Annotated in this window: 47 protein-coding genes and 1 riboswitch (1 of these 48 running past the window's edge); of the genes, 18 read left to right on the plus strand and 29 right to left on the minus strand. The window is 64.4% G+C overall.

Annotation, left to right across the window (positions count from 1 at the left end):
- On the plus strand, positions 1 to 491 hold a 491-nt coding region (locus LPA37_RS22035), incomplete at its 5' end, for a hypothetical protein (protein WP_324251901.1).
- A 29-nt stretch (positions 492 to 520) separates the two neighbouring features.
- Here the strand turns inward: LPA37_RS22035 and LPA37_RS22040 are convergent.
- Entirely contained in the window at positions 521 to 2,152 is a 1,632-nt protein-coding gene (locus LPA37_RS22040; RefSeq protein WP_228982676.1) for a sensor histidine kinase, read from the minus strand.
- Positions 2,153 to 2,557: 405 nt separating this feature from the next.
- Here LPA37_RS22040 and LPA37_RS22045 point away from each other — a divergent pair, with 405 nt between their 5' ends.
- Positions 2,558 to 3,760 carry an ammonium transporter gene (locus LPA37_RS22045; RefSeq protein ID WP_228982674.1) on the plus strand — a complete coding sequence of 401 codons (1,203 nt, stop codon included), beginning with the start codon at positions 2,558 to 2,560 and terminating at the stop codon, positions 3,758 to 3,760.
- 40 nt (positions 3,761 to 3,800) lie between these two features.
- On the opposite strand, the gene LPA37_RS22050 is transcribed toward LPA37_RS22045, so the two are convergent.
- On the minus strand, positions 3,801 to 4,181 hold the full coding sequence (locus tag LPA37_RS22050; protein ID WP_228982668.1) for a DUF190 domain-containing protein: 381 nt from the start codon (positions 4,179 to 4,181) through the stop codon (positions 3,801 to 3,803).
- A gap of 165 nt (positions 4,182 to 4,346) precedes the next feature.
- Positions 4,347 to 4,415: riboswitch (Fluoride riboswitch) on the plus strand.
- Between the two features lie 76 nt (positions 4,416 to 4,491).
- On the opposite strand from LPA37_RS22050, the gene crcB reads away from it, so the two are divergent.
- A complete protein-coding gene (crcB, locus tag LPA37_RS22055) occupies positions 4,492 to 4,872 on the plus strand; it encodes a fluoride efflux transporter CrcB (RefSeq protein WP_228982666.1) in 381 nt (126 codons plus the stop codon).
- Between the two features lie 94 nt (positions 4,873 to 4,966).
- Here the strand turns inward: crcB and LPA37_RS22060 are convergent, their stop codons facing one another.
- Together LPA37_RS22060 and LPA37_RS22065 are read right to left on the minus strand one after the other, a co-directional pair.
- Positions 4,967 to 5,341 carry a lysozyme inhibitor LprI family protein gene (locus LPA37_RS22060; protein ID WP_229013713.1) on the minus strand — a complete coding sequence of 125 codons (375 nt, stop codon included), beginning with the start codon at positions 5,339 to 5,341 and terminating at the stop codon, positions 4,967 to 4,969.
- A gap of 370 nt (positions 5,342 to 5,711) precedes the next feature.
- Positions 5,712 to 6,473 (minus strand): YoaK family protein, encoded by a 762-nt coding sequence (locus LPA37_RS22065; protein ID WP_228982663.1) that lies wholly within the window; start codon positions 6,471 to 6,473, stop codon positions 5,712 to 5,714.
- Positions 6,474 to 7,072: 599 nt separating this feature from the next.
- Here LPA37_RS22065 and LPA37_RS22070 point away from each other — a divergent pair.
- The 4 genes from LPA37_RS22070 to LPA37_RS22085 all read left to right on the plus strand — a co-directional run bounded on the left by LPA37_RS22070 (position 7,073) and on the right by LPA37_RS22085 (position 16,252).
- Positions 7,073 to 7,909, plus strand: coding sequence for an IclR family transcriptional regulator (locus LPA37_RS22070; RefSeq protein ID WP_228982660.1), 837 nt, complete (start codon positions 7,073 to 7,075; stop codon positions 7,907 to 7,909).
- A 442-nt stretch (positions 7,910 to 8,351) separates the two neighbouring features.
- The gene (locus LPA37_RS22075; RefSeq protein ID WP_229013714.1) at positions 8,352 to 9,785 is read left to right on the plus strand and encodes an MdtA/MuxA family multidrug efflux RND transporter periplasmic adaptor subunit; all 1,434 of its coding nucleotides are present in this window, start codon (positions 8,352 to 8,354) and stop codon (positions 9,783 to 9,785) included.
- A gap of 17 nt (positions 9,786 to 9,802) precedes the next feature.
- Positions 9,803 to 12,934, plus strand: a complete 3,132-nt coding sequence (locus tag LPA37_RS22080; RefSeq protein WP_229013715.1) for an MdtB/MuxB family multidrug efflux RND transporter permease subunit — start codon at positions 9,803 to 9,805, stop codon at positions 12,932 to 12,934.
- A gap of 3 nt (positions 12,935 to 12,937) precedes the next feature.
- Entirely contained in the window at positions 12,938 to 16,252 is a 3,315-nt protein-coding gene (locus LPA37_RS22085; protein ID WP_229013716.1) for an efflux RND transporter permease subunit, read from the plus strand.
- A gap of 41 nt (positions 16,253 to 16,293) precedes the next feature.
- On the opposite strand, the gene LPA37_RS22090 is transcribed toward LPA37_RS22085, so the two are convergent.
- The 3 genes from LPA37_RS22090 to LPA37_RS22100 all read right to left on the minus strand — a co-directional run bounded on the left by LPA37_RS22090 (position 16,294) and on the right by LPA37_RS22100 (position 18,858).
- A complete protein-coding gene (locus LPA37_RS22090; RefSeq protein ID WP_229013717.1) occupies positions 16,294 to 16,764 on the minus strand; it encodes a hypothetical protein in 471 nt (156 codons plus the stop codon).
- 125 nt (positions 16,765 to 16,889) lie between these two features.
- Positions 16,890 to 17,453: a peroxiredoxin gene (locus LPA37_RS22095; protein ID WP_228982648.1), complete on the minus strand. Its 564-nt coding sequence runs from the start codon at positions 17,451 to 17,453 to the stop codon at positions 16,890 to 16,892.
- A gap of 79 nt (positions 17,454 to 17,532) precedes the next feature.
- Positions 17,533 to 18,858 carry an EAL and HDOD domain-containing protein gene (locus tag LPA37_RS22100; protein ID WP_229013718.1) on the minus strand — a complete coding sequence of 442 codons (1,326 nt, stop codon included), beginning with the start codon at positions 18,856 to 18,858 and terminating at the stop codon, positions 17,533 to 17,535.
- 301 nt (positions 18,859 to 19,159) lie between these two features.
- Here LPA37_RS22100 and LPA37_RS22105 point away from each other — a divergent pair, with 301 nt between their 5' ends.
- Together LPA37_RS22105 and LPA37_RS22110 are read left to right on the plus strand one after the other, a co-directional pair.
- Complete coding sequence (locus LPA37_RS22105) at positions 19,160 to 20,986, plus strand: putative bifunctional diguanylate cyclase/phosphodiesterase (protein ID WP_228982644.1); 1,827 nt, start codon at positions 19,160 to 19,162, stop codon at positions 20,984 to 20,986.
- A gap of 85 nt (positions 20,987 to 21,071) precedes the next feature.
- A complete protein-coding gene (locus LPA37_RS22110) occupies positions 21,072 to 22,526 on the plus strand; it encodes an HDOD domain-containing protein (protein ID WP_229013719.1) in 1,455 nt (484 codons plus the stop codon).
- 144 nt (positions 22,527 to 22,670) lie between these two features.
- Here the strand turns inward: LPA37_RS22110 and LPA37_RS22115 are convergent, their stop codons facing one another.
- The 11 genes from LPA37_RS22115 to LPA37_RS22165 form a co-directional block, all read right to left on the minus strand.
- The gene (locus tag LPA37_RS22115; RefSeq protein WP_229013720.1) at positions 22,671 to 24,059 is read right to left on the minus strand and encodes an EAL and HDOD domain-containing protein; all 1,389 of its coding nucleotides are present in this window, start codon (positions 24,057 to 24,059) and stop codon (positions 22,671 to 22,673) included.
- Positions 24,060 to 24,405: 346 nt separating this feature from the next.
- Positions 24,406 to 25,455 (minus strand): succinylglutamate desuccinylase, encoded by a 1,050-nt coding sequence (gene astE / locus LPA37_RS22120; RefSeq protein ID WP_229013721.1) that lies wholly within the window; start codon positions 25,453 to 25,455, stop codon positions 24,406 to 24,408.
- A complete protein-coding gene (gene astB / locus LPA37_RS22125) occupies positions 25,439 to 26,779 on the minus strand; it encodes an N-succinylarginine dihydrolase (protein ID WP_228979012.1) in 1,341 nt (446 codons plus the stop codon). Before astB ends, astE begins: the two co-directional genes overlap by 17 nt.
- 9 nt (positions 26,780 to 26,788) lie before the next feature.
- Positions 26,789 to 28,252, minus strand: coding sequence for a succinylglutamate-semialdehyde dehydrogenase (astD, locus tag LPA37_RS22130; protein WP_229013722.1), 1,464 nt, complete (start codon positions 28,250 to 28,252; stop codon positions 26,789 to 26,791).
- Between the two features lie 2 nt (positions 28,253 to 28,254).
- Positions 28,255 to 29,286 (minus strand): arginine N-succinyltransferase, encoded by a 1,032-nt coding sequence (gene astA, locus LPA37_RS22135; RefSeq protein WP_228979017.1) that lies wholly within the window; start codon positions 29,284 to 29,286, stop codon positions 28,255 to 28,257.
- Positions 29,283 to 30,338, minus strand: coding sequence for an arginine/ornithine succinyltransferase subunit alpha (gene aruF, locus LPA37_RS22140; RefSeq protein WP_228979251.1), 1,056 nt, complete (start codon positions 30,336 to 30,338; stop codon positions 29,283 to 29,285). Before aruF ends, astA begins: the two co-directional genes overlap by 4 nt.
- A 33-nt stretch (positions 30,339 to 30,371) precedes the next feature.
- Positions 30,372 to 31,613: an aspartate aminotransferase family protein gene (locus LPA37_RS22145; RefSeq protein ID WP_229013723.1), complete on the minus strand. Its 1,242-nt coding sequence runs from the start codon at positions 31,611 to 31,613 to the stop codon at positions 30,372 to 30,374.
- A 124-nt stretch (positions 31,614 to 31,737) separates the two neighbouring features.
- A complete protein-coding gene (locus LPA37_RS22150; RefSeq protein ID WP_229013724.1) occupies positions 31,738 to 32,799 on the minus strand; it encodes a GlxA family transcriptional regulator in 1,062 nt (353 codons plus the stop codon).
- Between the two features lie 30 nt (positions 32,800 to 32,829).
- Positions 32,830 to 33,621, minus strand: coding sequence for an ABC transporter ATP-binding protein (locus LPA37_RS22155; protein ID WP_228979023.1), 792 nt, complete (start codon positions 33,619 to 33,621; stop codon positions 32,830 to 32,832).
- Between the two features lie 100 nt (positions 33,622 to 33,721).
- Positions 33,722 to 34,435: an ABC transporter permease gene (locus LPA37_RS22160; RefSeq protein ID WP_228979024.1), complete on the minus strand. Its 714-nt coding sequence runs from the start codon at positions 34,433 to 34,435 to the stop codon at positions 33,722 to 33,724.
- 7 nt (positions 34,436 to 34,442) lie between these two features.
- The gene (locus tag LPA37_RS22165; RefSeq protein ID WP_228979253.1) at positions 34,443 to 35,132 is read right to left on the minus strand and encodes an ABC transporter permease; all 690 of its coding nucleotides are present in this window, start codon (positions 35,130 to 35,132) and stop codon (positions 34,443 to 34,445) included.
- Positions 35,133 to 35,495: 363 nt separating this feature from the next.
- Here LPA37_RS22165 and LPA37_RS22170 point away from each other — a divergent pair, with 363 nt between their 5' ends.
- Positions 35,496 to 36,107: a class I SAM-dependent methyltransferase gene (locus tag LPA37_RS22170; RefSeq protein WP_229013725.1), complete on the plus strand. Its 612-nt coding sequence runs from the start codon at positions 35,496 to 35,498 to the stop codon at positions 36,105 to 36,107.
- 35 nt (positions 36,108 to 36,142) lie between these two features.
- Here the strand turns inward: LPA37_RS22170 and LPA37_RS22175 are convergent, their stop codons facing one another.
- Positions 36,143 to 37,144 (minus strand): patatin-like phospholipase family protein, encoded by a 1,002-nt coding sequence (locus LPA37_RS22175; RefSeq protein WP_229013726.1) that lies wholly within the window; start codon positions 37,142 to 37,144, stop codon positions 36,143 to 36,145.
- A 35-nt stretch (positions 37,145 to 37,179) separates the two neighbouring features.
- On the minus strand, positions 37,180 to 37,743 hold the full coding sequence (locus tag LPA37_RS22180) for a hypothetical protein (RefSeq protein ID WP_229013736.1): 564 nt from the start codon (positions 37,741 to 37,743) through the stop codon (positions 37,180 to 37,182).
- A 959-nt stretch (positions 37,744 to 38,702) separates the two neighbouring features.
- On the opposite strand from LPA37_RS22180, the gene LPA37_RS22185 reads away from it, so the two are divergent.
- The gene (locus LPA37_RS22185; protein WP_229013727.1) at positions 38,703 to 39,701 is read left to right on the plus strand and encodes an LLM class flavin-dependent oxidoreductase; all 999 of its coding nucleotides are present in this window, start codon (positions 38,703 to 38,705) and stop codon (positions 39,699 to 39,701) included.
- 42 nt (positions 39,702 to 39,743) lie between these two features.
- Here LPA37_RS22185 and LPA37_RS22190 read toward each other — a convergent pair whose 3' ends face one another.
- Positions 39,744 to 40,805, minus strand: coding sequence for an alpha/beta fold hydrolase (locus tag LPA37_RS22190; protein WP_229013728.1), 1,062 nt, complete (start codon positions 40,803 to 40,805; stop codon positions 39,744 to 39,746).
- A gap of 418 nt (positions 40,806 to 41,223) precedes the next feature.
- On the opposite strand from LPA37_RS22190, the gene glgC reads away from it, so the two are divergent.
- From glgC to LPA37_RS22215, 5 genes are all read left to right on the plus strand, one after another.
- Positions 41,224 to 42,492, plus strand: a complete 1,269-nt coding sequence (gene glgC, locus LPA37_RS22195) for a glucose-1-phosphate adenylyltransferase (protein ID WP_228979033.1) — start codon at positions 41,224 to 41,226, stop codon at positions 42,490 to 42,492.
- Between the two features lie 62 nt (positions 42,493 to 42,554).
- Positions 42,555 to 44,015, plus strand: coding sequence for a glycogen synthase GlgA (glgA, locus tag LPA37_RS22200; RefSeq protein ID WP_229013729.1), 1,461 nt, complete (start codon positions 42,555 to 42,557; stop codon positions 44,013 to 44,015).
- A 257-nt stretch (positions 44,016 to 44,272) separates the two neighbouring features.
- On the plus strand, positions 44,273 to 45,142 hold the full coding sequence (gene pdxY, locus LPA37_RS22205; RefSeq protein WP_228979038.1) for a pyridoxal kinase PdxY: 870 nt from the start codon (positions 44,273 to 44,275) through the stop codon (positions 45,140 to 45,142).
- Positions 45,143 to 45,302: 160 nt separating this feature from the next.
- Positions 45,303 to 45,764 (plus strand): hypothetical protein, encoded by a 462-nt coding sequence (locus LPA37_RS22210; protein WP_228979039.1) that lies wholly within the window; start codon positions 45,303 to 45,305, stop codon positions 45,762 to 45,764.
- A 303-nt stretch (positions 45,765 to 46,067) separates the two neighbouring features.
- Positions 46,068 to 47,219, plus strand: coding sequence for a branched-chain amino acid ABC transporter substrate-binding protein (locus LPA37_RS22215; RefSeq protein ID WP_228979041.1), 1,152 nt, complete (start codon positions 46,068 to 46,070; stop codon positions 47,217 to 47,219).
- On the opposite strand, the gene LPA37_RS22220 is transcribed toward LPA37_RS22215, so the two are convergent.
- Together LPA37_RS22220 and LPA37_RS22225 are read right to left on the minus strand one after the other, a co-directional pair.
- Positions 47,168 to 49,189, minus strand: a complete 2,022-nt coding sequence (locus LPA37_RS22220) for a DUF3857 domain-containing transglutaminase family protein (protein ID WP_407672599.1) — start codon at positions 49,187 to 49,189, stop codon at positions 47,168 to 47,170. The two genes, LPA37_RS22215 and LPA37_RS22220, sit on opposite strands and share 52 nt — an antisense overlap.
- On the minus strand, positions 49,186 to 50,079 hold the full coding sequence (locus LPA37_RS22225) for a helix-turn-helix transcriptional regulator (protein WP_229013730.1): 894 nt from the start codon (positions 50,077 to 50,079) through the stop codon (positions 49,186 to 49,188). Before LPA37_RS22225 ends, LPA37_RS22220 begins: the two co-directional genes overlap by 4 nt.
- Before the next feature lie 110 nt (positions 50,080 to 50,189).
- Here LPA37_RS22225 and LPA37_RS22230 point away from each other — a divergent pair, with 110 nt between their 5' ends.
- Positions 50,190 to 50,762, plus strand: a complete 573-nt coding sequence (locus tag LPA37_RS22230) for a hypothetical protein (RefSeq protein WP_228979044.1) — start codon at positions 50,190 to 50,192, stop codon at positions 50,760 to 50,762.
- A gap of 54 nt (positions 50,763 to 50,816) precedes the next feature.
- Here LPA37_RS22230 and LPA37_RS22235 read toward each other — a convergent pair whose 3' ends face one another.
- Complete coding sequence (locus LPA37_RS22235; RefSeq protein WP_229013731.1) at positions 50,817 to 52,028, minus strand: aminotransferase class I/II-fold pyridoxal phosphate-dependent enzyme; 1,212 nt, start codon at positions 52,026 to 52,028, stop codon at positions 50,817 to 50,819.
- A gap of 117 nt (positions 52,029 to 52,145) precedes the next feature.
- Between LPA37_RS22235 and LPA37_RS22240 the strand changes: the two genes are divergently transcribed.
- Positions 52,146 to 52,997, plus strand: a complete 852-nt coding sequence (locus LPA37_RS22240) for a LysR substrate-binding domain-containing protein (protein WP_228979052.1) — start codon at positions 52,146 to 52,148, stop codon at positions 52,995 to 52,997.
- Between the two features lie 19 nt (positions 52,998 to 53,016).
- On the opposite strand, the gene LPA37_RS22245 is transcribed toward LPA37_RS22240, so the two are convergent.
- The 5 genes from LPA37_RS22245 to LPA37_RS22265 all read right to left on the minus strand — a co-directional run.
- On the minus strand, positions 53,017 to 53,682 hold the full coding sequence (locus tag LPA37_RS22245) for a hypothetical protein (protein ID WP_228979257.1): 666 nt from the start codon (positions 53,680 to 53,682) through the stop codon (positions 53,017 to 53,019).
- A gap of 315 nt (positions 53,683 to 53,997) precedes the next feature.
- A complete protein-coding gene (gene hutG / locus LPA37_RS22250; RefSeq protein WP_228979055.1) occupies positions 53,998 to 54,813 on the minus strand; it encodes an N-formylglutamate deformylase in 816 nt (271 codons plus the stop codon).
- An 89-nt stretch (positions 54,814 to 54,902) separates the two neighbouring features.
- Positions 54,903 to 56,297 carry a formimidoylglutamate deiminase gene (locus tag LPA37_RS22255; RefSeq protein ID WP_228979057.1) on the minus strand — a complete coding sequence of 465 codons (1,395 nt, stop codon included), beginning with the start codon at positions 56,295 to 56,297 and terminating at the stop codon, positions 54,903 to 54,905.
- A gap of 37 nt (positions 56,298 to 56,334) precedes the next feature.
- Entirely contained in the window at positions 56,335 to 57,555 is a 1,221-nt protein-coding gene (gene hutI / locus LPA37_RS22260) for an imidazolonepropionase (RefSeq protein ID WP_229013732.1), read from the minus strand.
- A 63-nt stretch (positions 57,556 to 57,618) separates the two neighbouring features.
- A protein-coding gene (locus tag LPA37_RS22265; protein ID WP_228979061.1) for a HutD/Ves family protein crosses the window boundary here: on the minus strand, positions 57,619 to 57,671 show its 3' portion. Its footprint extends 565 nt past the window's final position; 53 of the gene's 618 nt are visible here — the last part of the coding sequence; its start codon lies off the right edge, out of view — the gene reads right to left on this strand; its stop codon occupies positions 57,619 to 57,621.

The following is a 57,671-nucleotide window of genomic DNA, read 5'->3' on the forward strand; positions in this document are numbered from 1 at the left end:
CCCCCTCTCCAAATTTTATCACCTTTATGCCGGGGGGGGGCGCGCGCCCCCCCCGCGCCACTTCCGGGCCAGCCCGCCCCCCCCCATTTGAGACCAGTCTGATTTATCCAAAGAACGCGCTTTCCTATAGTCGCCGGTCGACTTTTGAGAGCCTTTCGATGGAACTGACAGACTGGATCGTTATCCTCGCGGTCGCGTTGATGGCGATCGCATTTTTCTGCCTGCGCGCGCCCACCGCCTGGTCGCTCGAAAACCGCATGCGACGCCTCACTGGAACGCGTCTGCTCCTGCAGGCCGCCATCGCGCTGTGGTTAGCGCTGCTGCTCGTTCAGCGCGGCGTGTTTTCGTTCGACGACGTCGCCGGGCTGCGTCCCGCGCCGCACGTCGTCATCGCCTGTGCATTGATTCTGGCCGCCGCCGCATGTTACTGGTCCGTGCGCGGCACCCGTCTGCTGAAACCCCGCCAGCTCTTCGCAACACCCTGGCGTTAGACACTGAAAGCGCGCGGTACCTTCGCACGTCAGGTTTTCGCCTCGCTGACGATGCTTTCCGGCGCATCGCGCGTCACCTGCTCCGCCTCCGGCAACGACAGATAAAACGTCGTGCCGACGCCTTCCGCCGATTCCGCCCAGACGCGGCCGCCGTGCCGCTCCACCATCCGCCGTACAAGTGCGAGGCCGATTCCTTCGCCAGGCGCGACGTTGCCGTGCAGCCGCTGGAACGCGCCGAACAGTCGCGGCAGCGCGACTTCCGCGATGCCAAGCCCGTTGTCCTTCACGTAGAAAATCCGTAGCGAATGCACGCCCGGCGGCCCGGCAGTCGTGCCGATCTCGATGCGCCCTGCCCGCACCGGGTCCAGATAATTCACCGCGTTGCCGATCAGGTTGCCGAACACCTGTTCAAGCGCGGTCGCGTCGCCCCAGACCGTCGGCAGTTCGCGCACCACGATCTGCGCGCCGCGCGAGCGGATCGATACCTGCATCGCATCGATCACGCGCTGCACGATATCGCCGACGTCGACGTGCTGATGCCGGTACTCGACGCGCCCCACGCGCGAAAGCCGCAGCAGCGCGTCGATGATGTGCGACGCGCGCAGCACGGCCGTCTGCAGATAACGTAGCGCCTCGCTGATGTCCTGGTCGATGAGATGCCCGATGTGCGCGCGCTGCGCGTCGGTCAGCGACGACGCGCGCACCGCCGCGCGCAGGTCGTCGCACGCGTGGATCAGTTCCTTCGAAAACCCCTGCAGGTTGACGAGTGGCGAGCGCAGATCGTGCGACACGCTGTGAATGAACATCTCGTTTTCCTGCGTCTGCTGGCGCAGCGTTTCGTTGATGCGGGCAAGCTCGCCGGCGCGGCGCGCGAGATCCGACTGAAAGCGTGCCTGCATGCGGTCAGCGTCGAGAAGCCGCCGGCTGGTGTCGTGCAACGCGGCATCGAGCCGCGCGATCTCGTCGGTGCCCGGGGTGAGCGGCGCGAGCGGCTGGTTTTGCGCAAGACGCCGCGCATTGCCGGTCAACGCGGCGAGCCGGCCGCGCAGGCCGCGCGCGAGCAGCACGAACGCGATCGCCACGAACAGGATCGAACCGGTCACCGCCGCGACAACCAGCATCTGCTGACGCCCGCGCGCGCGCGCCGCTGCTTCCGTGCGCGCGACGTCGAGCCGCCGCTCCTCCTGCTGGAACGCGGCCACCTGCGTGCGCACCTGATCGAGCACAGCTTCGGCGCCCGGATCGCGAAAACGTTCGAGCACGTCGGCGCGGCGCCCGGAGCGCAGCAGGTCCTGAATCCGGTCGGACCATTGCCGGTACGACTGGATCGCCTGACGGATCCGCACCGCGCGTTCCACCTGCGACGGGTTGTCGGCGACCAGTTCGACGAGCTGGTCGATCCGGCGGTCGATGTCCATCCACATCGCGATCGGCGTGGCCGCGCCGGCGTCACCGCCGACGGCCGAACCGCGCAGGCGCACCGATTCGAACTGCACGGGTTCGAGGATCGCGGTGGTCTGGCGCAGCACGACCTGACTGTGCAGCGCCCAGCGTTCGGCATCGGTCGCATCGGCCTGCGCCTCGACGACGCCCGCCAGCAGCGCGAGTTCGAACAGCGCGGGAATCGCGATCAGCAACAGGCCTTTGGTAGTCAGTCTCATGCGCGCGAAAGGAAAAACTGTACGTAGCGGACGCTGCGTTGCGACGGCCATTATGTCGGCGTTTGCACGGGATGACAAAGGCACGACATGCGCGTCGCGAGGCACCGGGTTTCAGATGTCCCTTCCCACAACCGGGCATCGTCACTCACAGCCGTTACCAAACCGAATAAATGCGTAAACAAAATCGAAAATATCGCCCCGATATGGGACGTTCAGCGCCCGGTTTCGAGAATCAAGCACATAAATGGTGCGTACACGCCACCACTCGAACCAGCGAGAAGATCATCCGTGAAACCGGGAAAACCATGCTGGTGCCCGCATGCACCGAGATCGTCAATGTCAGGCCCTTCTTTGGCCCATTTCTTGCGTTCCGTGCCCGTTTTTTGCGCAAATCGGGACTTACGGATGGAAAGCTTGAAAACCGGCACCGACACGCTGTTCCTGCTGATCGGCGCCGCCATGGTGCTCGCGATGCACGCGGGCTTCGCGTTTCTCGAACTTGGCACGGTACGAAAAAAGAATCAGGTCAACGCGCTCGTGAAGATCCTCGTCGACTTTTCGGTATCGACGATCGCCTATTTCTTCATCGGCTACACGATTGCGTACGGGGTGCAGTTCTTCGAACCGGCCGATCTTCTCGCGGCCCACAACGGCTATGCGCTCGTGCGCTTCTTCTTTCTGCTGACTTTCGCGGCCGCCATTCCGGCGATCGTCTCGGGCGGTATCGCCGAGCGCTCGAAATTCAACCCGCAACTCTTCGCGACGTTCGTGCTGGTCGGTTTCATCTACCCGTTTTTCGAGGGCATCGTGTGGAACGGGCGGTTCGGGATCCAGAGCTGGATCGCCGCGACGTTCGGCGCGCCGTTCCACGATTTCGCGGGCTCGGTGGTGGTGCATGCGTTCGGCGGCTGGGTCGCCCTGCCCGCGGTGCTGCTGCTCGGCGCGCGCCACGGACGCTATCACCGCGACGGCCGTATCGCCGCGCATCCGCCGTCGAATATTCCATTCCTCGCGCTCGGCGCGTGGGTGCTGACGGTCGGCTGGTTTGGCTTTAACGTGATGAGCGCACAGACCGTCGACAAGATCAGCGGCCTGGTCGCTGTCAATTCGCTGATGGCGATGGCCGGCGGCACGCTGACGGCCTGGCTTGCCGGCCGCAACGATCCGGGCTTCACGTATAACGGTCCGCTCGCCGGGCTCGTCGCGGTGTGCGCCGGGTCCGACGTCATGCACCCGCTCGGTGCGCTGGTGACGGGCGGCATCGCGGGCGCGCTCTTCGTCTATATGTTCACGTGCGTGCAGAACCGCTGGAAGATCGACGACGTGCTCGGCGTGTGGCCGCTGCACGGCCTGTGCGGTGCATGGGGCGGCATCGCCGCGGGCATTTTCGGGCTGCACGCGCTCGGCGGACTCGGCGGCGTGTCGTTCGGCGCGCAGATTGTCGGCACGCTGGGCGGCATCGTGGTGGCTTCGCTTGGCGGCACGCTCGTCTACGGTGCGATTCGCATGACCGTCGGGCTGCGCCTCGATCAGGAAGACGAGTTCAACGGCGCCGACCTGTCCATTCACCGGATCACGTCGACGCCAGAACGCGAGACCGCCGGCTGAACGCGGCCCGGCTGCCGGATCGAGCGCATCGGGCGCCCGTTCAATGCGCCGGGCGGTGCACGCGATGAAACAGCGAAGACAGTTTCGTCCGGCGCGGCGCCGGCAGGTCTCCTCCCAGCACGCCGAAGTCGATCGGGCAGCGCGTGTAGAACACGTGGAGGTTTTCGCGGCGGATTGCGTCGAGCATGAGTTCCGACTCGATTTCCGTGACCGCGAAAATGACCTGCATCGGCTGGTCGGTCAGTTCGAAAAAGCGCGCGGCATGGTGCACGCCCGCGTGGCTGACGCCCTCGGCCGCCGCGATGACGGTCGCGCCCTGAATGCCGGCGTGCTTCGCCTTCGCAAGCAGCCAGTCGATCACCGGTTGCCGGCCGTGCCGGTGGTTCTGCTCGGTGTAGAAAGTGAGTTGGTAGCCCTTCATGAACGGTCTCCGGCAAGGAGCGATGTTCCGGCGGTGGGCCCGTCGGCGAGGCGAAAATCGCATCGGCGGCGGCCGTCGTTTCATTCTAGTTTACGCCTTCCGTGTTGCTGTGCCGATCCGCACGAAGGCCGCCGCGACCCGCTGACGCGGCGCCCCGGTGATAGACTGCGGGCCGGAGATGGCATTCTCCGTTGTCCCTAAACCGCCCTTGTGGCTGATGATGCCTGCCCTCGTCCGGGAAACCGGCGGGCAGTGCCATGTCTGCCCGCATACGCCCCGGTTTACCGACCTGCCTGGATCTCTAACAACAATGTATCTGTCCATTCTTGCTGTCGGCATCGGCGGCGCACTCGGTTCACTGCTTCGCTGGGTTCTCGGTCTGCGGCTCAATGCCGTGCTGCCTGCGCTGCCGCTCGGCACGCTCGCGGCGAACATCCTCGCTGGATATGTGATTGGCCTCGCCATCGCGGTATTTGCGCGATATCCGGGCATCGCGCCCGAATGGCGGCTCTTCGTGATCACCGGCTTGATGGGCGGACTATCGACGTTCTCGACGTTTTCCGCCGAAGTCGTCGGCCATCTGCAGCAGGGCCGGCCCGGCTGGGCCGCCGCCGAGATAGCCATTCACGTCGGCAGTTCGCTCGCCATGACGCTGCTCGGCCTCGGCACCGTCGCGCTCGTCACGCGGTAAGTCCGGGCATCGCCTTCGCCCGGGTGTGTGCGTGTCCGGAACGCGCTGCCCGCCGGTACGCTGGTTCGTGTTCGTGTTCGTGTTCGTGTTCGCGCTAGAACGGTCCGCGGCTTTTCAGCTGTTCGTACTCGCGTTTCAGCACGTCGATGCGCTTCGTGTACGAGGCCCGCAGACAGCGCCGGTCACCACGGCAAGCCGCGCGCTCGTGCAGCCAGGCGCGCTGCTCGTCCTGCATGTCGCCGCGTGCGCCCATGGCGACGAGACCCGTCAGCGTGCCATAACGCACCGCCATTTCCACATCCATCTCGCTCAACTGCCGCGACCGGCAGATCGCGCGCTCGTCGGGCTGTTTCGCCTGCCCGCAGTCGAAACTCGCCGCATGCGCAGCCGGCATCGGCAACGTGACGAAAAACGTCGCGAACAGATAACGGAACAGGTGGCGATTCAGCGTTAATGAGCGATCAGACATTGAACGACCATCCGGACCGGAAGCGAGGAACATGTAGTGTAAAGCCTCTTTCCCCGCCCTTTGCGACGCGGCATGGGCATGTCATTGTTCGCTTTTCCCAACCAGTGTTTTCGACCGGACGGCCTGTATCCCCGCCGCGATGCACTGTAACCTTCGATGCACTGGTTATCGAACGGCTGACCTCCCGGGTCGGCCATTTTTGCGAACGAAGGACAACGCCTCCATACCCTGTCTGTCCTTTTCCTGTCGCGGGCACGGCTTGATGCCGTGCCTTCTTTTTTTCACAGATGCGTTCGCATTGTTCCGGCGTCGACGGTTTCACCTGCACGTATGCGACAACGACCCGGCACCGGCTGCAAAGACCGCCGTCTCAGAACCGCCCGCGACGGCGCAACGATGCAAGATCGTCACCGAGAGGCACCCCGGCGAACGTCAGGAGCACGGCGGCCAGCGGCACTGTCGCGACGAAGCCGAACTGCTTGAACCCGAATGCGCCTGTAATGCCTCCGGCCAGAAACATGCCGAGCAGGGAAGCAAACAGCGTGAGCTTGCGGCGATCGGCGCGGACATAGTGCGGAGCGGTCAGCGGTGTGCCGCGATTCCAGTAGAGGCCCTTGCCCAGCTCGATTCCGATATCGGTCACCAGACCCGTCATGTGCGTGGTCCGGATTTCAGCCTTCGAGATCTTCGTGATCATCGCGTTCTGAAGGCCCATCACAAAACACAGCAGCGCAACCGTCGTCGGTATGTAAAAGACACGGTGTGCTTCGAGGTTTGCACCCAGCAACCCGAAACAGAGCAACAGGATCGCCTCTAGCAGCAGCGGCGTCGCGTAGATGCTCCTGGCGCGATGCAGGCGTCCCCAGTTGATCAGCACGGCGGAGGTCGCGGCACCGGCCAGAAAAGAGGCCACGGATCCCGCCGCGGAAACGACGAATGCCACCTGCCCGAGAATCAGGTTGTCCGCGAGCGAAGAGACGATCCCCGACATATGAGACGTGTATTGACCGACGGCCAGAAAGCCGCCGGCATTCGCGGCACCGGCGACGAACGCGAGCGCGCATCCCAGCCGCCGGTTTGAGCTGTCCGTGCGGGCGGGCGAGGTGAACGCCCGGAGATAGTTGATCGGCATGATGGTGATCCGTTCCCGAAACAATGTCCGCGCGGAGCCCACACTGCCGGCGCGGCGGCTGAATTGCCTGCCAGTCTACCAGTCGCCTGCGCCTCGCCCCCGCCAGGACAGCGACGGACCGGGGCGAAATATCAGAAATGGGCGAACCGAACCTTGTGCGAATCTGGTTTTACCAGCGCAGGCCAAAAAAAAGGCGTCACGTAACCGTGACGCCTTGAAAAGTTCTAGCCATTCCGAGGGCCGTGCTAGAACCTGAGAGACGGGATCCGAAATTCGAACGCTCCCATCAGGCTCTGCCTAAACCCTTAAGCTCCAGCCTGAACCCGCACCCGGTGCCGTTCAGCCACGCGACGAAAAGATTCGAAACAAAGATGAGTAGATCGTCTTTCGAAATGAAATTCCATTTTTTATGTTTATGCTGACCAAGTCAAGCAAAAAGTATCCCACGTCTGCGTGCCCACACCGAGCCTTCCGATACAATGAATCATCATAAGAAACCGCTGAATACTCCACTTGAAAAGGTTTGCAGGGATTTTGTGTTATCCGTACGCCCGGTCGATTAAAGCAATTAAATTGAAATACAGTTCCATAAAAACGACATGAACAAGCGACAAACGTCTATCGGCAACGCCGATCCCCTTCAGGAAAAAGAAGGTTCCGGCGACGAAGTGACAGCACTGGCACGCGGTCTGACGGTCCTCCGGCGGATCGCCGCCGCCGATGCGCCGCTCAGCAACCGCGAGCTCACCGAACTCACCGGCATTCCGAAGCCGACCGTCTCGCGCATCACCGCCACGCTCGTCGGCGCGGGCTACCTGTTCCGCCTGCCGGACAGCGAGCGCTTCGTGCTGACCTCCTCGGTGCTCGAACTGAGCAACGGTTTTCTGCGTAATTTCGATATCCGCGCCCGCTCACGTCCCTTCCTGATCGAGCTGGCCGAACGGACCGCTCTTTCGGTGCATCTCGCCGTGCGCGACCGGCTCGACATGGTCGTGATCGACGCGATCCGGCCACGCTCGGCGGTGCTCGTATCGCGTCTCGAGGTGGGTTCGCGGATGGACATGTGCCGCACGGCCGTCGGCCGGGCGTATCTGGCGGCGCTCAGCGAACCGGAACGCGAAAGACTGCTCGTCGGCGTGCAGGCCGCGACCGGCGATGACTGGGGCCATCTGGGCAACCGGCTGCATACCGCGTTGCGGGAAACCGCCTTCCGCGGCTACGCGATCGCCGTGGGCGAATGGCACGAAGGGCTGAACGCGATCGCGGCCGGCTTCGTCGGGCCCTCGGGCGAGCGCTACGCAGTCAATTGCGGGGGTTCCGCGCACCAGTGCCCACGCGAATGGCTGATGGAGCGCGCGGCACCCGCCCTTCTCGAATGCATCGAGAAAATCGTCCACGAAGTGGGAGGCACGCCCGGCCGCCGGCTCGACAACTGAGCACCCCGTCACACGTCGAACCCAGGGCGCGGACCCAACGCTCCGGCCTTGCACTTCTCTAACCAGGGTAATCAAACGAAAAATACGTCGCTGGACTGTAACAAGGGGCGGGACGTAGCATCATGCTTTCGGCCGCGACGGCACGCGCCGCCGCCCGACCTGGCCCGGCCATCGCGAACGCGTCGCGCGCTACCCGGCGTTGCATTTTCATGGTCGCCGAACATTACACGTGTAACCTCTTTTCCGCGCGCCTCGCGTAGCATCGCGCAGGCACAGACATCAACGTATCAGCCGGGGCGTACGAGCCGGCACAGCACGTGCCCGGCACCGCACGCGGAATGCCTGCCGGCAGCCTGTTACCGATGATGTCGTGCATGCGCCGGGTAACGCGCCGCGCGCCAATCCATATTTCCGATTCCACGCCAGCCACCTGACCGAACCGATGGACGAACAACAAAAGCATCCGGAAACGCCACGCCCTCATGACTCCGCTCAACGACCGGCCGGTGCCGCTGGCACACCCGGCGGTCCGGGCGGATCCGGCAACGGCACGCCGCCCACGCCGAAGCGGCACCGCGGCCGCGTGATCGCCGCGATCGCCGCGATCGTCGCGGTCGTGGTGATCGCGGGCATCGTACTGGTGCGCTGGCATCCGTGGGGCAGCGCGAGCGGCGCCACGGCCGCCGGCGCCAGTGGTGCCGGTGGCGCGAGCGGCGCACGTGCTGGTCGCGGCGGTCGCGGCGGCAATGCCGCCAATGTGCCGCAGCCGGTACACGTCGCCACGGCGACGCAGGGCGAAATGCCCGTGGTGCTCACCGCGCTCGGCACGGTCACGCCGCTTGCGAACGTCACGGTTCGTACCCAGCTGAGCGGCATCCTGCAGACCGTCGCGTTCCGGGAAGGCCAGATGGTTAAAAAGGGCGACGTGCTCGCGCAGATCGATCCGCGTCCCTACCAGATCTCGCTTGAGAACGCCGAGGGCACGCTCGCGAAAGACCAGGCGCTGCTGCAGACCGCCCGCCTCGATCTGAAGCGCTACCAGACGCTGCTCTCGCAGGATTCGATCGCGAGGCAGCAGGTGGACACGCAGGCGTCGCTCGTCAAACAGTACGAAGGCACGGTCAAATCGGACCAGGCGAACATCGATACCTTCAAGCTCGATCTCGTCTATGCGCGCATCACGGCGCCGGTCTCGGGCCGGGTGGGCCTGCGCCAGGTCGATCCGGGCAACTACGTGACTCCGGGCGATACGAACGGCATCGTCGTCATTACGCAGCTTCAACCGATCAGCATTCTGTTCACGACGTCCGAAGACAATCTGCCGGCCATCACGAAGCAGATGCGCACGGGCACGAAGATGTCGGTCACGGCCTATGACCGCAGCAATACGACGTCGCTCGAAGCGGGCTACCTCGAAACCGTTGACAACCAGATCGACACCACCACCGGCACGGTCAAGCTGCGCGCGATGTTCCAGAACCCGAACAACCTGCTGTTCCCGAACCAGTTCGTCAATACGCGCCTGCTCGTCAACGCCATCAAGGATGCCGTCATCGTGCCGACGTCGGCGGTACTCAACGGTTCGATGGGACAATTCGTGTATGTGGTCAAGCCGGACAACACGGTCACCGTGCGGCAGGTAAAGGTCGGGCCGGTGGACGGAGAGCGCACCAGCATCCAGTCCGGCCTGCAGGTCGGCGAGCGCGTCGTGATCGACGGTTCTGACCGCCTGCGTGAAGGCGCGAAAATCACAATTCCGGCTGCTTCGGGCGCGGCCGGTGCGTCGGCTGCGTCGGGTACGGCCCACGCATCGGGTGCTGCCGCTGCATCGGGCGCGCGCCGTCACAAGCACGCGTCACAGGCGTCGGCGGAATAAGGCACGGCTGATACCGAATGAATCCATCCCGCGCTTTTATCCTGCGCCCGGTCGGCACCGCCCTGCTGATGGCGGCGATCATGCTGGTCGGGCTCGTCGCGCTGCGCTTCCTGCCGCTGTCGGCGCTGCCGGAAGTCGACTACCCGACGATCCAGGTGCAAACCTTCTACCCGGGCGCTAGCCCGGACGTGATGACGTCGTCGGTCACCGCGCCGCTCGAACGGCAGTTCGGGCAGATGCCGTCGTTGAACCAGATGTCGTCGCAAAGCTCGGCCGGCTCGTCGATCATCACGCTGCAGTTCAGCCTCGACCTGCCGCTCGACATCGCCGAGCAGGAAGTCCAGGCCGCGATCAACGCGGCGGGCAACCTGCTGCCGTCCGACCTGCCCGCGCCGCCGATCTACGCGAAGGTGAATCCGGCCGACGCGCCGATCATCACGCTCGCGATCACGTCGAAGACGCTGCCATTGACACAGGTCCAGGATCTGGCCGACACGCGTCTCGCGCAGAAAATCTCGCAGGTGGCGGGCGTGGGTCTCGTGAGCCTCTCGGGCGGCCAGCGGCCGGCGGTGCGGATTCAGGCGAACCCGCGTGCGCTCGCGTCGTACGGCCTGAATCTGGACGACCTGCGCACCACGATTTCGAACCTGAACGTGAACACGCCGAAGGGCAATTTCGATGGCCCGACGCGCGCGTACACGATCAACGCCAACGACCAGTTAACTGACGCCGACGCGTACAAGAGCGCGGTCGTCGCGTACAAGAACGGCCGTCCGGTCATGCTGACGGATGTCGCGACCATCGTGCAGGGCGCGGAGAACACGAAACTCGGCGCGTGGGTCGACAACACGCCGGCGATCATCCTGAACGTGCAGCGCCAGCCGGGTGCGAACGTGATCCAGGTGGTCGACAACATCAAGAAGCTGCTGCCGCAGTTGCAGCAGTCGCTGCCCGCGGCGCTCGACGTCGAGGTCGTCACCGACCGCACCACCACGATCCGCGCGTCCGTGCGCGACGTGGAGTTCGAGCTGCTGATGTCGGTCGTGCTGGTCGTGCTCGTGATGTACCTGTTCCTCGCGAACATCTACGCGACGATCATTCCGAGCCTGTCGGTGCCGCTTTCGCTGATCGGCACGCTCGCCGTGATGTACCTGTGCGGCTTCTCGCTCGACAACCTCTCGCTGATGGCGCTCACCATCGCGACCGGCTTCGTCGTGGACGACGCGATCGTGATGATCGAAAATATCGCACGTTACGTGGAAGAAGGCGATCCACCGCTCGAAGCGGCGCTAAAGGGCTCGAAGCAGATCGGCTTCACGATCATCTCGCTGACGGTTTCGCTGATCGCGGTGCTGATTCCGCTGCTCTTCATGGGCGACGTGGTCGGGCGCCTGTTCCATGAGTTCGCGATCACGCTGGCGGTGACGATCGTGATTTCAGCGGTGGTGTCGCTCACGCTCGTGCCGATGATGTGCGCGAAGCTGCTGCGTCACACGCCGCCCAAGGAGAGCCATCGCTTCGAGGCGAAGGCGCACCGGTTCATCGATTACGTGATCGGCCGTTACGCGGTCGCGCTCACATGGGTGCTGGATCGCCAGCGCTCCACGCTCTTCGTCGCCCTGCTCACGCTCGTCTTCACCGCGCTGCTCTACGTGGTGATTCCGAAGGGCTTCTTCCCGGTGCAGGACACGGGGGTGATCCAGGCGATCACGCAGGCGCCGCAGTCGGTGTCGTATCAGTCGATGGCCGAGCGCCAGCAGGAACTCGCTACCCAGATCCTGAAAAATCCGGATGTGGCAAGCCTCACGTCGTTCATCGGGGTGGACGGCAGCAACATCACGCTCAACAGCGGCCGGATGCTGATCAACCTGAAGCCGCGCGACGACCGCAGCAACACCGCGAGCCAGGTGATCCGCCAGTTGCAGCAGGACGTCGCGCATATTCCGGGCGCGTCGCTCTACATGCAGCCGGTGCAGGATCTGACCATCGATTCGACCGTGAGCCCGACGCAATACCAGTTCCTGCTGACCGATCCGAATATCACCGAGTTCGCGACGTGGGTGCCGAAGCTTATCGACCGGCTCAAGCAGTCGCCCGAACTCGCGGACGTCGCCACCGACCTGCAGGAAAACGGACAGTCGGTGTACGTCGAAATCGATCGCGCGACGGCCGCGCGTTACGGCATCACGCCGGCCACGGTCGACAACGCGCTTTACGACGCGTTCGGCCAGCGCATCATCTCGACGATCTTCACGCAGTCGAACCAGTACCGCGTGATTCTCGAAGCGCAGCCGACGATGCAGCATTACATCGATTCGCTCAATTCGATCTATCTGCCCTCTTCCACCTCGACGGGCGGCCAGGTGCCGCTCAATTCGATCGCAAGCTTCCACGAGCGACCCGCGCCGCTCCTCGTCACGCATCTGGGCCAGTTCCCCGCTACTACCGTGTCGTTCAACCTCGCGCCCGGCGCATCGCTTGGCGCGGCGGTGAAGGCGATCGATCAGGCGGAAAAAGAGATCGCCCTGCCCGCTTCGTTCCAGACGCGTTTCCAGGGCGCGGCGCTCGCGTTCCAGGCGTCGCTGTCGAACGAACTGTTCCTGATACTCGCCGCGATCGTGACGATGTATATCGTGCTCGGCGTACTGTACGAGAGCTTCATCCACCCGATCACGATTCTCTCGACGCTGCCGTCGGCCGGTCTCGGCGCATTGCTCGCGCTCCTCATCACCGGTCACGATCTGGACATCATCGGCATCATCGGCATCGTGCTGCTGATCGGCATCGTGAAGAAGAACGCGATCATGATGATCGACTTCGCGCTCGAAGCCGAACGCGAACAGGGCAAATCGCCGCGCGAGGCGATCTATCAGGCGTGTCTGCTGCGTTTCCGCCCGATCCTGATGACGACGCTGGCCGCCCTCCTCGGCGCGCTGCCGCTGATGCTAGGAACCGGCGCCGGTTCCGAGCTGCGCCGTCCGCTCGGTATCGCGATCGCGGGCGGTCTGATCGTGAGCCAGCTGCTCACGCTCTTCACGACGCCGGTCATCTATCTCGGCTTCGATTCGCTCGCGCGGCGCGTGCGCACGCGCTTTCACCGTGACGATGCGCCGAACGACGCGCCGCCGGCCACCGATGCGGGGAACTGAGCGATGAACCTGTCGCGTCCGTTCATTTCCCGGCCCGTCGCGACGACGCTGCTCGCGATCGGGATCGCGCTCGCCGGCAGCTTCGCGTTCGTGAAGCTGCCGGTCGCGCCGCTGCCGCAGGTCGATTTCCCGACGATCTCGGTGCAGGCGAGCCTGCCGGGTGCCAGCCCGGAAACCGTCGCGACGAGCGTCGCGAGTCCGCTGGAGCGGCATCTCGGCTCGATCGCGGACGTCTCCGAAATGACCTCGACGAGTTCGGTCGGTTCCGCGCGCATCGTCCTGCAGTTCGGTTTGAACCGCGACATCGACGGCGCCGCGCGCGACGTGCAGGCCGCCATCAACGCGGCGCGCGCCGACCTGCCCGCGAGCCTGCGCAGCAACCCGACGTATCACAAGGTCAACCCGGCCGACGCGCCGATCCTCATCCTCGCGCTTACGTCGAATACGCTGCCGGCGGGCCAGCTCTACGATTCGGCGGCGACTGTCCTGCAGCAGTCGCTGTCGCAGGTCGACGGCGTGGGCGAAGTCGACGTGAGCGGCTCGACCAATCCGGCGGTGCGCGTCGAGCTCGAACCGCAGATGCTGTTCCACTACGGCATCGGGCTCGAGGACGTGCGCGCGGCGCTCGCCGCCGCGAACGCGAACAGCCCGAAGGGCTCGATCGAGTTCGGCCCGAACCACGTGCAGCTGTACACCAACGATCAGGCAACCAAAGCCGCGCAGTACAAGGATCTGGTGATCGCCTACCGCAACGGCGCGGCGGTGCATCTGTCCGACGTCGCCGAAGTCGTCGATTCGGTCGAGGACCTGCGCAATCTCGGTCTCATCAACGGCCGGCGCGCGGTGCTCGTGATCCTGTACCGCCAACCCGGCGCGAACATCATCGAGACGATCGATCGCGTGAAGGCGATGCTGCCGCAACTGAAAGCATCGCTGCCCGCCGACGTCGACGTGATCCCGACCTCCGACCGTTCGACCACGATCCGCATGTCGCTGAGGGACACCGAGCGCACGCTGATCATCGCGGTCGCGCTCGTCGTGATGGTCGTGTTCCTGTTCCTGCGCAACTGGCGCGCGACGCTGATTCCGAGCGTCGCGGTGCCGATCTCGATCATCGGCACGTTCGCCGCGATGTACCTGCTCGGCTTTTCGATCGACAACCTCTCGCTGATGGCGTTGACGATCGCGACGGGCTTCGTGGTCGACGATGCGATCGTCGTGCTGGAGAACATTTCGCGGCACATCGAAAGCGGCATGCCGCGCATGAAGGCCGCGCTTCTCGGCGCGCGCGAGGTCGGCTTCACGGTGATGTCGATCAGCATCTCGCTCGTCGCGGTGTTCCTGCCGATCCTGCTGATGGGCGGCATCGTCGGGCGTCTGTTCCGCGAATTCGCGATTACGCTTTCGCTCGCGATCGGCGTGTCGCTGATCGTCTCGCTGACGCTCACGCCGATGATGTGTTCGCGCCTGCTCGAGGAGCATCACGAGAAAAAGGAAGAAGGCCGCTTCGGGCGCTGGCTCGAACGGGGCTTCACGGCGATGCACCGCGGCTACGAGCGCACGCTCGGCTGGGCGCTGCTACATCCGCGCCTGATCGCGACGATCCTGATCGCGACGATCGGCCTGAACGTGTGGCTCTATATCATCATCCCGAAGGGCTTTTTCCCGCAGCAGGACACCGGGCGGCTGGTTGGCGGTATTCAGGCCGACCAGAGCACGTCGTTCCAGGCGATGAAGGTCAAGTTTTCGCAGATGATGGCGATCGTGCAGAAGAATCCGGCGGTCGACAGCGTGGTCGGGTTCACGGGCGGGCGGCAGACCAATTCGGGTTTCATGTTCGTCACGCTCAAGCCGAAGAGCGAGCGCGGTCTTTCCGCCGACCAGGTCATCCAGCAGATGCGCGGGCCGCTCAGCAGCGTCGCGGGCGCGCGCACGTTCCTGCAGGCGGTGCAGGACATCCGCGTGGGCGGCCGGCAGTCGAACGCGCAGTACCAGTTCACGCTGCTGTCCGATTCGACCGCCGATCTCTACAAGTGGGTGCCGAAGCTGACTGAAGCACTCCAGCGTCTCCCGGAACTCGCCGACGTCAACTCCGACCAGCAGCAAGGCGGCCTCGAAGCGATGATCACGATCGACCGGGCCACCGCTGCCCGGCTGAACATCAAGCCGGCGCAGATCGACAACACGCTTTACGACGCGTTCGGCCAGCGCCAGGTGTCGACGATCTACAACCCGCTGAACCAGTATCACGTGGTGATGGAAGTCGCGCCGAAATACTGGCAAAGCCCCGACATGCTGAACCAGATCTGGGTCAGCACGTCAGGCGGCAGCGCAAGCGGCGCGCAGACCACCAACGCGACCGCCGGCACCGTCACGTCGGCGGCAACCAGTACGAGCGCGAAAACCGGTGGAACGGCCGGCACGACCGCTTCGAGCGCGGCCTCGATCGCCGCCGATTCCGCGCGCAACCAGGCGACCAACTCGATCGCCGCGAGCGGCAAGTCGAGCGCATCGTCGGGCGCGGCGGTGTCGACCTCGAAGGAAACGATGATCCCGCTGTCGGCGATCGCGAGCTTCGGGCCGGGCAACACGGCGCTCTCGGTGAATCACCAGAGCCAGTTCGTCGCGTCGACGATCTCGTTCAATCTGCCGCCGGGCAAGTCGCTCTCGGACGCCACCGACGCCATCTACCGGACGATGGCGGAGATCGGCGTGCCGGGCACGGTACGCGGCAGCTTCCAGGGCACCGCGCAGGCGTTCCAGCAGTCGATGTCGGACCAGCCGATCCTGATTCTGGCCGCGCTGGCCGCCGTCTATATCGTGCTTGGGATACTTTACGAGAGCTACATCCATCCGCTGACGATTCTCTCCACGCTGCCTTCGGCGGGCGTCGGCGCACTGCTCGCGCTGCTGCTCTTCAAAACGGAGTTCAGCATCATCGCGCTGATCGGCGTGATTCTGCTGATCGGCATCGTGAAAAAGAACGCGATCATGATGGTGGACTTCGCAATCGAAGCGTCGCGGCAAGGGCTTTCTTCGCGCGACGCGATCTTCCAGGCGTGCCTGCTTCGTTTCCGCCCGATCATGATGACGACCTGCGCGGCGCTGCTCGGCGCGCTGCCGCTCGCCTTCGGCCGCGGCGAAGGCGCAGAGTTGCGCGCGCCGCTCGGCATCTCGATTGTGGGCGGATTGATCGTGAGCCAGATGCTCACGCTCTATACGACGCCGGTCGTCTATCTGTATATGGACCGGCTGCGCGTGCGCTGGGAAGCGCGGCGTGAACGACGTCGCGGCCGCTCGACGCCTGCCGTGGAGTAAATGACGGAACGCGACGCCTTTTCAGGGCGTCGCGCGACTGCTCACCCCTTGAGTTTTTGCGCCGCCGCCAGCACAAGAATTCTCGCCCATTGTCTTGCCTGCCGTTCGCTTGCCATCGGCAGATGCCAGACGGGCTGCCTGGTGTTCCGGACCGTCAGCGCGACCTGCCAGCCGCCTGCTGCGCGCGCGGCCTCGGCCTGAACGAGATCCGCGAAAATAAACTCGCCGACGGCGTCGCCCGTGCGCACCGTCATGAAGCGCTTCGCGGCGGCCAGTTTCAGCTCGCCCCACTCGCCTTTCAGCTCGTGCGTCCAGTCGCCGTCGCGCACGTTGGCGGATACCTCGCGACGGCGTCGCCACCACCACGCGATCGCCAGCAGCAACGCAACGATGACCGTCACGGCCACACCGGTCGCCACGGCGAGACCAAATTGCCGCGACAGAAAATAGAACGCCTGCACCGCGCCGTACACCAGCGCGATCAACGCAAAGAGGACTACCAGAACCGGCATTCGACATCACCTCGATACAAATTCACGCGGCCCGCGGGTGTGAGCGCGCCGGGCCACGAACGCGCGCGGCGTGTACAAAAGGAAAGCGGCGGAATAACCCGCCGCGCGCGATCTGAGCACTACGCTCAGGGCTGCCTGTGCGTGGCGGCCCAGTCCTTCACCGCCTTCAGCGTGTTCGCGACATGCTGGTCCGGCGAAAGGCTCGTGTACTCGTAGATCACCTTGCCGTCGGGCGCGATCACGTACGACACGCGGTTCGCCATCGAGGCATGCATCGGCAACCCGGCATCGTACGCATCGATGATCTTGCTGTTCTCGTCGGCGGCCACGGGGAATTTGCTGCGGCATTCGCTAACCGAGAATTTCGTCAGCGTTTCGATGTTGTCGTGCGAGACGCCGATCACGGTCGCGCCGTATTTCTTGTACTGGTCGACTGCGTCCGCGAATTCATGCGCTTCGATCGTGCAGCCCTTCGTGAACGCCGCCGGGTAGAAGTACAGCACGACGGGGCCCTTCTTCAACGCGTCGGCGAGTGCGTAGGTGTACGTCTTGCCGCCGAGCGATGCCTGCGTCGTGAAGTCAGGCGCGGCGTCGCCCGGCTTCAGCGTCGCGCTGGCGGTGAGCGCATGCAGCGACAGCGCCGCGGACACACAGGCGGCCGCGATCCACGGCCATGTATTTCGTTTCATCACGGGTTTCCTTTCTGGCGACTGACGGACAGCCTGCGGGCACGAATCGAGCCCGATCGCGCATACCGGCGAAGCTGCACTAGTCGTCAGTATGCCCGCCTGTCCACGATGCTGCAGAAAGACTCAATTCAGCCAGCACCTCCGGCGTGAGCCCGGCGAATTCCTGCAGCGGCGTTTCACGTGCGATCGCATCGATGTCCTGGCCCTGCTCGACCGCCTCGGTGATGCGCAGCAGCGTACCGAGCGGCCCCCCGTAATTGACGATAGCGTCGCGAATCTGCGGCGCGAGACCCAGCCGGTCGAGCGTGCTCTCCGGCGTCGAACCGACCACCACGTGCACGAGCGAAAAAATGCCGGTCATGAACGCGGCATCGGCGAACCGGTCATCGGAAGGATGCAGCCAGTTACCCATCAGTTCCATGAAGCGCGAGCGCGTACCCGCGAGCTGCACGAGCGGATCGGAGCGCCACGGCAGCGCGCGGCCGTCGGCGTACAGCAGCAGCTGGGTCCAGCGCGCGATCTGCCGCGTGCCGGTTGCGGTGATCGCCTGGCGCAACGACGAGATTTCGCGGCCGAGCGCGAACGCGCTCGAATTCGCGAGCCGCAGCAGTTGCACGACGACGCCCGGATTGCGCTTCAGTTCGTCTTCGATTTCATTGATGTCGGGCTCGCGGGACAGCAGCGCGAGAAGCCGCAGCAGCGCTTCGCGCGACGAACGCGGACGCGGTGCGGCCAGCACCTGGGGCCGCGCGAAGAAGTAACCCTGGAAGAGATCGAAACCCAGCTCGCTGGCAAGCGCGAAGTCTTCGCGTGTCTCGACTTTTTCCGCGACCAGCGTCTTGCCGAACCTCCGGATCGCCGACACGAGTTCGGGCAGCTTCGCGCGGTCGGTCAGCAGGAAGTCGATCTTGACGATGTCCGCATGCGGCAAAATCGTGATCAGACCATCGGAGAGTTCGACCACGTCGTCCAGCGCGATCTGGAAACCGGCGCGACGCAACTGCGTGAGACGCTTCACCACCTGGGCGTCGAACGTGACGGTCTCGAGGATTTCGAGCACGAAGCGCTCGGGGGACATCACGTGAACAATGTCGTCGAAAAGCATGTCGCGGCCGATGTTCACATAACCGCGATGCTCGCCCAGCACGGCCGGCACGCCGAGCCCGCCAATCGTGCGGGCGACCACGTGAGCGGTGGCTTCGTCGTCGTTGCTGACCTGCGCGAAGTTCTGCTCGCCGGAGCGGAACAGCAGCTCATACGCGGAAAGCGCACCCGAGCGGTCAAGGATCGGCTGACGGCCGAGGAACGCGAACTGGCACGCCGCGACGGTGCCGTCCGGCGCCGGCAAGGCCGCGTCGGTATCGGCACGTGCGATCGTTGATCTGGGCTCGATCGGTTCAGACATGTCTGTTGGCGGGTGGAATTCTGTTGGACCACAGCGCGCACGATCCCCGAGCTTGCGCTTCTCCTGGAACGTTGGCGGATCGACGATATTCGCGCCACTGTAACCGAAACCGGAAATTATTACAGCCCCCATGGAAGCGCTTCCGCTGATCGTCGCTTTTTTGCCGTCCCGGCTAAAGATTTTCGCGCCGGGGTCGTTATCTTGTTCTGAAAGGCGGGCTCGTGTCTCCGAGCCGCGCCCCCGAAAACGGCGGAACCGGTCGTCCGCCAGCAAATGAGAACACGGGTTGCCAGCGACAAACATGGAAGCGAACAGCGTCATCGCGCCCCGCCGGGGCCCTCTGCGCACGGTCATCGACCGGTTACGCATGCTTGGCCGGCGCGCGGACAGGGAAGCCACCGGTCGAGGCAGCCGGCCGTCCGGCGGCGATACCCTCGTGGCCGTCGGCGCCGTGGATTTCCTCGCCCATGTCGACGCCAGCCTCAAGTTCCTGTACGTGTCGGACGCGAGCCTGCGCTTCATCGGCTACCACCGCGAATACCTGCAGACGATCACGCTCCACGATCTGGTCGCCCCTGGCGACGTCGCGAAGCTCGACGCCCTGCTCGCCAGCGCCCGGGACAGCAACACCATCGAAAAAACCACGCTCGACCTCGTGAAGTCGCTGACCTATCCGGTCGCGGTCGAACTGCGCGTGGTACGCAACACGCACGACGGCGTCGACGGCTATGCGATCGCGGGCTTCGACGTTTCGGCCTGGCGCGCGACGGAGGACCGTCTCAATCACGCGCTGCATCACGACCGGTTGACCGGCCTCGCGAACCAGTCCGCCTTGACGCTCGCGCTGCTGCACGCCCAGCAGCAGGCCGACGCGCACGGCTCCAGCGCGGCGCTGCTGCTGCTCGACATCGACGACTATCAACGCGTGAACCGCGCGCTCGGCTACGACGCCGGCGACGAGATGCTGCGCGATACCGCGCGCCGCCTGCAGAACATGATGAACGGCGGCGAGATCCTCGCGCGTGTCGCGAGCGACGAGTTCGCGATCCTGATGCCGCTGATCTCGACGCACCAGAACGCCGCGCTTGCCGCCGAAGCGCTCGCGCGGCGCCTGCTGACCGCCGTCCAGCGGCCATATTCGTTCAACGGCCAGCAGGTGCATCTGTCGGCGAGTGTCGGCATCGCGCTCTACCCTGACGCGCGACATCTGAAGGACACGCCCGCCGACGACAGCCAGTTACTACGCTGCGCCGATCATGCGCTGATGCAGGCCAAGACGTCTGGCGGCAACACGCTCGCGTTCTATATCCCCGACAACAACCCCGCCGACGCCGAACGCCTCAAACTCGAGTCCGATCTCTACGACGGCGTGCGCAACGGCGAGTTCTCGCTACACTTCCAGCCGATCACGAGCAGCCAGACGCATGGCGTCGTCGGCGTCGAGGCGCTGATCCGCTGGCTGCATCCGGTGCACGGTCTCGTGCCGCCATCGATGTTCATCCCGCTCGCCGAATCGGTCGGCCTCATCAACTATCTGGGTAACTGGGTGTTGAAGATCGCGTGCATGCAGCTGATCCAGTGGGACACGCAAGGCATTTCGCTGCAATACGTCGCGGTGAACGTGTCGCCCCAGCAGTTTCGCGATCCGCGCTTTACCGAGAGCGTGCACGAGGCGATCGCGCTCACCGGCATCGACCCGCACCGGCTTGTGTTCGAGATCACGGAAAGCCTGCTGATGCACGACCCGGTGCACGCGAAGGCGTTGCTCGAGGAGATGACCGCGATCGGCATCCGCTTTGCCGTCGACGATTTCGGCACCGGCTATTCGAGCCTCGCGTATCTGCAACGCTTCCCGCTTGCGAAGCTCAAGATCGACCGTAGCTTCGTGGAGAATCTGCTAACCTCGCGAAACGATCAGGCGATCGTTAGCGCGGTTGTCGGACTGGCACAGACACTCAATCTCGAACTCGTCGCCGAAGGCGTCGAAACCGAGGCACAACGTGCCCTTCTGACCGAGATGGGCTGCGATCACATTCAGGGCTGGCTGGTATGCAAGGCGCTGCCGTCGGACGAACTGGCGCAGCGCTTCGAGTCCCGCGCGCTCCGTCTGCATGGCGCGGTGTCCTGATGTACCCGAACTACCCGGAGCCCGGATACCCGGGGCGTACCGGCATGCTGAACACTGGAATACGTATGGCTTTGGCGGGACTTAAATGAAGGCTACGCTGCTGGACAGGCTGTGGTCGCGAATGAACGAGCGCGGGGACTTCCCCATGCTCTCGCACGCGATGCGCACCACCATGTCGGCGATGAACAATGACGAGCTCGATTTCTCCGCGCTCGTGCAAGTCGTGCTGTCGGATTTCGCCCTCACGCAAAAGGTGCTGCGGCTCGCCAATTCGGCGATGTACATGGCGTTCGGCGGCAACATCACGACCGTCACGCGTGCGCTCATGGTGCTCGGCATGGACGCCGTCGGCCATCTGATCGTCGGCCTGAAGCTCGTCGATCACTTCCACCACAGCGTGCCGCGCCGCATCGACGCGAAGCTCGAACTGAACCGCACGATGCTCTCGGGCTGCGTCGCACGCAAGCTCACCGAGCGAGGCGATCTGCGCGCCGGTGAAGAGGCCGTCGTCTGCACGCTGATGCGTCAGGTGGGCAAGCTGCTGGTCGTCTTCTATCTCGATACCGAGTGGGACAAGATCCGCCGCGCAATCGACGCGGGCGTCGATGAAAACCAGGCGTGCAACAACGAACTCGGCGTCACGTTCGACGAAATCGGTCTTGAAGCGGCAACGCGCTGGCGTCTGCCCGACACGATCCGCGCCGGCATGACGACGTACGAAACGCCGGACAATCCGTCGCGCCAGGTACAGTGGCTGCGCGCCATCACCAACTATTCGACCGAAGTCTCGCACGTCCTGACGACGCCGAACATGTCCGACGCGGTGCGCGAAACGAGTATCGCCGAGCTTGCGCACCGCTACGGCCACATGCTCGGCACCGACCCGGAAACACTCGTCGCGATGAGCATCGCGCTCGCCGGCGAAGAGTCCGACGACGGCGTGATGCGCGAGATCGTCGAACTGCGCGCGAACGCCGATGCGATCGCACGCGAAGCGCTCGATCCCGAAGCGCGTATCGCCGCCGGTGTCGAGGACCTGCGTGCGCTGCCTTCCGACAATCCGATCGGCCCGGTGCTCGCGATGGCATCCGAGACCGTTCTGGCAGGGCTCAATTTCACGCGCACGGTCGTGTTCGTGAGGCATGGTGCCGGCTCGTTCAAGGCGCGACTCGGACTCGGTCCGAAGATGGACGCGATGCTGCCGACGCTCGGCTTCACCGCGACGTTCGAACCGGACGTGTTCCATCTGGCGATCGCGAATTCGGTCGGCATTTTCATCGAGAATGCGCGCGACCCGAAGATCATGGCGCGTCTGCCGGCGTGGTTCCGTCGTGCATTCGACGATGCGCGTTCGTTCGTGATCCTGCCCGTCGTGCTGGAAGAGAATCAGTCGACGGTCGCGCTCATGTACGGCGACTGGTCGCATTCGCAGGAACCGCGCAAGATCTCACAGAAAGAGATGGCGGCGTTGAACCAGCTCGCGCGTGAGATGGGACGGTTCTTCGCGCAGTCGCCGAAGAGTGAGATGGAGGTGTTTTAGGTAATGCCGGCAATGCACGGAGTGTTGCCGGCGGCTGGCGGTGGACTGACCGGCTAACGGCTCGCCACCGGCACACGATTGAAGATTGCGAACCGCATCGGCATCCGCATGCAGCGGCCCACTTCCCTGCTTTAATCAAGCTCTTTAATCCTCGATCCGCTCCAGCCCCGCGGCTTCGGCGCTGCTATCCGCAACACCCGCCCACGCGGCCGCGACCAGAGCGAGGCCAGCAATATCACCCGGCGTCAACGCCACGAGCTGCGCGCTCGCGGCTTCCAGATCGCTCCACGCGCCGCGTTCCAGCGCATCGATTGCCGACAGCAGCGCGCCCAGCGCCCCTTCACGACGCAGGATCGCCGCGCGGATCGGACGTGTCAGCATCAGCATGTCGAGCGTGTTGTCCAGCGGCTCGCCGAACACCGCATCCACAAACGAAAACACGCCCGTGAGAAACGCCGCGTCGGCTTCGTCGCGACCTGCTTCGGGCAGACGCTCGATCGCGAGTTCCATGAAACGCGCGCGCGTGGCGGCGAGTTGCAGCAGCGGATCGTCTTCGAGCGACACCTTGCGACCGTCCGCGTAAAGCAGCAGCTGCGTCCAGCGTGCAATGCGGTTCGTGCCCGTCGCGTTGATCGCTTCGCGCAGCGACGTGACCTTGTGGCCGAGACCCAGGCCGCTCGAATTCGCGAGGCGCATCAGATGCATCACGAGCACGGGGTTGAGCTTGAGTTCCGCCTCGAGCTGCGCGACGGTCGGATCGGACGCAAGCAGTTGCAGCAGGTTCAGCAGCGCATGACGCGGCGCGCCGGCGCGGCGCATGCCGTGCGCCTGCGGGCGCGCGAAGAAATAGCCCTGAAAGCGGTCGAAGCCGAGATCGTGCGCCGTCTGAAACGCGGCCGGCGTATCGAGGCCTTTCGCGATCAGGATCTTGCCCGCTGCCTTCAGCACCTTCGCGAGCTTGGGCAGCAACGCGGGTTGTGTGTTGCCAAAATCGATCTTGACGGCATCGGCGTATGGCAGCAGCTTCGCAAAGGTGTCGTCGGGCTGTGTGACGTCGTCCAGCACGAAACGATAACGTTTGCCATGCAGCGCGATCACGCGGCTGACAAGCATGTCGTCGGCAACGAGATCGGGTGGCAGTTCGAGCATGAAGCGGGAGGGTGGCAGCCGGCGCAGCGTCTCGTCGAACAGCATCTCGCGGCTCGCATCGACGTACGCCATATGGCCCGCGAGCGCGCTGCCGGCATCGGGATGCGCCGCGGCCTGAATGACGCGCTTCGCCACCTGCACACGTGCCGCCTGCGCGTCCTTGACGGCCTGCGCGAGCGCTGCGACGTCGTTTTCGCTATCGGTAAAATTCGCGGGATCGGGCTCCGGCACGATCGGGCTACGCACTTTCAGTTCGAAACCGCACAGCATGCCTTCGCGGTCCAGCAAAGGCTGGCGGGCAACATAGACTTCGTCCTGGATTGCGGCTGCCTGCCCTGTGGCGCCCGCTCGCCCATGCGGATCTTCGACTGCGTTGATGGTCATTCCCCGTCCCCTGCAGAGCGTATCGACGCCCCGTTCTACCTGGCTGATTCTGATGTATTTACCGTGACGGGACGCGGCGTTCGTGCATACGCGCCCCGGCCCTGCGGCATCCGCAGATTCTAGCGCACACGGGCCTGGTCAGATACACGCGCGGCGCGGTTTTCCGAAAAAAAACCGGCCATCGAAATGACCGGTTTTCATCGCTGCATGCAGCGTGCGCCCTGCCTGAGCGGCCCTGTGCCCCGCGTGCGGGGCACGCTTACTTCAGCACGACCTTCACGTCGAAATACTTCGCTGCGAAGCGGTCGATCGCGTCGTTAGCTTTCAATTTAATTACGCACCATGATCAGGCCAGCGCGGCGAGCGTGCTGTCTGTCGTCTCGATGACGAGCAGGCCCGCGCGCAGACCCGGCTTGACGGTCGGATTCGGAAACACGATGCGCTCTTCGTCGTGACGCACGGTATAGCGATAGTCGCCGTCATGCGCGAGCAGCGTGTCTTTCACGAAGGGCGTGAAATTGGGCACATCGGCAGCGACGAGCAGTTCGAACGCGTCGCTCTGCTTCGTGATCTGGTCGATCACGGTGAACACGCGCGGCAGCGGCGCTGCTTCATCGCCGGATACGCCCGCCACGAGCTGACGCAACGCGCGATCCGCACCCGCGAAACGCGCGAGATCGTTCTGCCCGAACGGGCGCACCTTGCCGAGTTCGAGCGTACAGGCAAGCGCGCCGCACGCGTCGGCGGTGAAATGCGAATACGTGTTGCCTTTCGTCGTGTGCAGCAGAACGGCGGCGATGCGCGCATCGCGCAGCCACTCGAACATCACGCGCGAGAGCGGCGCACCGGTATGCGGCAGCAGCGCGAACTGCTCGAACACGGACGCACGAATCGCGGTATGCATGTCGACGTGCCAGCGCGCTTCGGGCACGTCCGGCGCAGCGGCGAAAAAGTGTTTTGCGGCTTCTTCGAGTGCAGCCGCGCGCGGCGCTTCATGACTCTGCGGCACCTGTGCATGACGCCCGCTAAAGAGACGGTTCAGGTCATCGTCGCGATAGCGGCACGCGTCGCGCATCGCGTCGACGTTGCCCAGAATCACGAGCAGACGACATTCGAGCGATGCCTTGCCCGAAGCGATATCCCGCACGAGCGCACAGAGCAGTTCGATTGGCGCGGTTTCATCGCCATGAATGCCCGCGGAGGCCAGCACACTGCGCGTGGTTTGCTTGAGCGCGGCCGGTTCGAGCAGCAGCACGCCGTTATCGAGCCACGCGTAACGCACACCGTTCGCCGACGTGCCCTGCGCCTGCGCGGAAAAAGGACGCGTGGCCGCCAGCGTGTACGCGAGAAAATCGTCGAGCAGCGCGTTCATGCCGGGCTTAGCGCTGGAAGTCATAAAGCGAGCCGAGGCCGAGAATCTGCGTCAGTTCGTCGAGCGCCGTGCGCGATTCGGCGAGCAGCAAAGGATCGGTCAGATCGGACGGCGCAAGGCGGTCGCGATAGTGCTTTTCGATCCACGCATCGAGGCGGCCGAACAACGTATCGTTGATCCACACGCCCGGCGCAACAGCCGTACGCTCGGCGTCATTCAGAACGACGCGCAGACGCAGGCACGCCGGGCCGCCGCCGTTCTTCATGCTTTCGCGCAGATCGAAGACCAGCACTTCGTCGATCGGACCATGCCGTTCCGTCAGGCTGTCGAGATACGCGGCGACGCGTTCGTTTTCGCGGCATTCCTGCGGTACGACCAGCACCTGGCGGCCATCGGGGCGCGTCAGCAGCTGGCTGTTGAACAGATACGACGAAACGGCATCGGGCACGCTCACCTGCGCATCCGGCACCTCGATCACGCTAAACGGCGCGCCGAGTTTTTCGAGCTTCTTCGACAGTTCGTCATACACGGAAGACTGATCGACGAACGCCAGTTCATGACAGAACAGCGTGTTGCGGTTACCGACGGCGATCACGTCGTTATGAAACACGCCCGCGTCGATCACGTCCGGATTCTGCTGCGCGTATACCGTGCCGCCTTCGACCAGCCCGTGACGATGCGCCACCGCGCGGCTCGCCTCGAACGTCTGACGTGCCGGAAAGCGCTTCGGCTCCGGTCCGCGCCGATATTCGCTGCGGCCATAGACGAAGAATTCGACGCCACGTACGCCGTATTCCGCGCAAAAGCGCGTGTGATTCGCGGCACCTTCGTCGCCGAGCGCGGGCGTGCCCGTCAACGCCTCGTGTACCGCGAAGCGCGCATCGTCGGCGAAGATCGCACGCAGCGTGCGGCGGGTCGATTCGTGCTCGATCGCGCGATGCAGCTTGCTGCACAGGTTGGCCGGCGTGAAATGCACGCGGCCGTCGTGCGTATCGGCCGAAGGGCTCACGGTTGCCGCGTTCGCCGTCCACATCGCCGATGCGGAACTGGCGGCCGCCAGCAACTCGGGCGCGTCCTTTGCGACGCGCGCGATCACGGTGGCGTCGTCGCCCGAGAAACCGAGTTCGCGCAAGAGGCGCATCGACGGCCGCTCCTGCGGCGGCAGCACGCCCTGGTTAAAACCGAGGTCGGCCAGCTGCTTCATCTTGCGCAGGCCCTGCTTTGCGGCGGCCTTCGGATTCGCAACCGATTTCTCGTTGTTCTGCGACGCGACGTTGCCGAACGACAGCCCTGCGTAGTTGTGCGTCGGGCCGACGAGCCCGTCGAAATTGGCTTCAGAGGCGGACATCGTCGTTCCTTAAAATTGAAGACCCGGCGACACGCTCGCGGGCATCTGCAGTTGGGCGCTTTCGACGGAAGCCATCGGATACGCGCAGTAATCGGCTGCGTAGTACGCGCTCGGCCGGTTGTTGCCCGAGCGCCCCGTGCCGCCGAAAGGCGCGCCCGACGACGCACCGTTGGTCGGCCGGTTCCAGTTCACGATGCCGGCGCGAATGCGATGCTGGAAATGCGTCCATAGCGTCTCGTCATCCGCGAGCAGGCCGGCGGAAAGTCCGAATTCGGTGTCGTTCGCACGCTCGATGGCATCGTCGAAATTGCCGTAGCGGACGATCTGCGCAAGCGGGCCGAAATGTTCTTCATCGGGCAGATTCCGCACGTATGTCACATCGAGAATCGCGGGCGTGACGAAGCCCAGCTTCGGATCCCGCTGCTCCATCGCCAGCAGCGCTTTCGCACCGTCGGCGAGCAGCCTGTCCTGTGCCGCGACGAGACGCGAAGCCGCGCGCGCCGAGATCACCGCGCCCATGAACGGCTGCGGATTCGCGTTGTATTCGCCGACCGCGATACGTGACGTTACATCGACAAGGCGCTCGATATAGCGGTCGCCGAACGCATCGTCCGGCACGAAGATGCGGCGCGCGCACGTGCAGCGCTGACCGGCCGACAGGAACGCGGATTGAATCGTGTGATGCACGGCGGCATCCACATCGCTGACCGGCGCGATCACGAGCGGGTTGTTGCCGCCCATTTCGAGCGCGAGCACGATCTCCGGACGACCGCCGAACTGCTTGTGCAGCAGCGTGCCGGTATCCGAACTGCCGGTGAAGAAGAGACCGTCGATCTGCCGGTGATTCGCAAGCGCGATACCGGTTTCCTTCTCGCCCTGCACGAGATTCAGCACGCCGGCGGGCAGGCCCGCTTCGCGCCACACCTCGACGGTCGTCTGCGCGACGCCGGGTGCGAGTTCCGACGGCTTGAACACCACCGCGTTACCCGCGATCAGCGCCGGCACGATGTGACCGTTGGGCAGATGACCCGGGAAATTGTACGGCCCGAATACCGCCACGACGCCATGCGGACGATGCCGCAACACCGCGACGCCGTCGGCCATCGGCACGCGTTTCTCGCCGGTGCGCTCGTTGTAGGCCTGAATCGAAATCCCGACCTTCGCGGCCATCGATGCGACTTCAGTGCGCGCCTCCCACAGCGGCTTGCCAGTCTCGCGACCGATCGCCTCGGCTATCGCTTCCTTGCGCTCCGTCAGCAGTTCAGCGAAGCGGCGCACGATCGCGATCCGTGCGTCGAAATCGAGCGAGGCCCACGATTGAAACGCCTTGCGGGCACTGCGCACCGCGCGGTCGACGTCGTCGGCGGAGGCGCTGTGGCCTTCCCACACGACCTGAGCGGTGCCCGGATTGCGCGAAGCGAATACGTGACCGGTGCCGGCGGCCCATTCGCCGTCGATGAAAAGCTCGTTCATGATCATCCTTGTCTTGATTTCAGCGGCAGCACCCGCACGGCATCGCCGGCACGCACGTCGAGCGCGGCGGCGTCTTCGGCCGTGAGACGGAACACGCCCGCCTCCGGCACACCCGGTGCCACGCCCACGCGGAAATCGGTCAGCGAAGTATTCGAGACCAGCGCACGCCGCCCGTCGTGATGCGCGAGCGGCGCGCCGGTTTCAACCGGCACGACGACGCTTTCACGCACCGTATGCAGGTCGGCGATATGGCATTCGAGCACCGGACCCGCGTCGAAAATATCGACGTGATTCTCGTAGCGCAGCCCTTCCGTTTCGAGCATGCGGCGCGCGGGAATCGTGTCGCTATGTGTGAGTCCGACGCATTCCTGCGCTTCTTGCGGCAACAGATCGACATACACCGGATAACGCGGCATCAGTTCGGCGAGGAACGACTTGCGTCCGTGCGAGCTGAGGTAATCGGCTGCGTTGAAATCGATCTGGTAGAAATGCGAACCGACCGCGCGCCAGAACGGCGACGATCCGCTCGCATCGAAATGCCCACGCAGTTCGGCACAGATACGTTGCGGAAACCGTTCGGGAAACTGCGCGATAAACATGAAGCGCGAGCGCGACAGCAGACCGCCGACACCGCTCGTGCGATAGCGCGGGCTGAGAAAGAGCGAACAGACCTCCGCGTAGCCCGTCAGATCGTGCGAGATGTTGAGCGCGCGCATCTTCGTCCAGATGCCGAGATCCTGGCTCGCGTGCACCACCGTGCTCACACGATAGTTGTAGAACGGCTGTTCGAGTCCGACCGCGGTTTCGATGCCGCAGACACCGGCCACGTCGCCGGTCGCCGTATCCTCCATCACGAAGAAGTAACCTTCCTCGTGCGGCGCGGCGCGGCCTTCCATCGTGCGGCGCGCGCGTTCGATGCGCGCGGCCAGTGCGTCACGGTCCGGCTTGAACGTGGTGAGACCTGGGCCTGTCTCGTGAGCGAGCGCGACGAGCGCATCCACATCGCCCGTCTGCACGACGCGAACGACGATCATTGTGCTTCTCCCGAGTGTTCGTTCCGTGCGGCCTGGTGAAGGCGCACGCAGCGTACCGTATCGCCATCCCGCACGCCGAGTGCCTCACGTACGGTCGCAGGCAACGCGGCGCCCGTTGCGCTGTCGATGGACAGATCCGCCAGCACGCAGCGGAAATCGCCTTCGCGGTTGCTCGCGACCAGATACGTCGGACCCTGTGCGGCCGAAGCCGCTTCGCGCACCACGCGGTTTTCGTTGCGCGCCACGCACGCCGCGCGATCGATCTGGGCGGTGAGTACCGGGCCCGCGTCGAAAATATCGATGTAGCGGTCGGTTTCGAAGCCTTCTTCCTGGTGGATGTCGTAAGCGAGCAAGGCCTTTTCGTCCGGCTCGCCCAGCACACGCTGGGCGGCTTCCGGCAGCAACGGCACGTACACCGGATAGCTCGGCATGACTTCGGCGATGAACGTGCGGCTTCTGCCGCCCGATTCGATTTCGATGTCGGCGAAATCACGGCCGAAGAACTTGCGGCCCACCGCTTCCCAGAACGGCGATACCCCTGCGTCATCGGTTACGCCGAGCAGCAGCGAAAACACTTCCGGTGTGAAGCGCTTGCGGTTCGCGGCGATATACATCATGCGCGAGCGCGACATCAGATGCGCTGCCGCATCGCCACGCAGCGACGGATCGATATAGAAACCCGCGAGACGGCTCTTGCCCGTCAGTTCGTGCGACATCGTGAGCGCGTGAATCTTGCGGCTGACGTGCAGCTCGCGCGACGCGTGGATCAGCGCGTCGTTACGAAACACGTAGAACGGTTCCGAATAACCCGCTGCCGCGACGATGCTCGCCGTGCCGAGCAGCTTGCCGGTGGCGGCATCCTCGAGCACGAACAGATAGAACTCTTCACTCGGAAAATCGATTTCCGCGCGAAACGAATCCTCTGACAACGCGATGCGCGCTTCCAGCAGCCGCCGGTCGTGCGGCAACGAATGCAGCACCGGTTGGGCCGTGAGCGCCATGTGTTCGAGCGCATCGAGATCGGCGAGACGGCTGGGGCGTACGAAGAGCATCATCGTTCCAGTGGTTGAATGCGATGCAGTGGATCAGCGGGCCGCTTCGGCGGTCGCGGTGTTCGTCGCGATAACCGCTTCGATCGCCTTTTCGACGCGCGCGAGGCCTTCGTTCAGGTCGTCGAGCGGCATCACGAGCGAAGGCGCGAAACGCAGCACGTCCGGACCGGCCATCAGCATCATCGCGCCATGGTTCGCGGCGGCGGTGACGAAGTCTTTCGCGCGGCCCCTGAACGGATCGTTGAGTTCGGCGCCGATCAGGAGGCCCTTGCCGCGCACATCCCTGAAGATGCCAAAACGTTCGTTGATCTTCGCGAGCTTTGCCTTCAGCAGTTCGCTGCGTGTACGCACGCCTTCGAGCACGGCAGGCGCGCTGATCAGCTCGACCACCTTGTCGGCGATCGCGGCGGCGAGCGGATTGCCGCCGTACGTCGTGCCATGCACGCCCACCTTGAAATGCGCGGCGATCGCGGTCGTCGTCAGCATCGCGCCGATCGGGAAGCCGTTGCCGAGTGCTTTCGCGGTGGTCAGGATGTCCGGCGTCACGCCCGTGTCCTGATACGCGTAAAAATAGCCGCTGCGGCCCACACCCGTTTGTACCTCGTCAAAAATCAGCAGTGCGCCGTGCTGGTCGCAGGCTTCGCGCAGCGCCTTCAGAAACGCCGGATCGGCCGGGATCACACCGCCTTCGCCCTGGATCGGCTCGACGATCACCGCGCACGTCTTCGCGCCGATGGCCTTCAGCGCGGCCTCCGTGTCGTTGTACGGCAAATGGATGATGCCTTCGGGAATCGGGCCGAAGCCTTCCGAATACTTCGACTGGCCGCCGACGCTCACGGTGAAGAACGTCCGGCCATGAAACGACTGCGTGAACGACACGATTTCGTATTTTTCCGCACCGAAACGCTCGAACGCGACGCGGCGCGCGAGTTTCAGCGCCGCTTCGTTCGCTTCGGCACCCGAGTTCGCGAAGAACGCTCGATCGGCGAACGTCAGGGCTTCGAGGCGCTTCGCGAGGCGCAGCACCGGCTCGTTCGTGTAACCGTTACCGACATGCCACAACTGGCTGCCCTGCTCCTCCAGAACCTTCAGCAGTGCCGGATGCGAATGGCCGAGCGCCGTGACGGCAATGCCGCCCGCGAAGTCGATATAGTCGCGGCCCTGCGTGTCCCAGACGCGCGAACCCTCGCCGCGCACCGGCACGAACGCGGCGGGCGAGAACAGCGGCACCATCACTTCGTCGAAGGTCTGGCGCGTCACAGTCAGGTCGTTCATGGCAACTCCTCGTTCAGTAATGTCTCTAGTGTAGGAAAACGCCCGCGAGCCGTCTTGCTCATACGCGACGCGTTTCCATCGAAGTTACTGCCCGGCCGGCCTCCGTTACACCGCCCGGACCTCGTCAATCCGTATCGGGCGGCTCGATCAGCGCGGCCGGACGCGGCTCGCCAGTGGGCGCCGTGCGGCCGTCCGCCGCCGCGCCGCCGTGCTGTTTCTCGATGTAATTGCGACGATCCTCGCGCGGTGTGACGCCGAAATGTTCGCGATACGCATTGGAAAAATGCGCCGCCGACGAGAATCCGCACGCGAGACTGATCTGCACCACCGATTTGCTGGTGCGCTGAAGCTGCGTGCGCGCCTTCGAAAGCCGCAGCGCGTGGTAGTAGCGCGACGGCATCGCAGCCAGGTACTGACGAAACAGGCGCTCGAGCTGGCGCCGCGACACACCGACGAGATCCGCGATTTCGTCGGTGGTGAGCGGGTCTTCGATGTTCGCTTCCATCAGCAGCAGCGCGTCGTTCAAACGCGGGTGACGCTCGCCGGGCGCGGTCACGAACGGAATGCGCTGCCGTTCCTCGCCTGCGCGCAGCACGCCGACGCCGAGCGTATCGGCGATGCGGTCGGCCAGCTCCGGCCCATGTTCGCGGCCGATCATCGCAAGCATGAAGTCGACCGTCGCCTGGCCGCCCGCGCAGGTCGCGCGATCGCGATCGATTTCGAAGATCTGCTGGGTGACGATCGAGCGTTCGAACTGCTCGGTGAACTGCTGGTAGGTTTCCCAGTTCACGCTCACACGATAGCCGGACAGCTGACCCGCCATCGCGAGCCACCACACGCCGTGATGAATGCCGGTGACGAGCGGCGTGCGCTGTCCGACGCGTGAAAGGCTCGCGAGAAAGAGCCGGTAATCGGCGAACTGCTGAAAGCGCTCGCTGACGACGATCAGCCAGTCGCACGAAACCGCGTCGCCGAAGGCGGCACCGGCGGGCCACTGCGCGCCGCCCGACAGCGGCACCGGCCGGCCGTCCCACGAACACACCTGCCAGCGATACAGCGCGCGTCCGTCGATTTCGTTGGCGAGCGTGAGCGCATCGACAATCGGTCCGACACCCGACATCGACACAGGCGGCAACGCAACAATCGCCACCTGGGTCGTACGTGCCGGACTGGACGGGCGAGGCATGCTGGGTTTAAACCGACTGAACGGCAGGCATTATTTGAGGCTGCCCGACAGGAACTGCTTCAGGCGTTCGCTGCGCGGCGTGGTCAGCACTTCGGTCGGCAGGCCCTCTTCTTCCGTGCGCCCCTGATGCAGGAACATTACATGGTTCGATACGTTGCGCGCGAAACCCATTTCGTGCGTGACGACGATCATCGTGCGGCCTTCATCGGCGAGCTTCTGCATCACCTTCAGCACTTCGCCGACGAGCTCGGGATCGAGCGCGGAAGTCGGTTCGTCGAACAGCATCACGTCCGGGTCCATCGCGAGCGCGCGCGCGATCGCGACGCGCTGCTGCTGGCCGCCGGAAAGATGCGACGGGTACTGTTTTTCGAGGCGCGGCGCGAGACCGACCTTCTCCAGATACACGCGTGCGCGCTCTTCCGCTTCGCGCCGCGACAGGCCGAGCACATGAATCGGCGCCTCGACGATGTTCTCCAGCACGTTCATGTGCGCCCACAGGTTGAAATGCTGGAACACCATCGCGAGTTTCGTGCGGATGCGTTGCAGCTGCTTGTGGTCGGCGACTTCGAGATTGCCGTGACTGTCGGCTTTGGTGCGCACGGCTTCGCCATCGACGACGATCTGCCCGGCGTTCGGCCGTTCGAGAAAATTGATGCAGCGCAGAAACGTGCTCTTGCCCGAACCGCTCGCGCCGATGATGCTGATCACGTCGCCCTTGTTTGCATTCAGCGACACGCCTTTCAGCACTTCGTTATCGCCGTAGCGCTTGTGGATGTCCTGCACGGCAAGCTTGCAGGCTTCGGTCTGGCTTGTATGGAGCAAGATGCTCTCCCGGTAAATACGCAGGCTGTTCTGCGATAGGGTGCAACACAGTGACCAGCGGCATCATGCGCGCCGCCGGACCGGATCCGGCAGATGGCGCCTAGTGCGTGCGCACGGCCAGATAGGCAAGCCAGCGGCGCTCGGCCCGCCGGAACCCGGCGACCAGTGCAAACGATACCGCACAGTAGATCAGCGCCGCGATGCCGAACGCGTCGAACGAGCGGTAGGTTGCCGAATTCACGTCCCGCGCGACCTTGAGGATATCCGGCACCGTCGCGGTAAAGGCAACGGTGGTGGCATGCAGCATCAGGATCACTTCGTTACTGTACAACGGCAGCGCACGGCGCAGCGCGGACGGTATCACAATGCGGCGATACATCGTAAAGCCGCTCATGCCGTAAGCGCGAGCCGCTTCGACTTCACCGTGCGGGGTCGAGCGGATCGCGCCCGCGAAAATCTCGGTCGTATAGGCGCAGGTATTCAGCGCGAACGCGAGAATCGCGCAGTAAAAACCGCTGCGAAAGAACGCATCGAGCAACGAATGCGCGCGCACGAATTCGAGGCTGTAGATGCCGGTGTAGATCAGCAGCAACTGCACGTAAAGCGGCGTGCCGCGAAAGACGTACGTATAGAAGCGCACCGGCATCGACAGCCAGCGCTTTTTCGACACGCGCGCCACCGCCAGCGGAATCGCCATCACGAAGCCGAAGCCGATCGAGACGACCAGCAGCCACAGCGTGACCGCGAGCCCCGACATGCGATGGCCGTCCCAGAACAGGAACGCGCGCCAGTATTCGGTGAGAATTTCGGTCATGATGGCCTCAGAGGTCGGCGTGCCGCACGCCGGTCGAATAGCGCCGCGTGAGCCACACGAGCGCGAAGTTCGACACCGTCGTGATCGCCAGATAGATCAGCGCCGCAACGGCGATGAAGAAGAACATGTTGAACGTGCTTTTGCCCGCGTCCTGTGCGGCTTTCACGATATCGGCGAGCCCGATGATCGAAACCAGCGCGGTCGCCTTGACGAGCACCTGCCAGTTGTTGCCGATGCCCGGCAGCGCGAAGCGCATCATCTGCGGAAACAGGATGCGCGTGAACACACGCATGCCGCTCATGCCGTACGCACTGCCCGCTTCGAGCTGGCCGCGCGGCACCGCGAGAAACGCGCCGCGAAACGTCTCGGTGAAGTACGCGCCGTAAATGAAACCGAGCGTCAGCACGCCCGCGACGAACGGATCGATGTCGAACTGCGGCAGGTTGAGCGCGTCGGTGAAATTATTGACCGCGATCTGGATGCTGTAGAAGAGCAGCAGCATCAGCACGAGGTCCGGCACCGAACGGATCAGCGTCGTGTAGCCGGTCGCGGCCATGCGCAGCGGCCGGTTAAACGAGAGTTTCGCCGCCGCGCCCGCAAGGCCGAGCAGCACGGATGCCGCGAGCGACAACACCGAGAGCTCGATCGTCTGCATGGTGCCGGCAAGGAGCAACGGACCAAAGCCGTATAGGACCACGGGTGTCTCCATCGAAGTATTGTCTTGAGGCCGCGGCCCGAACGCGTGCGGCGTCGGTGCGGCCTTCGTGTATGGCGCGGATACTCGCAGGCAAAAAAAATTTGCTCAAAGGCCCGCGCACTGGTTGCTGCGTCGCAGCAATCGCCGGCCGCTCGCGACGAAAACGTGCAAGCCCCCTTCTGGCGGGCCGGATCGTGCCGTAAGGGGATTGCATGCAGGACTCGTCAGACGTGTTTTTGGCAAGTTTCGAGTCGCTTTTTCGATAGACGGAATGCATGCCTGCCGGGCCTTTCGCTAGACTGATGTTCCCGGCACGCCCGCCCTTGCCTGACGTTAAGCGTATCCACTTAAGCGAGTCCACGCATGACAGACCGGTTCGATCCCGCGACACTCGACGTCTATTCGCAAGGCGCCGCCCGCTACAGCCAGGACTGGCTCGACCAGCCGCCGCCCGCGGACATGTATGCGCTGTTCGCCACGCATCTGCTGCCGGGCGGGCTGACCGCCGATATCGGCTGCGGCAACGGGCGCGATGTCGCCTGGATGGCGGCGAACGGTTACCGGGTCACCGGCTTCGAAGCGTCGCCGGGTTTGCTTGCCGAGGCGCGCCGGCTCAATCCGGACCTGACGTTTCGCGCGGCCACGTTGCCCACGCTGCCGGAAATCGACGAGACGTTCGATAACGTCGTGTGCGAAACGGTGATCATGCATTTGCCAGCCACGTCGATCACGCTCGCCGTCGATAGCCTGCTGCGGATCCTGAGGCCGAGCGGCATGCTGTATCTCTCATGGCGCGTGACCGAAGGCGAAAACCTGCGACAAAAGGACGGCAGGCTCTATAGCGCGTTCGAAGCCGCGCTGGTTACCGACACACTGAGCGACTGCGCGATCCTGCTGTTCGAGGACGTGACGAGCGAAAGCTCCGGCAGGCGCATCTGCCGCGTGATCGCATCGAAGCGCGAAGGCGAGATTTGACGCGTGCCTCGCAGGTAGGTGCCCTGCGTCCGCGCTCAGTCCATGCCGAGCCGCGACCTGATTGCCGGCATCATGGCTTCGACGGCCGCGCGGCCCTCTTCGATCGCGGGCGCCGCGCGATGAAAATCGAACGTGCCCATACCGCCAAGACGCGGCTGGATCAGGATATCCGCAGGTTCCCCGGCAAGCCGGCTACGCGTGATGCGCACCTGCATGATGTCGATGCTCTGCGCGATCGAATTCAACATTGAAGGCACCCTGGCACTGGGCGGCGGCGGCACGCGCACGTCGCCCGTACCGGTCGTCCGGTCGTTTTCGGGCGCAAGCCAGCGCGGCCACGGCTTGCCGTTCTTGCGCAACGCGACGGGCGGTGGCGCGGCGTTCGCATTCGCATCCGCTTCGGTGTCGCCGGATACAGGCAGCGGCAAGGGCAGCGGTGTATCGGTCACTATTCCGCCCAGATCGCGTCCGTTGAGGATGTCGTTATTCAGATCGATGGCGATCACACAATCGGCCCGCATCCCGCGCGCGACCGAAACGGGCACTGGATTCGTCAGAGCGCCATCGACAAGCCACGCGTCGTCGTGCCGCACCGGCGTGAAGATGCCGGGAATCGCGATCGACGCGCGCACGGCGTCCACCACACGTCCCTCCTGCATCCAGATCTCGCGGCCCGAATCGAGTTCGGTCGCGACAGCGGCGAACGGTATTTTGAGGTCGCGGATTTCGCAGCCGTTAAACCGTTCCGCGAAGAGCTGGATAACCTTGCGTCCGCCCAGCAATCCGCCGGAAAACCGCAGATCGAGCAGCCGCACGACGGTTTGCCACGTCAGCCGCGCGACCCATTCCTCGAGCCAGTCGAGATCGCCGTTCGCGTAGACCGCCCCGACGAGCGCGCCGATCGATGTGCCGCACACCACGTCCGGCCGGATACCCGCGTCCTCCAGCGCGCGAATTGCGCCGATATGGGCCCAGCCGCGGGCAGCGCCACCGCCGAGTACGAGGCCGATGCGATGAGGCGGGCGTCGACGGATCATTTTTTTCTCTCCGGTCCCATGCAGGATGGTGGCTGCTAGCGTCCGCGGATCATGTCCGAGCGCGACGTCGTATAGACCTTGCCTTGCGCATCGAAATGCACGTTGAAGAACGCTTCGGGCGTCACGCCGCCTTCGAGCCACTTCCAGCTCCACACCGTTTCGGGCTTGAGCGGATAGCGGGCGATTTCACCGGGCTTGCCGAGCAGGCGGCGCACTTCGTCCCCGGTCATGCCGGCGTGAATCTTCGCGAAGTTCGCGGCGGTCAGCACCTGGGTGACGGCGGCAAGACGACCGTCGCGGTCGATGTCGACCATATACGTGTTGAGCCCTTGCGGGCCGCGCGGATACTCGAAGCGCTTCGAGCCGTCGGTGAAGGTGCGCTCCGTTTCCGGCTTGCCCATCTGGCTTCGAATCTGGTCTTCGGTCGTGATGCCGGGCGTGAGGCCCTTGAGCAGCAGCGCATCCGGCTTGACGGCGTTAAAGAAATCCTTGAGCTTTTGCACGGCCTGGTCGGTTTGTTGGTCGTTGCACGCGGCAAGCGAAAGCGCGGTGGCAAACGCGAGCGTGGCAACGAAGGGCAGTCTGGAACGAAACGCCATCCTGATAGCGGCTCTCATGATGTATGAATGATGCGCTACAGGATAGCCGCCCGTCATCAAAAGGGCGAGTCTTCAACGACCGGAGCATGCGCGTGCGCATGGAGGCACGCGGATCGAAAGCGTCGCGACATTGCCGTGAAGGCAATTCGCAATATGGCGTGACGTGACGCATTGCCTCGCGCACGAGGCATAAAAAAAGACGCCCGGCAGCGGCGCAGCATGCGGTGCAACAGGTCAGGCGTGCGCCTCTGTGTGCATGTGTCCGCGATGCTGACCGCTGCTCGCGGTCGTCTGGTCCCTCGACTTGAATCGATTCGGGTGTCGACAATCTAGACGCAATCCACCGCTTAGGCGAGAGCGCGTTTACACCGACTCGGCAGATGAATCGGCGCATCGCGCGAAAGCGTTGCGGGAAGCGTGACATGCAAAAACCCGCGCACCGCTCGCCACTTTATCCAGCGATTCAAATCGTGTGAATGAACATGGCGTCATGTGGAAGCGCATCCACAGGAATGACACCGCGCGCGGATTACGACGCTGGCGGTCACGTCGATTGACCTGACCGGTCCGGATCGCCCGGGTTTGTTCCGCGTAGCCGACCTACGCGTGACAATGCCGGGCCGGTCAGCGTCAAATGCCCAGCACGGTTGTCGCTTCCTGCAAGGCCGTCAGCATGTCCACGCAGGAAGCGGCAGCTTCACGCTATCGCGTACCGGATGCGATTTCTGTGCGACGTCACACGCATGCGCCTTTTTCGTGCAATGCATGCGTCGGTTCGAACGTGCGTGCGCCTTCGGCACGCTGCAACACCCTTTCCGGGGCAGGGGCTTGTCTGGGTCGTCAGCGAGAATGCGGGCGCTTTGGCACAATCGCGCTTTGCCTGTTCCGCGGGCGGCCGACGCGTATCCGGATACTCCGTCCGGCGCAGCCGCCACGCGTGAGGCGCCGGACACCTTGCCATGATTCCCTTTTCCGTTCTCGATCTTTCTCCCATCAACGTCGGCTCGACCGCGACGCAGGCGTTCAAAAACACGCTGGATCTCGCGCAGCACGTTGAAACGTGGGGCTATCACCGTTACTGGCTCGCCGAGCATCACAACATGACCGGCATCGCGAGCGCGGCCACCTCCGTGGTGATCGGTCATGTGGCGGGCGGCACGCGGCGCATTCGCGTCGGTTCCGGTGGCGTGATGCTGCCGAACCACGCGCCGCTCGTGATCGCCGAACAGTTTGGCACGCTCGAATCGCTGTACCCCGGGCGGATCGATCTCGGTCTCGGCCGCGCGCCGGGCACCGACCAGACGACTGCCCGCGCATTGCGGCGCGACCTGCAAGGCAGCGCCGATTCGTTCCCGGACGACGTCGTCGAGCTGCAGCGCTATTTCGCCGAGCCCGTATCCGGCCAGCGCGTGCGGGCCGTGCCCGGCGCCGGCCTGCAGGTGCCGCTCTGGCTGCTCGGTTCGAGCCTTTTCAGCGCGCAGCTGGCCGCCGCGCTCGGCCTGCCGTTTGCATTCGCATCGCACTTCGCGCCCGACCACATGCTGACGGCGTTACGTCTGTACCGCTCGCAGTTCCGCCCTTCCGCGACACTCGAGCGGCCTTACGCGATGGTCGGCGTCAACCTGTTCGCCGCGGACACGAACGACGAAGCGCAGCTTCTGATGACGTCGCTGCAGCAGCAGTTCGTGAACCTGCGACGCGGCACGCCGGGTCAACTGCAACCGCCCGTCGAGCGCATTCAGGCGACGGAGCAGGAATTGAGCGGCGTCGCGCATTCGCTCGCGTGTTCGGTGGTGGGCGATCGCGATACCGTGCGCGAGGGCCTGCTTTCGGTAATCGAACAGACCGGCGCCGACGAGTTGATGCTGACCGCGCAGATCTTCGATCACGCGGCACGCCTGCGGTCGTTCGAAATCGCCGCCCAGGTGCGCGACGAACTCATCGCGGGCACACGGTAAGCCGCGGGCCGCGCGGCTTCCACGCTGACGGTACCGACTGGTTCAGTGGTTTGTCGGCACCGCCGCCAGACCGTCGAGGAGTGCCTTGTGGAACATCCGCGGATCCTGCATCTGCGGCGCATGGCCGAGTTCGGCGAATTCGACCAGCGTCGCGTGCGGAATTGCCTTCGCCGCTGCCTTCCCAAGCTCCGGATAGTGGCCGATCTTCGCGCGCACCGCCGGCGGCGCAACGTCCTTGCCGATCGCGGTGGTGTCCTTCTGGCCGATCAGCAACAGCGTCGGCATCTGCAACTGGCCGAGTTCGTAGACGACCGGCTGCGTGTAGATCATGTCGTAGAGCAGCGCCGAATCCCACGCCACTTCCTTCCTGCCCGGCCCGCGATACAGGCCGGCCAGCATCTGTACCCACGGCTCGTATTCGGGGCGCCACGTCCCCGCGTAATACGTCGCCTGCTCGTAACGGCGGATACCGTCCGCGCTCGTCTTCAGCTCCCGTTCATACCACTGATCGACCGATAGCGAAGGGACGCCCTTCGCTTTCCAGTCTTCGAGACCGATCGGGTTCACGAGCACCAGTTGCTGCGTCTCTTTCGGATACATCAGTGCATAGCGGATCGCGAGCATGCCGCCCGTCGAATGCCCGATCATGGTGACGTTTTCCGCGCCGATCGACGCGAGCAACGCATGCGTGTTGCGCGCGAGCTGCTGGAAGCTGAACTGGTAGTGAGCCGGCTTGCTCGATTTGCAGAACCCGATCTGGTCGGGCGCGACGACGCGATACCCGGCGTCGCTCAACCACTGGATCGTGGTTTCCCACGTCGCGCTGCAAAAGTTCTTGCCATGCAGCAGGACCGCTGTGCGACCGTTCGGATGGGCAGGCCTGATGTCCATGTACGCCATATGCAGCGTTTCGCCCTGCGACGTGAACTCGAACTGCTGGACCGGCGCGGGATAGTTGAAGCCCTGCAGTTCGGGACCGTAGGCGGGGCCGTCAGTGCTGTCGTCGGCCGCGAACGCGGTGATGGAGGCAGACGATACGGAAAACGCCACGGCAAGCGAAACGGCAACAGCAGGCAGGAATCGGCGACGAAATTTCATGGGCATGAAAGAGGCAGATGGACGGGACCGGCAGTTTCAGCGAGGCGCAGCAGAACCGGGCATGAACCACGAAGCCGCCAGGAAGACGCTCCTCGCGAAACCTCGCGTCAAACCCGCACCGCCGGCAAGCCGCTGATTCTACGTCGCGCGCGCCCGATGCGCTGGCCACGTCGTCGCACGCTTGCAGCGCCCTGACCGGTGGCACGCTAATTGCCCCCTTGAAAAATCGCGCTTTGCGGCACACCGCACGCCCGGGCAGGACGGATCGGGGCGATACTGGCAGCGCCGGCGGCATCCGGGCATGGCGCGCCCCCACATAATCCAGACTATGCGTGGGCGCCGATTCAATGCTAAAACTGTCAGGCGAAGTGGCGAATAAAACAATGGCATTGCACCCGGGGGAAACAATCATGGAGACGAAAACATGGAAACTCCGGCAAGCCTCAACGATCTGCAACGCTCCACGCTCGCCATTGTGCTGGCCGGCGGCCGCGGCACCCGTCTCGGGCCGCTCACGAACAAGCGCGTCAAACCGGCCGTTCATTTCGGCGGCAAATACCGGATCATCGATTTCGCCCTGTCGAACTGCCTGAATTCGGGCATTCGACGCATCGCGGTCGTCACGCAGTACAAGGCGCATTCGCTGATACGCCACGTGCAGCGCGGCTGGGGTTTCCTGCGCGGCGAATTCAACGAGTTCATCGACCTGTGGCCCGCGCAACAGCGCGTCGAAGGCGCGCACTGGTATCGCGGCACGGCCGACGCGGTGTTCCAGAACCTCGACATCATCCGCTCGATCAAGCCGAAGTACGTCGTCGTACTGGCGGGCGATCACATCTACAAGATGGATTACACGCGCATGATCATGGACCACGCGGAGAGCGGCGCGGACTGCACGGTCGGCTGTATCGAGGTGCCACGCATGGAAGCGGTGGCGTTCGGTGTGATGCACGTGGATGAAAACCGGCGCGTGACGGGCTTTGTCGAAAAACCCGCCGATCCGCCCGCGATGCCGGGCCGTCCTGACATCGCGCTCGCCAGCATGGGCATCTACGTGTTCAACACGGAATACCTCTACACGCTGCTCGAGGAAAACATCACGAGCGCCGCGACGGATCACGATTTCGGCAAGGACATCCTGCCGCGCGTCGTCACGCAGGGACACGCGATCGCGCATCCTTTCAGCATGTCGTGCGTGTCGTCGGGCAACGAGACGGAACCGTACTGGCGCGACGTCGGCACGATCGACGCGTACTGGGCCGCGAATCTCGACCTCGCCTCGACCATTCCGACGCTCGACCTGTACGACCCGGACTGGCCGATCTGGACGCATATGCAGCAGTTGCCGCCCGCCAAGTTCGTGCGCGACATGAACGGTCTGCAGGGTTCGGCCACGAACCTGATCGTGTGCGGCGGCTGCGTGATTTCCGGCTCGCAGATTTCGCGCTCGGTGCTGTCGTCGAATTGCGTCGTGAATTCGTTCTGTAACATCAATGAGGCAGTCTTGCTGCCACAGGTGACGATCGGACCGAGCTGCCGGCTGCGCAAGGTCGTGATCGACCGTGGCTGCACGATTCCGGAAGGCACTGTGATCGGCGAAGACCCGGTACAGGACGGCGAACGGTTCTATCGCACCGAGAGCGGTGTCGTGCTCGTCACCCCGGACGCGCTGCGACGACAGGCGGCACGATAGAAACCATGTGCGGCGCGTCGCGTGCCTGACGTCAACCATCGCATCGACGAGGAGTCTCACTTATGACGACGCGCGTCCTGCACGTCGCGAGCGAGTTGTATCCGCTCCTGAAAACCGGCGGACTCGCCGACGTGGTCGGCGCCCTGCCGCCCGCGCTGATCGAACGCGGCGCCGATGTGCGCGCCCTGCTGCCGGGTTTTCCGCCGGTCGTGAGCGGTCTCGCCGACCTGCGGCCGGTGGCGAACCTCGGCAGCCGCTTCGGCGCGGCGCGTGTAACGCTCGAACTCGGCACGCTGGCATCGACCGGCCTGCAGATCTACGTCATCCGCGCCGACGAGCTGTACACGCGCCACGGCAACCCGTATCTCGACGACGACCACGTGCCGTACGGCGACAACGCGCAGCGCTTCGCGCTGCTCGGCTGGACCGCCGCGCAACTCGCGCAGTACGCCGATCCGTCGTGGGCGCCGCAGATCGTTCACGCGCACGACTGGCACGCGGGTCTCGCACCGGCTTATCTGAAAGCGGCCGAACGGGAACAGGGCAAGCCTGTCGCGCGCAGCATCTTCACCGTGCACAACCTCGCGTATCAGGGCATTTTTCCGGCGCATCAGTTCGGGCAGCTCGGCCTGCCGGCGGATTTCTTCAACATGCATGGCATCGAGTTTTACGGCCAGTTGTCGTTCCTGAAAGCAGGCCTTTATTACGCCGACCGCATCACCACGGTCAGCCCGACTTACGCACGCGAAATCCAGACGCTCGCGCAAGGTGGCGGCCTCGATGCGCTGCTGCGTGAACGCGCGCACGATCTGAGCGGCATTCTGAACGGCGTCGATTATTCGATCTGGAGCCCGGCAAACGACGCCGCCCTGCCCGCGCGCTACACGGGTTCGCGTCTCGCGGGCAAACGGGCCTGCAAGGAGGCGTTGCAAAAGCGCTTCGGCATCGCGCAGAAAAGCGATGCGCTGCTGTTCGGCGTGGTGAGCCGCCTGACGGAACAGAAAGGTCTCGACCTGCTGCTTGCCGCCCTGCCGGAAATCATCAGGCGCGGAGGCCAGCTCGTCGTGCTCGGCACCGGCGACCCGGCGCTTGAAAACGGGCTCCTGCGCGTCGCGCAGACGCATCCGGATGCGGTCGCCGTCGAGCGCGGTTTCGACGAGGCGCTCGCGCATGAAATCGTCGCGGGCAGCGACGTGGTCGCGGTGCCGTCGCGTTTCGAGCCGTGCGGGCTCACGCAGCTTTATGCGCTCGCTTACGGTTCGCTGCCGCTCGTGCATTGCGTCGGAGGGCTTGCCGATACCGTGGTCGATGCGTCGCTCGAAAACCTGGCCGACGATCTCGCGACCGGCTTCGTGTTCATCCACTTCACGCCCGACGCGCTGCAGGGTGCGATCCGGCGCGCGTTCGCGCTCCACGCGCGGCGCACCGAATGGAAAACCACGCAGCAACGCGCGATGCGTCAGGACTTCGGCTGGGGCGCTTCGGCGGAACAGTATCTGGCGCTGTATCGCGGGCTGGTTTGACGCCGCCGCGCCCCGCGGGATCCGCGAAAACACGCTGACGTGATGGTTCGGCGCAACATCGCGGGGCCGGATCGGGTCCACAAGCGCCAAAACTCGGGTATTGTTCCTGAATGCGCTGCAGCACGCGCGAATGGCTGGGATCGTCGTGCTGCGTTCGACGCAATTGCCCGAAACGAACGCTTCAGGCGGTTGGCTCGCGAATCCCTGGTCCACCTCATCGCATACGGCGCGCATTGTCCGCGTCGACGAAGCACACCATGAAAAACGTCTTGAGCATTCAGTCGCACGTCGTATTCGGTCATGCGGGCAACAGCGCCGCGGAGTTTCCGATGCGCCGCCTCGGCGTCAACGTGTGGCCGCTCAATACGGTGCAGTTCTCCAATCACACGCAATACGGTCACTGGACAGGCAGCGCAATCGACGCCGCGCAGATGGAAGATCTTGTCGACGGCATCGGTGCGATCGGCATGCTGCCACGCTGCGATGCGGTGCTCTCGGGTTACCTGGGCACGCCCGATCAAGGTCAGGCCGTGGTCGAAATCGTGCGCGCCGTGAAGGCCGCGAACCCGAACGCCTGGTACTTCTGCGATCCGGTGATGAGCTCGGCACGGGGCGGCTGCAAGGTCGAGCCCGGTATCCAGGAGTTTCTGGTGCGCACGATGCCTGAATTCGCCGACGGCATGGCGCCCAACCATATCGAACTGCAACGGCTGGTCGGGTGCGAAATCGAAACCGTCGAGGAAGCCGTTGCCGCCTGCCGCGAAGTGATCCGGCGCGGACCGAAAATCATGCTCGTGAAGCATCTGTACGATCGCAATACGCCTGCCGACCGCTTCAACATGCTTGTCGTCACCGAACGCGAAGCGTGGATGGGCCAGCGCCCGCTGTATCCGTTCGCACGCCAGCCGGTCGGCGTCGGCGACCTGACGAGCGCGGTATTCGTCGCGCGAACGCTGCTTGGAGACCCGGTGCGCTCGGCGTTCGAACATACGATCGCGGCCGTCAATGCGGTCGTCAAGGCGACATGGGAAGCGCATCGCTACGAACTCGAACTGGTCGCGGCACAAGACGGAATCGCGTATCCGCGCGACTGGTTCGATGCGTGGGTCGTGAACGAAGCGGGCTGAGCACGGCGGCCGGCAAACGGGCAAACGGCCCGTGCCGGTAAGTGGTCGCGCAACGTCCTGTAATTCGGACCCGGGCCGGACGCCTTTCGCAGGCATAAAGGTCATATCAGCCATATCAGGCGAATCACACGCGTCACCGCAACAAGGCAAAGAGGCACAGATGGACGGACACATCCGCAGCGAGCGGGAAGAAATTTTCGAGGAATTGTGCATCAGCGTCGACGCCGACGAAGCGCACGAACAGGAAGCCATCGAGTACTTCGAGAAGCAGTTCGGCGAGGCGGATTTCGACCCGGCGCAATGGCTCGATATCGCGCTCTACTACTCGCCGGCGGTGGCGGGCGGCATCGTCGATCTCGTCACGGCCGACGACAGGGCGCGTAGCAACATCGCCGAAATCATCGCGGACAATCTCGACATCTCGTACGGCGAGGACGAATGCCAGCAGTTCGCCGAGACGATCCAGTTCGCGATGGCAAACGGCATCCCGGTCGATCTCGACGTGGTGCTCGACGGCTGCATGCGCGCAATCGACGATCTCGACACCTGGGCGGAAGAAGACGTCAAGGAACCGCTCGTTCGCCTGCGCGAAGAACTGCTGCGCCTGCAAGGCGAACACTGATATGCCGGCCGGCGCACCCGCGCCGGCTTCCGGCTGATACCGCCCTCCCCCTCGCCCGCCCCGGCTACGTCTTTCGCCTCTGAGGTCATACCCTGGTCTCGCGCCCACGCTGCCTGTGCTGAAATGCTCATTCAAAGCGCCGCGAACTGCCAAGACGGCCTCATATTGGCTTTCTATATTCGCGCCAGATTGATCATCATGATCGGGCTGGTTGCGGATCGCTTCGGTTGTTTCAATCGCCGCGCTCGCTCTGCCCGTACCGTCAGTTTCCGTTTGTGAACCTTGTCGATGGAAGGAGAGACCATGAGTATTCGCAAGACGATGCAACCCTTCGCCGTGCTGGTCGGCGCTGCCCTGACGCTCGCGCCGCTGTCCGGCTTCGCGGAAGATATGACGGTCAAGGTCGGCTTTGCCGCACCCTTGACGGGCGTGAATGCGGGCTATGGGAAAGACCTGCAAAACGGCGTGCGGCTCGCGATCGACGAGGCGAATGCACAGAAGATCAAGATCGGCGACAAGGTCGCGCATTTCGACCTCGTTTCCGAAGACGATCAGGCCGACCCGCGTATCGGCGTGCAGGCCGCGCAGAAGCTGGTCGACGAAGGTGTCTCGGTGGTCGTCGGCCACTTCAACTCGGGCACGACGATTCCGGCTTCGCAGGTCTATGAGCAGGCCGGCATTCCGGTCATCGATCCGGCCGCGACGAATCCGACGATCACGGGCCGCGGTTTCGCCAACACGTTCATGGTGATCTCCACCGATGCGCAAAACGCCGGCAATGCGGGCGTCTACGCCGTCGAGGTGACGAAGGCCAAACGTATCGCGATCATCGACGACCGCACCGCGTTCGGCCAGGGTGAAGCCGACGAGTTCGAAAAGGCCGTGAAGGCTCACGGCGGCACGATCGTCACGCGTGAGTACACCGACAACAAGTCCGTCGATTTCAGCACGCAGCTCACGAAGATCAAGTCGACCAACGCCGACCTGATTTTCTTTGGCGGTCTCGACACGCAGGCAGCCGGTATTGCCAAAAGGATGAAGCAGCTCGGCATCACGGCGCAGCTCGTGGGCGGCGGCGGCGTCGAGGACCCCGAGTTCATCAAGCTGGCGGGCGATGCAGCCGAAGGCGTGATGGCCTGGGAATACGGCCGGCCGCTGTCGCAACTGCCGGGCGGCAAGGACTTCTCGCAGAAGTTCAAGCAGCGCTTTGGTGTCGACATCCTGTCGTATGCGCCGTTCGGTTATGACGCGGCGTGGGCGGCGATCAAGGCGATGGAGGCCGCGAAATCGTCGACGCCGAACGCGTACCGGCCGGCGCTCAAGAGCATCAGCTTCGAGGGCATCACCGGAACGATCGCTTTCGACAGCACGGGCGCGCTCAAGAACGCGTCCTCGACGCTCTATCAGGTCAAGGGCGGCGCATGGGTGCCGGTCGTCACCAAGAACGGCGTATAAGCCTGCCCTGGCGTTCCTGACGTGACGTTCGCGCTGCGCGGTGCCTGTTCTTTAGCCGCGTAGCCCGAACGTGCCTGACTTTCCGCGCCCTTCACCACGACCTGCGAAAACGCGTCGCGCTCGATCCTGACGAGCGCGACGCGCGACGCGGCGAACTCTTCCGGCGAACACATCTGATGTCCGAACGCGGCGTGCAGTTGCCGCGTGACCTGCAGCGTCCGCGACACCGGATCGAACACATAGTGCGACACGTAATCGAACGATGCGTCGTGTACCTCGGTATCGTGCGGAACGTCGGTCACGCGCAGGTTGCCCGGCAGCGTGATCTGCGCGGTTTCGTCGAAGTCGCCGCCGATGCACACAAAAGGTTGTGTGCGCACCGGCTCGGCGAGCCATGCAAGCACCTGGGTCGCGATGCCGCCGGACAGGCTCGACAGCGCCGGTAGCGCCGTCGTGCCGTCGGGCCACGCGAAGTGTTCGACGGTGCCGTCAATCGTGCTCGTGAACGGTCCCTGCGTCGCCGCGAGGTCGCTGGTGCGCACCTCCGCCGTGCCCTGCAGGCCGGTTTGACGCAGACGGTCGACGGCGATCTGTTGTGCCCGCATGCGTGTCGAACGGCGGAACATGTTGCGTTCGGGTTCCGCCGTCGAACCGGAATCCTCGACGTGATACGTATAAGCCGCATTGCCGTCGGCACCGACGTCGAACTGCAGCCGCGCGCTGCGCCCGCGCGGCTGAACCGCCGGCGTACGCGACAGCACGCCTTCTCCCACCAGCAGCGCGGGCCGGTCCATCACGCCCGGCGGCAGATAGCCGAAGGCCGTGCCGCCCGCGGAGGCGTCGGCGTAGAGTCCGAGATCCGGCATCCAGAGGATGGCGTGGTTGATCGCGCCCGGGCCGTATCCCGGCACCGACGGAAGCGTATAGACCGGTCCCAGATTCAGCAGCACCGCTTCGCTACGGATGCCGACCGCCGCGAGCAGCGCGCCATATAGCGCGACGTAATCCTTGCAGTCGCCGTAACGGTTGCGCAGGATGTCGGTCGCGCGATGCGGCACCGCGGCTGTCTCGCCCAGAAAGAGCGCGACGTAACGCACGTTAAAGCGCATCCAGTCGTAGAGCAGCTGCGCCTTTGTGCGCGGATCATCCGTTTGTGCCGTTAGCGAGCGGGCGAGTTGCACGATCGCGGGATCGTTGACACTCGTGTCCATGGCAGGCGAACGGTAGCGCTCCGCAAACGCGGCGTAATCCGGCGTGGTGGACACCATCAGACGGTCGCCCCACGTCACATAGCCCACGGCCCCACGCTCTGTCGGCGCATAGGGGCCGTGACGATATTCGAACGTGTAGCGGGTACGGCCGTTTTCCGTCACCGGATCGAGCGCGACGTAACCGCGCGCATCGACATGCAGCGGCAGCCCCGCCGGCAGATCGAAGATCAGTTGCTGGAACTCGACGGGTTCGCGCGTGGGTTCGACAAAATACGAAAACGTGCCTGCCTGAAGGGGTTTTGTGCGTTTCTTGCTGAAGACCAGATGCACGCGCGCGCCAGGTTCGACACCAGGAAAGATGACCGTGCGCAGCACGCCGTCCTGGAACGTCGGGGCCCCTGCGGAACGCGGTTCCTGCACATCGCGAATGCCTTCCGGACCTACGGGGTGCACCACACCGTCGCGGCCGATCGTCTCGGCGGTGAGCAGCTGGATCTGCTCGATGTCCTTGTTGAACCACACGTAACGCTGCGCGATGTCGTCGACGCCGCTTGTCGTGTTCGCGCGCAGGGTCGAGTCGTCGCGCTCCTCGACCGAGCCGTCGCTCTGCACGATGAAGAGATGGACGTCGCGTTCAAGCGTCGATGGAGGAACGTCCCCGACGCTCGCCGTGTCCGCCGCGTGCGCGGAAGGCATCGCGCAGCACACGGCCAGGCACGACGTCACGGCCAGAAGGCGCAGCACGCCATGTGGGCTCATACGTTGCGCGCGCCCGCCCGGTACGCGCGCGGACTGACGCCGAACTCGGTGCGAAATGCGTGGTTGAAATTCGATACGTCGTTAAAGCCGCAATCGAGCGCGACGTCAACGATCTTCGCGGTGTCGTCGACAAGCCGCAGCGCGGCAGCACGAATCCGCGCGCGCAGCACGTACTGATGCGGCGTCACGCCTGTCACGCGCTGAAACGTGCGAAGAAAATGGAATGCGCTCATGCTGGCCGCGCGCGCGAGCGTGTCGAGCGTGTGCACTTCGTGTGGCGCGTCATCGATCATCCGCGCAATCCGCGCGACGCGCGACGAAGCCGCCGCGGCAGGCGGCGGCACGCTCCCGCGATGCTCCGACGCGACGCTTAACGTCCTCGCCGCCAGTTCGACGACGAGTTCGTCCCACGGTGGTCGAATTGAACCGCTTGCCCCCGCGCACGCCCGGACCACGAGCGGCGCAAGCGCGCGCAGCGGCGGCACGCGTACCCTCCTGAACACGCGTTCGCCGCGGCGCATGCCGAGGTCCGCAGCGAGTTGTCCGAAATACGCGTCGGTATAGCTGACCGACACGCAGCGGTCGCCCGCGCCGTGACGATGGCCGCATTCGAAGCACTCGCCGGCATTGCCGAGCAGCAGCGAACCGGGCGTCAACAACTCGCGGCCGGCCGCCGCGCGATAACCGAACGATCCGGCGACGATCATCGCGATGCACACACCCGCGTGCTGCTCCTCGAACGGGCGGTCGCGCGGGCCGAACGTGCACAGCACGTCGCGGACCATCCAGCCTTCGCCCGACGCAAGCGGGCGCGCGCTCGTCTGGCCGCGCGCGCCTTCCAGCGTGCGCCGTGCCAGCGCCTCTTCCAGTTCTGCGGCAATTTTCCCCAAGATTTCACCTCGTCCCGGCCGGTACGCTTGTTTTATCACATTGACGGCGAACGCGGTTTCGCTGCGTGTGACCCTGACGACATCATCCCGGGAACACTGGAGAACGAACGATGAACGTGACTGAAGTAATCACTGAAGCACACGCGGCAGCCCGTTCCGAACAGGGCTTCGGCTCCGCGCTCGTGGCCGGCGGCCGCGCGGCCGGAATCGGCGAAGCAGACGATGCGTACGGCTGGCTCGCCGGAAGCTGGGAACTCGACGTGCTCCACTATCGCACCGACATGCGCGCACAGCGGTTGAAGGCCGAGGCGCATTTCACATGGGTGCTGGAAGGTCGCGCGGTGCAGGATGTCTGGATCATGCCGCCACGCAATGAACGCACACCGGCAAGCGGCCCGGACACGAACATGTATGGCATCACGGTACGCATCTGGGACGCAGCGTTGCGCGCGTGGCGCGTCACGTTTCTGAATCCCGTCACCGGCCAGCGCGATGAACTCATCGGCCGGCGCATCGGCGGCGATATCGTGCAGATCGGCACGCACGCGGACGGCACGCCGATCCGCTGGAATTTCACCGATATCACCCGCGATTCGTTTCACTGGACAGGTGTCGCACTTGAACCGGACGGCGTGACGTGGCGGCTCGAAGCCGAGTTCCTCGCACGCCGCATGCCCGGGTAATCGCGCTTCGCGGCGCGGCCGGTGCGCCGCGCCTTACAACCCTTTCGCGCGACGTTACCGTTCCTCGATCGCACGCAGCAGCGAGAGCGCGATGCCCCGCGCGGCCAGCCGGACATCATCGAGCGATGGAAACGACGGCGCGATCCGCAGATGCCGGTCGTCCGGATCGACGCCGTAAGGGTACGCAGCGCCTGCCGGCGTGAGCACGAGACCGGCCGCGGCCGCCAGCTCGACGGTTCGCTTCGCCCGCCCACGCGGCGCGTACAGGCTGATGAAGTAGCCGCCTTCCGGCTCGTTCCACGACACGTCCGGCACCCCGCCGAACCATTCGCCGAACACGCTTGCGACGGCATCGAACTTCGGCTTGAGCAGCGCCCGGTGACGGTCCATCAGTCGCTCGAGCCCCGCGCGATCGCGCAGAAAATGCACGTGGCGCAACTGGTTCAGCTTGTCCGGCCCGATCGTGCGCACCGCGGCATGTTTCTGCCACCACGCGATATTGCGCGGCGACGCAGCGAGGAACGCCACCGAAGCGCCCGCAAGCGTCACCTTCGAAAGCGATGCGAAGACGAGTGCACGATCCGGGTGCCCGGCGTTCGCACAGGCTTCGATCATGTCGGGTGTTGCGTGACGCGTTTCAGTCAGATGATGGAAGCGGTAAGCGTCATCCCACATCACACGGAAATCCGCCGCGGCGGTCTGCATCGACGCGAGGCGCTGCGTGACGTCACGCGACCAGCGTGCGCCCGTCGGGTTGCTGTAAAGCGGCACGCACCAGATGCCCTTGATCGTCGCGTCGTCACGTGCCCGGGCTTCGACGAAATCCATATCGGGGCCGTCGTCATTGAACGGCACGGCAATCATGCGGATACCCAGCGCCTCGCAGATCGCGAAGTGCCGGTCGTAACCCGGCGCGGGACACAGAAACGAAACGCTGTCCTGTTTGCACCACGCGTCGCCGTCAGGCATGCCGTGCAGCATCGCGAAGGCCAGCGCGTCGTGCATCAGTTCAAGACTGGAATTGCCGCCCGCGACGACCTGCGCGACCGGCACGTCCAGCAAAGCCGCACCGAACTCGCACGCCTCGGGCAGGCCGGATCCGTGCCCGTAATTGCGGCAATCGATTCCATCACGCGACAGGTAGCCCACCGAGCCTGCTTCATCGAGCAACGCGCGTGACAGGTCCAGCTGCTCGGGAGATGGCTTGCCGCGCGACATGTCGAGGCGCATTCCCAGTTTGCTGAAGTCGTCGTAGGTCGTCGGCATGGCGTTGGTCTACGGCCGCCCGGGCCGCGTCGAGTTGAAGTGCCGCCAGTATGCCGGTCACCCGGCGTTCAGACAAACGCGTTATATTGAATCTTTCGATCAGTTTTCCTGATATCGATGAAAGCACTTGATCTCGATGTTCTCTCGATGGTGGTCGCGATCGCGGACGCCGGCAGCTTCGTGCGCGGCGCGGCACTCGTGCATCGCTCGCAGTCGGCGTTGAGCATGCAGATCCGCGCGCTCGAGGAAACACTCGGCAAGCCGCTCTTCGTGCGCGGACCGCGCAACGTCACGCCGACGCAGGACGGCCTCGTGCTGATTGCGTACGCCCGTCAGATGCTCGCGTTGCGTGACGAAGCATGGGCCTCGATCGTTCACCCCGAAGTGAAGGGCCGCGTATCGATCGGCGTGCCGGACGACTACGCTTCATCGCTGCTGCCCGCGGTGTTGAGAAAATTTTCCGCGACGTATCCGAAAGTCGAGATTCAGGTCATGGGTTTGCCGAGCAGCGCACTCGCACCGCTCGTGCGCGACAACAAGATCGACCTTGCGTGCATCACGCGCGTGAAAGGCCTCACCGGCGACTTTATCCGCTTCGAACCGATGGTGTGGGCAGGTGCCGCGACGGGGCGCGAAATCTGGAAGGAACGGCCGCTGCCCATCGCGGTATTCGGCGTGGGCAGCGTGGCGCGTGCGAACGCGATTCATGCGCTGCAGCGCGCGAAAATCGCCTATCGCACGTCGTATGAAAGTCCGAGTCTGATGGGGCTATTCAGCATGGTCGAGGCGGGTCTCGCGGTGGCGCCCCTCGCCCGCTGCGCGGTGCCGCCGCACCTCGTGCAACTGGGGCGCACGCACGGTCTGCCGAAGCTGCCCGAGCTCGAAATCGTGCTGGCGCGCAGCACGCGTTCGAACCGTCCACCGTGCGACTTTCTCGCCGAACAGATCCTGACCGACCTGCACGTCTAGCAGACAGGCCCGGACACGCTCATTCACCCTCGCCGAGTTGCGCGAGCAGTTCCTGCAGCTTTTCGACATGCCGCAACAGCAGATGCCGGTGCTTCTCGATCTGTTCGAGCCGCCCGGTGAGATCGGCGTGCACGTGGCCGTCGATATCGGTTGCGGCGAGCACGTCTTCCACTTTCGCGCGCACGGCCGCCAGTTCGATGGGCGGATGGTTCAGGTAACGCTCGAAACGTCGCACGTCCTGCACCGCGAGATCACGCAGCTTGCGGAAATGCGCCAGACGACGATGCGCCTCCGCACCGAACGCCTCTTCTTCGACGCGTTTTGACGGCGCCGGTTGTCCAAAGATCGGCTCGGGCGGGCGCAACACCGACTTCTTGCGCACCGGATGCGCGGTGCCGCGAAAACGCGCACGCGGCGATTCGTTGTCGATCGCCGAACGTGCGCTATCGGGAATATCGCCCGCTGCACGCGGTGTATCCATCCACCCGGACGGCAGGCCCGTCACCGCTTCGACGCCGCGCACGAATTCCTCGCTGAATTCACGCTGGCCCGCCAGCATCAGTTTCAGATAGCTCGCGGAGAACGTCATCATCCGCGCAAGACGTGCCGCTGCACCCACCTCGTGGGTCAGCAGAACCAGGTTGGCCCGCCAGACCGCGAGCTGGGCGTCGTCAGAATCTTCCATCGCCGGGTCATCCATCTTTTCTCCCCCGATGTCGTCGTCGCGCCACCGCACGGCCCGCGCCGCGCGTGTCATCTGCATGAAGGGTAGTCGCATCGCCATGCTGCACGCAACCCGCGCGTGGGCGGACGTTGCGCTTCTGCATTGCAGCGGCTCGCAGTGCGCATGGCGTGCTGGATTGACCTGGGTGAACGGCTTGCGTTCCTTGCGCGTCGAAATGAGGCCCCGATGAAGCGCGCGTTCGCGCCGGGGGCCCCCAGGACTGGACTTTGAATTGCTGGCGCGCTCCATGCTTGTTTTGCGCCGCAGCAATGAACTTCAGACGGCTGCCAGAACGCGTGCCATCGCAGTTTTTACCAGCGTTTCAAGCAGCGGTTCGACCTGGGCTGCCCGTTTTTCGTCATATGAATAGGGCATTTCTTCCTGCATGTACGTAATTTGCGTCAGTTCGAGCTGAACCGCGTGCACGCCCTTCTCCGGCTGGCCGTAGTGACGCGTGATGTAACCGCCCTTGAAACGGCCATTCGCCACGCCCGTGTAACCGCCGTGCGCCGTGACCATGCCGGCCAGTTCATCGGCGAGCCCCGGTGCGGCGCTCGCGCCGTTCGACGTGCCGAAGTTGAAATCCGGCAGACGTCCTTCGAAAAAACGCGGCACGTGCGAGCGGATCGAGTGTGCTTCCCACAGCAGCACCTTGCCGTGTTTTGCCTTGAGCGCCGCGAGCTCACGCTCGATGGCTTCGTGATACGGCTTCCAGTACGCGTCGCGGCGACGTGCGGTTTCGGCGTCGTCCGGCAGATGGCCTTCGCGATAGAGCGGCTCCTTGTCGAACGTATCGACAGGCAGCAGTCCGGTCGTGTCCTGGCCCGGATAGAGGTTCGCGCCGTCGGGCGGACGGTTCAGGTCGATCACATAGCGCGCGTACACCGGCATCAGGATCGATGCGCCGAGGCGCGCGGCGAACGCATACAGACGGTCGAGATGCCAGTCGCAATCGTCGGTGCGGGCGGCTGCTGGCGTCATGGTGGCGGCAATGTCGTCGGGAATGCGCGTGCCTACGTGCGGAATCGAAATCAGGAGCGGCAGGCTTCCCTGATGCAGCGAGAAAACCGGCGTGGAATTCGATGCAGTCATGTCAGTCCAGGATCAGTTCAAGGTCAATTCGTGCGGTTCACGGGCAGTTCCGGCATCCTGTTCCACCCTTCGTGAATGCATTCAGTGGATCATTTCAGCAGTTCGGCGAGTGCGCTGCGGTACTGCGACCACGCGCGTTCCTCGTCGCGATGCCTGCGGTTATCGACCACCTTGTCGCCGCCCGTATAGACATCGCGCACCGGCGTCTCGCCGTGTTCACAGAATACGACACCTGAGAGCCATGCGTCGGGCGCATGCTCCGCGATGCTGGCATGGTTCGCATCGAGCACGAGCCAGTCCGCGCGATGGCCGGCCTGCAACGCACCCACCGCGCGCCCGGTGGCACGCGCGCCGCCTTCGAGCGCCGCGCCGAAAAGCCGGTCGGCCACGTGCGTCGCATCGGCCGAAGCCAGCACGTTGCGCTGACGCCGCGACAGACGTTGCCCGTATTCGAGCAGCCGCAATTCCGAACGCCAGTCGACGCCGATATGGCTGTCCGATCCGATACCGAAGCGCCCGCCTGCTTCGAGGTATTCCTGGGCGGGAAAAATACCGTCGCCTAGATTCGCTTCCGTCGTGAGACAGAGGCCTGTCACGGCGCCGCTCTGTGCCAGCGCGACGGTCTCCGCCGCATCGACGTGCGTCGCGTGCACGAGGCACCAGCGCGAATCGACGTCGAAGCGGTCAAGCAGCCACTGCACCGGCCGCGCACCCTCGCTTTCGAGGCAGGCGTCGACTTCGGCGGTCTGCTCCGCGATATGGATGTGCACCGGTGCGCGCGGCAGCATCGCATCGAGTCCGGCCAGCAGCGCGCGCAGCGAATCGCCGGAGACCGCGCGCAGCGAATGCGGCGCGACGCCGTAGCGTAGCGACGCGTCTTCGGGACGCGCCGTGCGCAGGCGATCCAGCAGATCGAGCAGGCTCCCGGGCGTGTTGATGAAGCGCCGCTGGTCGTCGCGCGGCGCGAGCGCGCCAAAGCCGCTGTACTGGTAAAGCACGGGCAGCATCGTCATGCCGATGCCGCTTGCCTTCGCCGCATCGACGACGCGTTCAGCCAGTTCCGCCATGCTCGCGTAACGGCTGCCGTCGGGCGCGTGATGCACGTAGTGGAATTCGCACACGGACGTGTAGCCCGCCTTCAGCATTTCGATGTAGAGCCACTGCGCGATGGCGGCGAGCCCTTCGGGAGAAATGCGCGCGGCGAAACGATACATCAGGTCGCGCCAGCTCCAGAACGTATCGGTGGCGTTGGCGCGGTATTCGGTGAGACCGGCCATCGCGCGCTGGAACGCGTGCGAATGCAGATTCGGCATGCCGGGTATCACGGGGCCCGCGGCACGGGCAACACCAGTCGATGCTGTTGTGCTGTCCGGCGTCACGGCTGTCAGCATGCCGGCCGCGTCCCATTCGAGCAGCACGTTGCGACGCCAGCCGCCTGGCAGATACGCGTGGTCGGCGAACAGCGATTGAACGGATTGAGTCATCGTCGAACCTTGTGAAGAGTGCCTGCGCGGTCCGGCGTCAGGCGCTGCGCCGTGTATAAACCGTCTCGCCCGCGCGCACGACGCGCGCGCACAACGGACGGCCGATCCAGTATGCGAGTTCCGCGAGCGTGTCGACAGACCACACCGCGAAATCCGCCTGGCGCCCCGCTGCCAGCGTGCCGTGTCGCGCGGCCTGGCCGAGCGCGCGCGCCGCGTGCGTCGTCACGCCTTGCAGCACTTCGGGTACGGTCATGCGAAAGAGCGTCGTCGCCATGTTCATCATCAGCAACAGCGAGGTCGTGGGCGATGTGCCGGGATTGCTGTCGGTGGAAATCGCGATCGGCACGCCGTGACGGCGCAGCAGGTCGATGGGCGGCAACTGCGTCTCGCGAATGAAGTAATACGCGCCCGGCAACAGCACGGCGACCGTGCCCGACGCCTTCATCGCGGCTACGCCTGTTTCGTCGAGAAATTCGAGGTGATCCGCGGAGAGCGCACGATGTCGTGCGGCCAGCGCGGTGCCCCCGCTGTTCGACAACTGCTCGGCGTGCATCTTCACAGGTAGCCTGTGGCGCTCCGCCGCTTCGAACACGCGCTCGCTGTGCGCGAGCGAAAAACCGATGCGTTCGCAGAACACGTCGACGGCGTCGACGAGACCTGCATCGGCAAGCACGGGCAACATGCGCTCGCAGACTTCGGTGATGTAGTCGTCGGCGCGGCCGGCGAATTCCGGCGGCAACGCGTGCGCGCCAAGAAACGTCGTGTAGACGGAAACGGGATAACGTTCGCCGAGGCGACGCGCGACGCGCAGCATCTTGCGCTCGCTCGCCAGATCGAGACCGTAGCCGGACTTGATTTCAACCGCTGTGACGCCTTCGGCGAGCAGCGGTTCGAGGCGCGCAGCCGACTGGCGGAACAGCGTGTCTTCGTCGGCGGCACGCGTCGCGCGCACCGTCGAGACGATGCCGCCGCCCTGCTTCGCGATTGCTTCGTAGCTCACGCCGGCAAGGCGTTGTGCGAATTCATCGGCGCGCTGGCCGCCATACACGAGATGCGTATGGCAATCGACGAGGCCCGGCGTCACCCACGCGCCGCCCAGGTCTTCGCGTGGCCACGTTTCGTATTCTTCGGGAAGTGCATGCGACGCGCCGAGCCAGGCGATCTGGCCATCGCGCACGGCGATCGCCGCATCGGGAATGGTCTGATCCGGATCGCCTTGCGGGCAGAGATTCAGGTGATGCCAGACGGTGTGCTTCATCGCGTGCTCATTGCCATGTGGATGCGAAAAAAACACGGCTTCGAGAAATCGAAGCCGTGTCCGTCATGCGTAGCGAACGCCGATCGCGAGCACCGCGCCCGCTTTTGCGTCTGCCT

Source organism: Paraburkholderia gardini (assembly GCF_907164545.1).
In the GTDB taxonomy this organism is placed as follows: domain Bacteria; phylum Pseudomonadota; class Gammaproteobacteria; order Burkholderiales; family Burkholderiaceae; genus Paraburkholderia; species Paraburkholderia gardini.

What these genes read in the sequence shown, in the direction of transcription:
- pdxY (WP_228979038.1), top strand. Translation starts at nt 44,273, where the DNA reads ATGAAAAACGTCTTGAGCATTCAGTCGCACGTCGTATTCGGTCATGCG.
- LPA37_RS22050 (WP_228982668.1), bottom strand. Translation starts at nt 4,181, where the DNA reads ATGAAGGGCTACCAACTCACTTTCTACACCGAGCAGAACCACCGGCAC.
- LPA37_RS22145 (WP_229013723.1), bottom strand. Translation starts at nt 31,613, where the DNA reads ATGAACGACCTGACTGTGACGCGCCAGACCTTCGACGAAGTGATGGTG.
- LPA37_RS22170 (WP_229013725.1), top strand. Translation starts at nt 35,496, where the DNA reads ATGACAGACCGGTTCGATCCCGCGACACTCGACGTCTATTCGCAAGGC.
- LPA37_RS22040 (WP_228982676.1), bottom strand. Translation starts at nt 2,152, where the DNA reads ATGAGACTGACTACCAAAGGCCTGTTGCTGATCGCGATTCCCGCGCTG.
- astD (WP_229013722.1), bottom strand. Translation starts at nt 28,252, where the DNA reads ATGAACGAGCTTTTCATCGACGGCGAATGGGCCGCCGGCACCGGTCAC.
- astB (WP_228979012.1), bottom strand. Translation starts at nt 26,779, where the DNA reads ATGTCCGCCTCTGAAGCCAATTTCGACGGGCTCGTCGGCCCGACGCAC.
- LPA37_RS22210 (WP_228979039.1), top strand. Translation starts at nt 45,303, where the DNA reads ATGGACGGACACATCCGCAGCGAGCGGGAAGAAATTTTCGAGGAATTG.
- LPA37_RS22230 (WP_228979044.1), top strand. Translation starts at nt 50,190, where the DNA reads ATGAACGTGACTGAAGTAATCACTGAAGCACACGCGGCAGCCCGTTCC.
- astE (WP_229013721.1), bottom strand. Translation starts at nt 25,455, where the DNA reads ATGACTTCCAGCGCTAAGCCCGGCATGAACGCGCTGCTCGACGATTTT.
- LPA37_RS22220 (WP_407672599.1), bottom strand. Translation starts at nt 49,189, where the DNA reads ATGAGCCCACATGGCGTGCTGCGCCTTCTGGCCGTGACGTCGTGCCTG.
- LPA37_RS22080 (WP_229013715.1), top strand. Translation starts at nt 9,803, where the DNA reads ATGAATCCATCCCGCGCTTTTATCCTGCGCCCGGTCGGCACCGCCCTG.
- LPA37_RS22190 (WP_229013728.1), bottom strand. Translation starts at nt 40,805, where the DNA reads ATGCCCATGAAATTTCGTCGCCGATTCCTGCCTGCTGTTGCCGTTTCG.
- LPA37_RS22100 (WP_229013718.1), bottom strand. Translation starts at nt 18,858, where the DNA reads ATGTCTGAACCGATCGAGCCCAGATCAACGATCGCACGTGCCGATACC.
- glgC (WP_228979033.1), top strand. Translation starts at nt 41,224, where the DNA reads ATGGAAACTCCGGCAAGCCTCAACGATCTGCAACGCTCCACGCTCGCC.
- hutG (WP_228979055.1), bottom strand. Translation starts at nt 54,813, where the DNA reads ATGACTGCATCGAATTCCACGCCGGTTTTCTCGCTGCATCAGGGAAGC.
- LPA37_RS22185 (WP_229013727.1), top strand. Translation starts at nt 38,703, where the DNA reads ATGATTCCCTTTTCCGTTCTCGATCTTTCTCCCATCAACGTCGGCTCG.
- crcB (WP_228982666.1), top strand. Translation starts at nt 4,492, where the DNA reads ATGTATCTGTCCATTCTTGCTGTCGGCATCGGCGGCGCACTCGGTTCA.
- LPA37_RS22085 (WP_229013716.1), top strand. Translation starts at nt 12,938, where the DNA reads ATGAACCTGTCGCGTCCGTTCATTTCCCGGCCCGTCGCGACGACGCTG.
- LPA37_RS22065 (WP_228982663.1), bottom strand. Translation starts at nt 6,473, where the DNA reads ATGCCGATCAACTATCTCCGGGCGTTCACCTCGCCCGCCCGCACGGAC.
- LPA37_RS22060 (WP_229013713.1), bottom strand. Translation starts at nt 5,341, where the DNA reads ATGTCTGATCGCTCATTAACGCTGAATCGCCACCTGTTCCGTTATCTG.
- LPA37_RS22160 (WP_228979024.1), bottom strand. Translation starts at nt 34,435, where the DNA reads ATGACCGAAATTCTCACCGAATACTGGCGCGCGTTCCTGTTCTGGGAC.
- LPA37_RS22180 (WP_229013736.1), bottom strand. Translation starts at nt 37,743, where the DNA reads ATGGCGTTTCGTTCCAGACTGCCCTTCGTTGCCACGCTCGCGTTTGCC.
- LPA37_RS22045 (WP_228982674.1), top strand. Translation starts at nt 2,558, where the DNA reads ATGGAAAGCTTGAAAACCGGCACCGACACGCTGTTCCTGCTGATCGGC.
- glgA (WP_229013729.1), top strand. Translation starts at nt 42,555, where the DNA reads ATGACGACGCGCGTCCTGCACGTCGCGAGCGAGTTGTATCCGCTCCTG.
- LPA37_RS22245 (WP_228979257.1), bottom strand. Translation starts at nt 53,682, where the DNA reads ATGGAAGATTCTGACGACGCCCAGCTCGCGGTCTGGCGGGCCAACCTG.
- LPA37_RS22235 (WP_229013731.1), bottom strand. Translation starts at nt 52,028, where the DNA reads ATGCCGACGACCTACGACGACTTCAGCAAACTGGGAATGCGCCTCGAC.
- LPA37_RS22255 (WP_228979057.1), bottom strand. Translation starts at nt 56,297, where the DNA reads ATGACTCAATCCGTTCAATCGCTGTTCGCCGACCACGCGTATCTGCCA.
- astA (WP_228979017.1), bottom strand. Translation starts at nt 29,286, where the DNA reads ATGATCGTCGTTCGCGTCGTGCAGACGGGCGATGTGGATGCGCTCGTC.
- LPA37_RS22115 (WP_229013720.1), bottom strand. Translation starts at nt 24,059, where the DNA reads ATGACCATCAACGCAGTCGAAGATCCGCATGGGCGAGCGGGCGCCACA.
- LPA37_RS22150 (WP_229013724.1), bottom strand. Translation starts at nt 32,799, where the DNA reads ATGCCTCGCCCGTCCAGTCCGGCACGTACGACCCAGGTGGCGATTGTT.
- LPA37_RS22105 (WP_228982644.1), top strand. Translation starts at nt 19,160, where the DNA reads ATGGAAGCGAACAGCGTCATCGCGCCCCGCCGGGGCCCTCTGCGCACG.
- LPA37_RS22175 (WP_229013726.1), bottom strand. Translation starts at nt 37,144, where the DNA reads ATGATCCGTCGACGCCCGCCTCATCGCATCGGCCTCGTACTCGGCGGT.
- LPA37_RS22215 (WP_228979041.1), top strand. Translation starts at nt 46,068, where the DNA reads ATGAGTATTCGCAAGACGATGCAACCCTTCGCCGTGCTGGTCGGCGCT.
- hutI (WP_229013732.1), bottom strand. Translation starts at nt 57,555, where the DNA reads ATGAAGCACACCGTCTGGCATCACCTGAATCTCTGCCCGCAAGGCGAT.
- aruF (WP_228979251.1), bottom strand. Translation starts at nt 30,338, where the DNA reads ATGCTCTTCGTACGCCCCAGCCGTCTCGCCGATCTCGATGCGCTCGAA.
- LPA37_RS22090 (WP_229013717.1), bottom strand. Translation starts at nt 16,764, where the DNA reads ATGCCGGTTCTGGTAGTCCTCTTTGCGTTGATCGCGCTGGTGTACGGC.
- LPA37_RS22075 (WP_229013714.1), top strand. Translation starts at nt 8,352, where the DNA reads ATGGACGAACAACAAAAGCATCCGGAAACGCCACGCCCTCATGACTCC.
- LPA37_RS22240 (WP_228979052.1), top strand. Translation starts at nt 52,146, where the DNA reads ATGAAAGCACTTGATCTCGATGTTCTCTCGATGGTGGTCGCGATCGCG.
- LPA37_RS22110 (WP_229013719.1), top strand. Translation starts at nt 21,072, where the DNA reads ATGAAGGCTACGCTGCTGGACAGGCTGTGGTCGCGAATGAACGAGCGC.
- LPA37_RS22070 (WP_228982660.1), top strand. Translation starts at nt 7,073, where the DNA reads ATGAACAAGCGACAAACGTCTATCGGCAACGCCGATCCCCTTCAGGAA.
- LPA37_RS22095 (WP_228982648.1), bottom strand. Translation starts at nt 17,453, where the DNA reads ATGAAACGAAATACATGGCCGTGGATCGCGGCCGCCTGTGTGTCCGCG.